The following is a 45233-nucleotide window of genomic DNA, read 5'->3' on the forward strand; positions in this document are numbered from 1 at the left end:
CGGCCTTTTTCTGGGACCAGTCGCCGCGCAGGTCGTAGAGACCGCCACCGGCATGGGTGTCCAGCACGATGAAGGGTTTCTCCTTCTTCTTGAGGGACTCGATGATCAGAGCCTGAACGGCGTGTTTCAGCACGTCGGCATGGTTGCCGGCGTGAAAGGCGTGGCGATAGCTCAGCATATTAGATCTCTGAGGGGGCCCTGCTGGGCCCCCAGTAACGATAGATAGTTCAACAAATTGCGGCTGTTGCCGCGAAACAGGGAGAGGCTGCGCAGGGTCTGCAACAGGACGCCCTGTTGCAGCCGCTCCAGCTCCAGTTCGTGGGCCAGCATCGACTGATACTGCTGCTCGTCGAGTCGCGTCTTGGCGCTCTGGCGCAGGGCGCGCCACGGGGTCAGCACCGCCTCGGTCTGCACCAGCGCCGGTTGCAGGTCGGTGAGATCGACTACGATGCCGAGTTGATCGAGCCGGTGCAGCAGCAGCGCCAGATTGACGTTGCCCCCCTGCTCCTGCACGGTGAGCCAATCCTGGCTGCGCTCACCATAGACCTTGCCGCTCCAGTGCCAGAAGCCGATTGGCGTCGGCAATTCGTGGACCGCGACCCGCTCGCTGGCCATCAGCTGTTCGTCACGCAAAGAAGGCCTGCTCCATGGTTTCCAGCTCCTCACTGAGGCTCATCCACTCCAGCTCCACCTCTTCCAGCTGCTCCTTGAGGGGGCCCTGGGATTTGAGCAGTTCGGAGAGCTTGTTCTTGGCGCTCTCTTCGTAGATGGCGGGGTCGGCCAGTTGGCTCTCGATGTCGGCCAGCTTGCCCTGCAGCTTCTCCATGCTCACTTCGAGCTTTTCGAGCTTCTGGCGCAGCGGACGGGTTTGCTGGCGGAATTCCGCCTCGCGCCGCTTCTGATCCTTGCGCGCCACCGCCGAGTTGGCAGAGACGGGGCCATCGGCCGGTTTGGCGTTGGCCTCTTTCTCCTGCTCGCCGAGCCACTTGTGGTAGTCGTCCAGATCGCCGTCGAACGGTTCGACCCGGCCACCGTGCACCAGATAGAAGTCATCTGTGGTGGTGCGCAGCAGGTGACGGTCGTGGGAGACCACTACCATGGCCCCTTCGAAGCCTTGCAGCGCCATGGTCAGGGCGTGGCGCATCTCCAGATCCAGGTGGTTGGTCGGTTCATCCAGTAGCAAGAGGTTCGGCTTTTGCCAGGTGATCAGCGCCAGCACCAGCCGCGCTTTTTCGCCGCCGGAGAAGGGGGCCACCTTGTCGAGCGCCTTGTCACCGTGAAAACCGAAGCTGCCCAGATAGTTGCGCAGCTCCTGCTCGGTCTTGTCCGGCGCGAGGCGCACCAGATGATCGAGCGGGGAGTCATCGAGACGCAGGGTCTCCAGCTGATGCTGGGCGAAGTAGCCGATGCTCACCCCGGCGCTCACTTCGAGCTTGCCGGATAGCGGCGGGTTGGAGCCCGACAGCATCTTGATAAAGGTCGATTTACCGGCGCCGTTGCGACCGAGCAGACCGATGCGCGAACCCGGTACCAGATTGAGTTTGATCTTCTCCAGGATCACCTTGTCGCCGTAACCGGCAGAGAGGTTCTCCATGGCGATCAGTGGTGTCGGTAGGGCCGACGGCTCGCGAAACTCGAAGCTGAATTCCGAGTCGGCGTGGGCGGGGAGGATCTTCTCCATCCGCTCCATCGCTTTCAGGCGGCTCTGTGCCTGACGGGCTTTGGAGGCCTTGTAGCGGAAGCGGTCCACATACGCCTGCATGTGGGACATCTCCCGCTGCTGCTTCTCGTACATCGACTGCTGCTGGGCCAGCTGTTCGGCGCGCTGCAGTTCGAAGTCGGAGTAGCCGCCGGTGTATTCGTTGAGCTTGCCGTTCTCGATATGGATGATGCGGCTGATGACCGAATCGAGGAAATCGCGGTCGTGAGAGATGAGCACCAGCGTGCCCTGATAGCCCTTGAGCCACTTCTCCAGCCAGATCACCGCATCGAGATCTAGGTGGTTGGTCGGTTCATCGAGCAGCAGCAGATCGGAGCGGCAGAGCAGCGCCTGGGCGAGGTTGAGGCGCATGCGCCAGCCACCGGAGAAGCTGCGCACCGGCGAGCTCAACTGCTCGTCGCTGAAACCGAGGCCGTGCAGCAGCTCGGCGGCGCGGGCGCGAATGCTGTAGGCGCCGATGGTGTCGAGCTTGCTGTGCAGCTCGGCCACCAGCAGACCATTGTCATCCTGCTCGGCTTGCACCAGCAGGGCTTCCAGCGAGCGGAACTCCTTGTCGCCGTCGATCACGTACTCGAGCGCCGAGCAGTCGAGCGCCGGGGTCTCCTGCGCGACGCCTGCGATCTGCCAGCCAGCGGGCAGGCTGAAGGTGCCGCTGTCGATGGCCAGCTCGCCCCGTACCAGTGCAAAAAAGGTGGACTTGCCACAGCCGTTTTTGCCCACCAGGCCCACTTTGTGGCCGGGGTGAATGGTGGCGGAGGCGTTGTCCAGCAGCTTGCGGCCGCCGCGGATCAGTTCGATTTGACTGGCAACTATCATGGGTGGGATCTGCTTGCTCAAAATGGAGGAGAAAAACTGGCGCGGATCTTACGTGAAATGACGCTGATTTGCACTGTAGCGAAGGGCTGGCCACTGGCTGGCGCTGCAAAAACATGCCATAACAGAGAAACCAGTTTGGTTACGGGAGGTTAGCATGCATATCAGGGATATTATGACGACCCGGGTCGCCACCGTTTCAATGGATGATCGACTCCGCGTCATCAGGGATATCTTCGAGCAGGCACACTTTCGCCACCTGCTGGTGCTGGAAGATGAGGAGCTGGTGGGGGTCATCTCGGATCGGGATCTGTTCCGCGCCATCAGCCCCTATCTCGACTCCGAAGCCGAGATGAGCCGCGATACCGAAACCCTCAACAAGCGGGCCCATCAGATCATGAGCCGCCAACCCGTTACCATTGCCCCCCATCTCACCGTGCGCGATGGCGTCAAACTGATGCTGGAGAAGGGGGTCTCCTGCCTGCCGGTGCTGGAGAATGGCGCCCTGGTCGGCATTATCAGCTGGAAAGATTTTCTCAAGGCTGCGCTGGAGAGTGACGCGCTGGTTTGAGCCCAACGCTCATCACCATCAGCTGACAGAGAACAAATAGAGAGAGGGGAGCCAAGGCTCCCCTCTCTCTATATTGGCTTTGCCAACAATGCCGGTTTGCACGCCGTCTGCATCATCACGGCTCGGGCTGCCCTGCGACAAGACAGGAGGGGCCGCTGCCGGAGAGGTGTGGCTGCAGGTGGGTACGTATCTCCTGCAGGGTGCGCTGGTACTGCTGGGCATGCTGATCGAGAAACGCGGGGCTGTGCTTGAGGCGCCGTTCCAGGGTATCGACCAGCAGCGCCACCCTGGGAGCGGCCATACCCGCAGGCCAGCAGTGTTGCAGCAGCTCCAGCAGTTGCTAGGCATCGCCCGGCAGGGCGGGGAACTCCTCCAGCAATTGCAAGCCCGCTTGCAGGGCTGTCTGATACTGGCTGGCCTGCATCGCCTTGTGGCGCAGCTGGCGCAGTTCGCCCAGCCTCAGCTCTCTCGCCGTCAGACGCTGGCCTAGCTCGGCCACCAGATGGTGGAACAGCTGGCGGGTGAGCGGGTGGGGCGCCACCCTGACGCGGTATTGGGTCAGCTGGATCAGGTAGCGCTGGGCGTGGTGGGGCAAACCGCAGAACTGGCTGACCGCAAAGCCGAGCAGCAGGGTGAGGTGGTTGTCGCTCCCCTCATCCGGCTGGTGGTACGCAATCAGGATCAACGCCTCGTCGAAGCGGTAATCCAGCCCCAGCATCAACGCCTGCAGCAGCTCATATTCGTGGGGTTGCAGGTGGACGGTGCGCTTGAGGTGCTCCCACTCCTGTTGCAGGGAGCGGATCCGGTTGCTGGAAGGGGCGTGCCACAGCACCGCCAGACTGGCATTGAGCATGAAGCTGTCGATGGCGAGCCGGACGCGCTGCTCGCTGAAGTGGCGCAGGGTCAGGCTGTTGGCCTGCTCCAGCACCTTCTCCTCATCTTGCAGCACCAGCCCGAGCAACATCGCCAGCTGATGCCAGCGCGGCTGATGGGGGCGGATCTGCAGCAGCTCTCCCATGGTCTCCCACGCCGCCAGCCAGTGATGCTGATGCAGCTGGCTGGCGAGTTGCAGCTCCAGCCGGGTGGCCATCGAGACGCTGGCCTGATGGCGCTGCAAGTCGGTCCGGGCGCTTTGTAATTTGCCGAGCCCCAGCATGGCGTAGAAGAGCCCGGCCCTTGGCCAGCTCGCCTGATATTCGTTGGCACAGAGGGCATAGTGCTGGGCGGCAGTGATCTGCTCGGCTGATTGCAGCAGCAGATAGCCTTTGAGCCGATCCAGCCAGGGGGTCAGCGAGCGATTCTCCCGTTGAAACAGCAGGTCTTCACAGAGGGCAGTAGCCAGTTGCCACTCCCGCAGCAGAATGGGGGCGGCCAGCGTGCGGGTCAGGTTGCTTAACTTCACCAGCTGGCCGAGCACCGCGGTGAGCTGCTGGGTCATGAAGGGGAGGGGCAGATAGAGGGAGAAGTAGAGATCCGAGGGGAGAAACTCCTGCTCATTCTGATCGGCATCGAGCAGCAGCAATACGCAACCGGGTTGCAGCAGGCCGAGATAGTGCGCTTCGTGCAGCAGCCGGGTTCCGTCAAGATCCTGCTGCTTGTCCTGCTGACAGATGATGGCGTCGAAGGCGTGCTGTTGCAGCAGAGCCAGCAGGCCGCTGCGCTCGTGGTTTGGATGGCTGTGGTAGTGGATCCGGTCGGCGGGCATCCCCTGTTCGGTCAGTTTCCGGGTGATGGCGCTACGGAGCAGGGGATCCTCTTCGAGCAGCAGTATCGTCATGCAGGTACTTCCTGTGAGCAAACCATTAGGTTGATTATGGTAGACCCAAGAGGAACATAGGCACAGCACTCGCTGAGTGAAAAGCTGACAGTAGCCAGCAGGGTGCTGGAGGGCGCACTATGGGCTGTTATTTCAATCGGTTATGCCATCTCTCAGGGCGGCAACCTGTTATTGCCGAGGGCGGATCTGCGTCCCGAAGGGGCAATCGCTCTGGCGGATCAGCCGCGACCCCTTGCCCTGTTCCCCCAGCCAGCTTAATTCCAGTTTGCCGAGGCGGCCCAGATGGCGCAGCTCGAACTCGTAGCGCTGGCAGAGGTTGTCCTGGGGCAGACTCGCCATCCCCGCTGGCAGTCGGTATTGATAGCGCAGGAGTGGCCCATCCTCCAGTTTGCAGGTCACCGGCACCAGCCCCTCTGGCGTGGGCTGCGGCGCCCCGAGTGCACGGCGCAAACTGAGCGGCGCATCGATCGCCTTTTGATAGTGCAGGCCGTTCATCGCCGCCAGCTCCTCTTCCAGTCGTTGCAACTCCCCTTCCAGTCCATTGAGTGCCGCCCCCAGCTGCTGGTGGGTCGTTGACGAGGCGCAGCCACCCAGCAACAGGGTGGCAAACAGCAGGGCGGCTCTGATGGGGGGCACGGCATCTCCTTGGCTATGACGATGAAGCGTGAAGGTCAGGTCGGTTGGCCCTGACTATAGCAGGGGATTGCTGGGGGGCGTCCCCTGCAGCAGTTGGGCCAGACGGGCCAGCCCTTCGCCGACTCGGGCGTCGGTGGCGGGTTGGCTCAGGCTCAGGCGCACCCCCTGTGGAGCGGCAAACTGACCGGCGGCGAAGTGTTCCCCGCTCGCCACGCCAACGTCAAGGGCATCGGCGGCGGCAGCAAACTGCTGGCTGCGCCAGGGCTCCGGCAGCGGCAGCCAGGCGTGCATGCTGCCCGGCTGCCAGCGGGCGGCGGGCAGCAGGTGGCGCAGCAGTTCGCCACGGCGCTTGAGGATCTCCCGCTGCTGCTCGACCAGCGGCATGATCTGGCGCTGACTGACCATTTTGCAGGCGAGCTCGATCAGCAGCGGGCTCACCATCCAGCTCGACAGCCGCATGGTCTGGGCGAAGGCGCTGCGCAGGGCAGGGGGCGTCAGCACGAAGCCCACCCGCAGGCCGCCGCAAGCGATCTTGGCCAGACTGCCCAGATAGATGACCCGCTCCGGCGCCAGATTGACCAGAGGGATCACAGGTTGCTGGGGCAGCAGACCGTTGACGTCATCCTCGATGATCAGCAGATCGTGGCGACGGGCGATGGCGATGATGGCCTCCCGCCGCGCCAGACTCATGATGGCGGTGGTGGGGTTTTGCAGGGTCGGGGTGAGGTAGAGCAGCTTGGCCCGGCGGGTGCGGCAGGCGGCGTCCAGCGCCTCGGGCAGCAGCCCCTCCTCGTCCATCGCCAGTCCCACCACCTGATTCTTCAGCTGGCGGGCATTGCCCAGCATACCGGGGTAGCTCAGCCCCTCGCACAGGATGGTCTCCCCCACGCAATTGGTAGCCAGCAGCGCCAGCATGATGCCGTGCTGGGCGCCGTGGCTGAACATCAGGCGATCCTCACTGCAGGCCACCCCTTGCTCAGCCAGCCAGTTGACGAACTGCTGGCGCTGATCCGGTCGTCCCGCCTCCTTGTCGTAGCCGAGCAGGGCGTTGAGATCCCCGTCCGCCACTTCCCCCAGCATGGGGCGAATGATGGCCGCCCGATCCAGCTGCACCGGCAGGTTCTGCCACAGCTCGATGCGGTGCCCCTCCTCCTGGCGGATCACCCACTCATTGGCGGGATCTGTGTTCGCTCCCTTGACCCAGGTGCCGTGGCCCACCCGGGCGGCCAGCAGGCCGCGCCGCTCCGCCTCGCTGTAGGCGCGAGTGACGGTGCCAACGGTGACACCCAGACGATCCGCCAGGGATCGGTGGGTGGGCAATCGGGTCTGCGGTGGCAGCTCGCCATTCGCGATCCCCTGTTCGATAGCTTTGACCAGCTTGAGGTAGAGGGGGCCATCGAAGGCCGTAAGGTTGGGCGCCCAGATTGTCATGGTGACAATAAATCCATTGATCAAAATTTGTTGTCAATATAGCGTGAATTTCAACCTGATAACAACCAAATAGCACGCATTGTATCGATACAATGTGGCAAGCAAGGAGTCACAATATGACGATGGAGTGGTATGTCACCCTGTTCGGTTTTGCCGTACTCACCTGCGGTACGCCGGGGCCCAACAACCTGATGCTGACGGCCTCCGGCGCCAACTTCGGGGTGCGTCGCACCCTGCCACATCTGCTCGGGGTGGGGCTGGGGCAGCCGGTGTTGCAGCTGGTGCTGGCGCTGGGGCTCTATCCCCTGTTCGAGCGTTGGCCCCTGCTGCGGCTCGGTTTGCAGATCTTCGGTAGCCTCTATCTGCTGTGGCTGGCGTGGCGTATCGCGGTGGCCGGGGCGCCGGGGGATCCGGCCCGGAAGGCCCGCCCGCTAACCATGCTGGAGGGGCTGGGCTTTCAGTTTCTCAATCCCAAGGCGTGGATGATGGGGATCTCCGCCATCAGTCTGTTCAGCCTGCCCGGCGCCAGTTACTGGTCGAGTCAGCTGGCGGTGATGGTCATGTTTGTGCTGGTGGCCCTGCCGGTCTGCTTTGTCTGGGTACTGTTCGGCCATCAGCTGAGCAACTGGATCAGCTCGGATCGGGGCTGGCGCCGACTCAACGGTTCTCTCGGTCTGCTGACGGCGCTCTGCGTAGTCATGCTCTGGTATTGAGCCGTGCTGCGCTGATGGGGGAGGTGGCCTGGAAAGAGGCATTTCTGACTTGTCGCCACGGGGCTGGCTCTGCATATTAGAAGGCTTTCCCCATAACGGGCGCGTTGTATCGACAAGAGGTTGAGATGGATCTGAACTGGTTACTGCCCCTGGCGGGGTTTGCCCTGGTTACCTGCGGCACGCCGGGGCCCAACAATATGCTGCTCACCAGCGCCGGGGCGGCGCAGGGATTTCGCCGCACGCTGCCGCTGCTGGTGGGAGTGGTGGGGGGGATCAATCTGATGATCCTCGCCACCGCGCTGGGGCTTGGCGTGGTGTTCGAGAAGGTGCCGCTGCTGCACGATGGCCTCAAGCTTATCGGTTCGGCGTATCTGCTCTGGCTGGCGTGGAAGGTGGCGACCGCCAGCGGCCCGGCCGAGGGCAACCGGCCGCTCATTCCCGCCCATCAGGGGGCCATGCTGCAACTGCTCAACCCCAAGGCGTGGATGATGGCGCTCTCCGCCATCAGCGGTTTCACCCTGGCGGGGGAGGCTTACTGGCCCTCCGCGCTCTGGGTGTTGGTGATCTTCTTTATTACCGGCCTCTACACCGGGGCGTTCTGGGTGCTTTTTGGTGCCCAGGTGCGGCAAATCATTCGCACCGCCCGGGGTTGGCGGCGTTTCAATCTGGGCATGGGGCTGGCGACGGCCGCCTGTGTCGGGATGATCTGGATTTAGTCCGGGGTTGACCCGGGCCTTTACCGGCTGTCTTGTTGGCCCTGCGGGGCCTTGCCTGCAAGGTGGCGTGGTTCTGCCCTCCCTTGGGATGAAAGGAGTTCATATGAAATGTATCGGTCTGCTGGGTGGCATGAGCTGGGAGTCCACCGTCAGTTACTATCAGGCGCTCAATCGCGGGGTGCGGGCGCAGCTTGGCGGTTTGCACTCGGCGCGGGTGCTGCTCAATAGCGTCGACTTTGCCGGTATCGAGCGGTTGCAGCATGCCGGTGACTGGCCCGCTACCGCCCGCCTGCTGGCGGCGGAGGCGCGCAAGTTGCAGGATGGCGGCGCCGATTTCTTGCTGATCGGCACCAACACCATGCACAAGGTTGCCCCCGAGATTGAGGCGGCCATCGATATTCCGCTGCTCCATATTGCCGATGCCACCGCGGCCAAATTGCAGGCGGACGGGATAACCCGGGTCGGCCTGCTCGGCACCCGCTTCACCATGGAGCAGGATTTTTACAAGGGGCGCTTGCAGGAGCGCTTCGGGTTGGCGGTGCTGGTACCCGATGAGGCCGGGCGGGAGCGGGTACACAGGATCATCTATGACGAGCTCTGTTTGGGGGAGATCCGTGCATCGTCGCGGGCCGAGTATCTGGCGATTATCGAGGGGCTGGCAGCCGCGGGTGCCGAGGCGGTGATCCTCGGCTGCACCGAGATTGCCCTGCTGGTGGGGGATGCCCAAGCGGCGGTGCCGCTCTACGACACCACCGCCATTCATGCCGAAGCGGCGGTCGCGCTGGCACTGGCATCCGATTAATAAACTGGTCAGATCTCACTATTCATGCTTGTCTCATACCCCTTGCCATAAAAGCGTGTAAAATTGCGCCTTGAATTTTCCCCGGCCAACGCGGGTTGGCTGCGGTTTCCTAGCATGCAAGGCTGACATTGTGACTGAAGTAGATAGATTCGCGGATATTCGCCCCTACCGCGATGAAGAAGTGCCGGCAGCCATCGAACGGCTGATCCAGGATGATGAATTTATCGGCGCCATCGCCAAGTATCGTTTCGGTTCCCTGATGAGCGGGCTGGGTTGGGCCATCCGCCCGATGATCCGCCTGTTCCTGCGCCGCAAATGGTCAAAAGTGACCACAGTGCATCAGGTCCAGATGGGGGTCACCCGGTATATGTCCCGCATGATCGCCACCTCCACCAAGGGGGTGACCTTCTCCGGGATCGAGCATCTTAAGAAAGAGCAGGGCTATCTGTTTGTCTCCAACCACAGAGACATCGCCATGGATCCGGCGTTCGTCAACTGGGGACTGCACACCCACGGTTTCGATACCGTGCGCATCGCCATCGGTGACAACCTGCTGCGCAAACCCTGCGCCACCGAGCTGATGAAGCTCAACAAGAGCTTTATCGTCAAACGCTCCGCCAAGGGGCCGCGGGAGATGATGAAGGCGCTCGGCGAGCTGTCTGCCTATATTGGCAACTCGGTTCACGAAGGTCACTCCATCTGGATCGCCCAGAAGGAAGGGCGCGCCAAGAATGGCGATGACAAGACAGATCCCGCCATCCTCAAGATGTTCTACGTCGACGGCAAGAAGCAGAAGATCGACTTCGTCGACTACATGCGCAGCCTCAATATCGTGCCGGTCAGCATCAGCTATGAGCTCGACCCCACCGACAAGGCGAAGGCGCGCGAGCTCTACGAGAAGTCGGTCAACGGCAGCTACGAGAAGGGCGAGTTCGAGGATATCGAGAGTATCGTCGCCGGTATCGTCGGCATGAAGGGGCGGGTACACGTCTCCTTCGGCGCGCCGATCACCGAGGGCTTCAGCGATCCGGACGAACTGGCCGCGCTGATCGACAAGGCGATCTGGAGCAGTTACCACTTGTTCCCCAGCAACTATCTGGCGGCAGATGTCTCCGGCAAGGCCAATACCATCGAGCAGGCGGCCTTCCTGACCCGTCAGTCAGAGGTGCCGGAAGAGCACAAGGCGATCTGGCGTGCCATGTACGCCAAACCGGTGGAAAACGCCAAAAAGGCTTGAATGAAACCGGTTGTTAAACGGTTTTGCGAAAAAAACGGGCGCTGATGCGCCCGTTTTTGCGTCTGGTCAAAGTCGAGGGGGAAAGGGTGGTGAATAATATGGTTTCAGCTGGTACGATCACTATGAAAATGGGATTATGTCTCTTGGCAAGGTGCTGACGAGTGTGTAACAGTGCCCATATAGCTGAACATGAGCAAAAGCTCTAAACCGGTTTGCACGGATTGCAGACGGCATTATTGAAGGACCTGTCACAGGTCCTTTTTCATTGGCGGGCAAAGATGCCGCCCAGATATACCTAACAGGAAACAGACGCCATGATCACCGGTAGCCTGAACACCCTGCAGCGGACGCCGCTGCCCGCCCCGCTGGCCCGCATCATGGCTGAGGTGGTGAAGAGCGTAGCGCACTGGGGTGACGCTCCGCTCGGCAAGACCGAGATCGATGGTCTCAACCTGTTCTGTCTGGTGAGCGAAGATCTGACCGAGCCAGCCGCGGATCGCCGTGGCGAATTCCATCAGCAGTATCTCGATATCCAGTTGCTGCTGCGCGGTGAAGAGTGGATAGGTGTGGGCCCCCACGACTACGTGAGCGACGGCGCCGACCATCTCCATCCCGACCTCTGGTTTGTCGAGGACGAGCAGACCAGCTATCTGGCGCTGCAACCAGGCGATTTCGCCATCTTCTGGCCGGGCGAGCTGCACCGCCCGCTCTGTACCTTCAACCAGCCCGCCAAGGTGAAGAAGCTGGTGGTCAAGGTACACAAGGATCTGCTGGCTATCGCCTGAGCATTCCCATTGAGGCGAGCCCTGCGCAGTTGATGCGTTGAGACTCGCAAGCATTGAAACCAGTGATACGCACCACAAGTTGCGATCACTCTTTCAAGAGCAAGAATTGAAAAATTGGACGCACCCTCCTGCGACCATAAGCCCCCGGCAGGGGAATCCCATCCTCTTTTGGATGACACGACACTGTCGGCATAAAGCCGAAGCACAGGAAGATGTAGAAAATGAGCAAGTTGGTATTGATCCTTAACTGCGGTAGCTCTTCCCTGAAATTTGCCGTAATGGACGCCGAAACAGGTGAGGACATGCTGTCCGGCCTGGCCGAATGCTTCAATCTGGATGATGCACGTATCAAATGGAAACTCCACGGGGTCAAGGGCGAAGCCATGCTGGGAGCGGGTGCCGCTCACCAGGAGGCCCTCGACCATATCGTGGGTCACATCCTGCCGCAGGATCCGACTCTTGCCGAGCAACTGGTGGCCATCGGTCACCGAATCGTACACGGTGGCGAGCAGTTCTCTCGCTCCGTGCGTATCGATGACGGCGTGATCGCCGGTATCGAAGCCGCCATTCCGTTCGCCCCGCTGCACAACCCGGCCCACCTCATCGGTATTCGCGCCGCGCTGAAAGTGTTCCCGCAGCTGTCCGAGAAGAACGTGGCCGTCTTCGACACCGCGTTCCACCAGACCCTGCCGCAAGAGGCCTACCTCTATGCGCTGCCGCACAAGCTCTACCGCGAACACGGCATCCGTCGTTACGGTGCCCACGGTACTTCTCACCGCTACATCGCGGAAGAAGCCGCGAAAGAGCTGGGCAAGCCGTTGAATGAGCTGAACATCATCAACTGCCACCTGGGTAACGGTGCCTCTGTCTGCGCCATCAAGAACGGCGAATCCGTTGACACCTCCATGGGTCTGACTCCGCTGGAAGGTCTGGCGATGGGTACCCGCTCCGGTGATATCGATCCGGCCGTGGTCTTCTTCATGCACGACCAGCTCGGTTACAGCGTTGAGCAGATCAACCACACCCTGACCCGTGAGTCCGGTCTGCTGGGGATGACCGAAGCGAGCAGCGACTGCCGCTACGTCACCACCAACTACGCCACCGACGCCGGTGCCAAGCGCGCGCTGGATGTCTTCACCTACCGTGTGGCCAAGTATGTCGGCGCCTATGCCGCTGCGATGGACGGTCGTCTGGACGCCGTGGTCTTTACCGGTGGTATCGGTGAGAACGCCGCCATGGTGCGCGAGATGGTGCTGAACCGTCTGGCCCTGTTCGGCTTCAAGGTGGACAAAGAGGCCAACAACGCTGCCGTACTGGGTGGCGAAGGTCGCATCACCACCGCCGACAGCCGTTGCGCCATGGTGATCCCGACCAACGAAGAGCTGGTCATCGCCCGCGATGCCCTGAGCCTGGTCTGCTAAGTCAGCCTCGCTTTGAAACAACGCCCTGCCTGTGCCGGGCGTTGTCATTTCTGGCGTTCACCGATTTGACATGGGGGAGGGGAGCGGTACCCTGACCACCACTGTTTTTGCAGCCAGCGGGCTGCCCGGTTCGGGAGAGAGCAATGAAAGAGGCGTTTTTTAACTGGTTGTCGGGCCTTGGGGTGGAAGTGACCAGCATGATGGCGCTGGTGATCGCGCTGGGCTTTATCGTCATCACCTCGTTGCTGCTGCACATGGCGCTGCACCGGGTGCTGCTGGTCCGGCTGGTGGGGATCCTCGGCAAGGCCAAGCAGGTGTGGCTGCCGCCCCAGCTGCAACAGCGCCTCTTCAACCGGCTCGCCTTCGTGCTGCAGGGCGCCGTGCTGCTCGGTCAGGCGGAGATCTGGCTGCCCCGTCAATCGGACAGCCTCAAGCTTATCGAGATGGTGGCCCAGCTCTGGATCTTGCTGTTCCTGCTGCTGGCCTTCTTCGCCCTGCTCGACTGCCTGTTGTCGGTGAGCCGCTATACCCGCCTTGGTCGGGATTTGCCCCTGCGCGGCATCTTCCAGGGGGCCAAGCTGGTAGGCAGCATTCTGGTGGGCATCCTGATGATCGCCCTGCTGCTCGGCAAGTCGCCGCTGTTCCTGTTCAGCGGTCTGGGTGCCATGACCGCAGTGCTGATGCTGGTATTCAAGGACCCCATCCTCGGGCTGGTGGCGGGGATCCAGCTCTCCGCCAACCGGATGCTGAGCGTCGGTGACTGGCTGCAGATGGACAAGTACGGCGCCGATGGCGAGGTGACCGACATCGGGCTTACCACGGTCAAGGTGTCGAACTGGGACAAGACCATTACCACCATTCCTACCTATGCCCTGATCTCCGACTCTTTCAAGAACTGGCAGGGGATGACCGAGTCGGGCGGCCGTCGCATCAAGCGCAGCGTCAATATCGACATGACCAGCGTGCGTTTTCTGACAGCCGATGAGCAGTTGCAGCTCAAGCAAGCGCAGCTGCTGGCACCCTATCTGAGCCGCAAGGAGCAGGAGCTGAGTGCCTACAATCAGCAGCTGAGCGATGCCCTGAGCTGCCCCATCAACGGTCGTCACCTCACCAACCTCGGCACCCTGCGCGCCTATCTGGATGCCTACCTACGTGCTCACCCCGGCATTCGCAAGGACATGACCCTGATGGTGCGCCAGCTGGCACCCACGTCAGACGGTCTGCCGCTGGAAATTTACTGCTTTACCGCGACTACCGCATGGGCCGATTACGAAGGGATCCAGGCCGATATTTTCGACCATATATTCGCCATCATTGAGCAATTTCATCTGCGGTTGCATCAATCTCCCACAGGTTACGATATGCGTGCCTGGCAACGGGGATAAACAGGGAAATGGGGCGGGTCGAGGACGCGGAAAAAACCGCATATTAATCATCGACCCGTCGCCACTTGTCAGTTGAAATTTACCGTGCAGAGGAGAAAAATGGCGGCCTTCTCTTCGCGCCCCTGATCCCCTCTTGATCAGCTGCCAGCCCAGAGACGTCACTTAAAGTCATCATCATGGGAAAGTTATGAAGCTCCTTCGCAATAGTGTGGCAACACTCTGCTACAGCCTGCTGCTGACCGCTGCGCCGGTTTTCGCTGTTGAATATGCTCTGCCTGCGGCCAACAGCCGTCTGGTAGGGGAAAATCTGGAATATGTGGTTCCGGCCGAAGAGAACGGCCAGCCGCTGGAGGCCATTGCGGCCAAATTCCAGCTGGGGCTCACCAACATGACCGAAGCCAACCCCGATGCGGATCCCCTGCTGGTACAGACCGGCGAGAAGCTGGTGATCCCCCAGCAACTGATCCTGCCGGATGCACCCCGTGAAGGGATCGTGCTGAACGTGGCCGAGATGCGCCTCTACTACTACCCCAAGGGTAAAAAAGTGGTGGAAGTGCTGCCCATCGGCATCGGCCAGCTCGGTACCGATACTCCGGAAAACTGGGTGACCAGTGTGCAGCGCAAGAAAGCGGGCCCGACCTGGACCCCGACCGCCAAGATGCATGCCGAATATGCCGCCCGTGGCGAGAGCCTACCTGCGGTATGGCCAGCCGGCCCGGACAACCCCATGGGTCTGTTTGCCCTCTACATCGGCAAGATGTACGCCATCCACGGTACCAACGCCAACTTCGGCATCGGCCTGCGGGTGAGCCACGGTTGCGTGCGTCTGCGCAACGACGACATCGCCTACCTGTTCAAGCAGGTACCGGTCGGTACTCGCGTCCAGTTCGTCAACCAGCCGATCAAGGCCTCCCTCGAGCCCAACGGCGTCCGCTATCTGGAAGTGCACCAGCCGCTGTCGCGCAGCGAAGAGGAGTTCAACTCCAAGCTGCCGGCACCGCTGCCGATGACCCCGGCGGTGACCCGCTTCATTGCCCACGCCGACAGCGACTCCCAACTGGTGAAGCAGGCGCTGGAGCAGCGCAACGGCATGCCGATGGCGATCAACCGCTAACGGCAAATCCCCGTCACGACAAAGGGCGAACAGCATACTGTTCGCCCTTTGTTTTTCTGCTGTGCTGACTCAGCTTCGCAGCAGATTTGTCTGCAGCTCGCTGCCGAGCTGATCGAGCAGCTGATAGCGCGCCTTGTAGCTGGCCCGCTTGCGGGAGGGGATCTCCTCCAGCGTCTTGCGGGGCACCTCCAGCGGCAGGCTCATCCAGAGTTCATCCTGCACGCAGCCCTGATGCTCCTGCCACAAGCCGTCGAGATCGAACTTGACCCGATCGGCGGTGCGCTTGCTGCTCTGATAGACGTGGCTTTGGGTGCGGATCCCGAGCAGGCTTTTGCACGCCAACCCCCGGGCCAGCTCGGCGGCCATATAGACCAGCAGGGACATGGGGCGCAGTCCGCCGCACGCCTTGGTGACCTGCTTGATCTCCTCGCTCTGCCCCTTGCCGCCCTGCAGCGAACAGATCTCGAGGGTCGGGTTTGGCGCGGGGCGCAGATTGAGGGCCATGTAATAGAGCGCCGCGTCACCCAGCTTGAGGGTCAGGCTCATCTCCCCCTCTTTGCCCATGTGGGTTTGGTAATCCAGTTGCAGGGTCAGCGGCGCCGTCAGCTTGTCGCTCTGCCACTGTGCCAGCAGCAGGCCGCGCCCGCTGTAGATCGCCAGCTGTTGCGCCTTGGGCAGCTGGCGAGCCAGCTGCTGGTAGTGGCCGCTGATAAGTCCGGCTCGCAGGCGCTTGCGGAGCCCCTTGTGGCGATAGGGGTGGATCGGCTTTTCCAGAATATCGGGGAAGCGGCTGATCGCCTGCGCCAGCAGCGGTTGCTCCTGCTGCTGGCGATAGAGGGCGCGGGCGCCGGGATTGAGCCAGAGACGCCCCACATACTTGGCCCGTCGGATGAGATGACCCGACTCCTCCACCGGGTGAAGGCGGCGGGCGAGGGTTCGCAGGTGTGACAGATGAGATGACATGGTGCCGACCTCTGACTGGTGTGATGAGACAGGGCGGGGAGTGTAGGAGCGGGGCGCTGGCTTGTAAAAAAATGGATAGTAACAAAATGTGAAAACATAACGCTCAATAGTCGCCGTTGCGACGATATGGCCGTCACGGCCACGGCAGGAAATCTGGCGCCATCCTCTTGATGCGGCAGATGATTTGATGCGCAAAGGTTTTTATTGTGTTTTGTGTTTGTTAAAAGTGGTTGAGCTGGCGCGAACGGCTGATTAAGCTAGGCCGGTTTTTTAGGGATGAGCCCGTCACCAGAGCGGGCAGAAAATGACACAAAACGGAGTTTTGCATGACAGCTAGCACACCCATGTTAATCACCTTCCTGGTGTATATCCTCGGGATGGTGTTGATCGGCTTCGTCGCCTATCGCGCCACCCGCAACTTTGATGACTACATTCTGGGCGGCCGCCGGATGGGAAGCTGGGTCACAGCTCTCTCTGCCGGCGCTTCCGACATGAGCGGCTGGTTGCTGATGGGCCTGCCCGGCGCCGTCTTCGTCAGCGGCATCTCCGAGAGCTGGATCGCCATCGGTCTGGTCATCGGCGCCTACCTCAACTGGCGCTGGGTAGCGGGTCGCCTGCGGGTACATACCGAGAAGAACCGCAATGCCCTGACCCTGCCGGACTATTTCACCTATCGCTTTGAAGATCACAGCAAGGTACTGCGCATCCTCTCGGCGCTGGTGATCCTGCTCTTCTTCACCATCTATTGCGCCTCCGGCGTGGTGGCCGGTGCCCGTCTGTTCGAGAGCACCTTCGGCATGGATTACAACACCGCCCTCTGGGTCGGTGCCGCCGCCACCATCACCTACACCTTCTTCGGCGGCTTCCTCGCGGTGAGCTGGACCGACACGGTGCAGGCGACCCTGATGATCTTCGCCCTGATCCTGACCCCGGTCTTCGTCATCATCGCCGTCGGCGGGATAGACAGCGCCATGATCGAGGTGGCCGCCAAGAGCGCCACCAACCTCGACATGTTCAAGAATCTGGATGTGATCGCCATTGTCTCGCTGATGGCCTGGGGTCTTGGCTACTTCGGTCAGCCCCACATTCTGGCCCGTTTCATGGCGGCGGATTCCCACCACTCCATGGCCAATGCCCGCCGTATCAGCATGACCTGGATGGTGTTCTGCCTCGTTGGTGCGGTGGCCATCGGCTTCTTCGGGCTGGCCTACTTCGCCCGCTTCCCGGAAGTGGCGGCTGGAGTGACCGGCAACCCGGAGCGGGTCTTTATCGAGCTCTCCAAGATCCTGTTCAACCCCTGGATCGCCGGGGTGCTGCTCTCCGCCATTCTGGCGGCGGTGATGAGCACTCTAAGTTGTCAATTACTGGTCTGCTCCAGCGCCATCACCGAGGATCTTTACAAGCCGTTCCTGCGCAAGAACGCCTCCCAGCGTGAGCTGGTGTGGGTGGGTCGCCTGATGGTGCTGCTGATCGCGGTGATTGCCATCGCCGTTGCCATGAATCCGGAAAACCGGGTACTGGGGCTGGTGAGCTACGCCTGGGCCGGTTTCGGTGCCGCCTTCGGCCCCGTTGTGCTGCTCTCGGTTCTGTGGCCGCGAATGACCCGCAACGGCGCGCTGGCGGGCATGCTGGTCGGTGCCATCACCGTCATCGTCTGGAAGCAGTTCGGCTGGCTGGGGCTGTATGAGATCATCCCGGGCTTCCTGTTCGCACTGCTGGCCATCGTGGTGGGCAGCCTGCTGGGCGAAGCACCCTCAAAAGCGATGCTGGAGCGTTTTCGCGATGCCGAGGAGGAGTACAACACTCCGGCCGAGAGCGCGGGAGAGCCGGTCGCGGTGAACTGATCCCCCTTACCGCTTTCTGATTGAGAGCCCTGCCCCCGGACAAGGAGCGCCCTGGTTGGCCATCCTTGCACCGGTTTGGCGGGGCTTTGTGCTATCTGATTCACTCTTGGGCACTTTTTTATGTTCGGCCGGTGGCTCCCGGGTGCTCGCTTTCTTTTGTCTTGGCACCGAATATGGGACACTAGGCCGCCTGAAGGAGACCTAGTGCATGCGGCTATTCACCCTGATCCTGATCCTCCTGCTGGGGGGACTGCAATATGACCTCTGGCTGGGGAAGAACGGGCTATCCGATTATCAGAACCTGTCGGAGGCTATCTCGCAGCAACAGCGGGACAACCAGACTCTCAAGGATCGTAACGACCTCATTTACCGCGAGATAGATGATCTCACCTCTGGCCTCGAGGCCATCGAGGAGTTGTCGCGCAACGATCTGGGTTACATCAAGCAGGGGGAGACCTTCTACCGGATCATCCCCAAAGAGAAAGACAAAGAGACAGCGCCGGACGATGAGCCCTACGATGACTGATGCCAGCCGGGTATCCGGCCTGACGGCGATCGTCCCTGCCGCCGGTATTGGCAGCCGGATGGGGGCCGATTGTCCCAAGCAGTACCTGCAACTGGCGGGTAAAACCATTCTCGAACATACCCTGGAGCGGCTGCTCTCCCACCCGGCCATCGCCCAGGTGATCGTGGCACTGGCGCCCCATGATCGCTGGTTCGAGGCCCTGCCCGTGGCGGCCGACCCGCGGATTGTGCGGGTAGAGGGAGGCGCCGAGCGCGCCTTTTCCGTCCTCAATGGTCTCCATGTAGCGCAAGGGGTGTGGGTGCTGGTGCACGATGCGGCCCGCCCCTGCCTGACTCACGGCGATCTCGATGCGCTGATTGCCACGGCCATGAACTGTGGCGGTGCCATTCTCGGCAGTCGGGTGCGCGATACCATGAAACGCTCCGATGGCGAGGGCAATATCATCGCTACCGTCGAGCGCGAGCAGCTCTGGCATGCCCTGACGCCGCAGATGTTCCCGACCCGTGCCCTGAAGCGGGCACTGGAAGAGGGGCTGCTGCTGGGCGCCACCATCACCGACGAGGCCTCTGCCATGGAGCGGGCCGGATTCACGGTGCGGATGGTGGAGGGGCGCGCCGACAATATCAAAGTGACCCGGCCGGAAGACTTGTCGCTGGCGGGGCTGTTTTTAAGCCAGCAGGCATAAGCCCCTCAGTCAGAACAGACCGTTCAGAGCAGAGTGTCTCGAACAAACAGGCCCGAACAAGGAGTTAGCATGATCCGGATTGGACATGGTGTGGACGTACACAAAATTGATGGGGTTGGTTTCAGCATGTTGGGAGGTTGCTGCTGATGATGCGCATTGGTCATGGTTTTGATGTCCATAAATTTGGTGGTGTTGGCCCCTGCATGCTGGGTGGCGTGCCGGTTCCCTACGAGCAGGGGCTGGTTGCCCACTCCGACGGCGATGTGGTGCTGCACGCGGTAAGCGATGCCCTGCTGGGGGCCATCGGTGCCGGTGACATCGGTCGCCACTTCCCCGATACCGCTGCCGAGTTCAAGGGGATCGACAGTCGCATTCTGCTGCGGGATGTCTTTGCCTGGGTACAGCAGGCGGGGTATGCCATCGGCAATCTGGATGTGACCATCATCGCCCAGGCCCCCAAAATGGCGCCCCATATCGACGCCATGTGCGCCGTGCTGGCCGCCGATCTGCAATGTGATTTGAACCGGGTGAACGTCAAGGCGACCACCACCGAACAGCTTGGGTTTACGGGGCGCAAGGAAGGGATCGCCACCGAAGCCGTCGTCCTACTGGTGAAACAATAATGCTGGAACAACTTGCCTATCTGCACGGGGCGCCCACTGCCCGCGGTATCCTCAAGGCCGAGGCCGCCGACTTCGTGGTGAATGAAGATCTCGGCTTCGAGCCTTGCGGTGAAGGGGAGCACATCTTCGTCCGTGTGCGCAAAACCGGCGAAAACACCGCCTGGGTGGCGGGTCTGCTGGCCGATGCGGCCGGTGTCAACCGCAATGCGGTGACCTGGGCGGGCCTGAAAGATCGCCACGCGGTGACCGAGCAGTGGTTCGGCATTCACCTGCCGGGCAAGGGCGAGCCGAACCTCTCCGTCATTGAGAGCGACAGCATCCGGATCCTCGAGGTGAAGCGCCACAACAAGAAGCTGCGGGTTGGCTATCTCAAGGGCAACCACTTCACCCTGCGTCTCACCGGTCTGGAACAGGCCGACGGGCTGGAAGCGCGCCTGCAGGCCATCGCTGCCCAGGGCGTGCCCAACTACTATGGTGAGCAGCGTTTTGGCCGCGATGGCAACAACCTGGAAGCGGCCAAGGCGATGTTTGCCGGCAAGCGGATCAAGGATCGCAACAAGCGCTCCCTCTACCTCTCTGCCGCCCGCAGCATGCTGTTCAACGCCATCGTCAGCGCCCGTATCGGGCAGGGGCTGGCTCATCAGCTGCTGGCCGGTGATTGCGTGATGCTCAAGGGCAGCCACTCCATCTTCAGCGAAGAGAGCGTGACCCCCGAGCTGGAAGCGCGTCTTGCCTCCGGCGACGTGCAGCTCACCGCCCCCCAGTGGGGGCGTGGCCGCCTGGCCAGTCAGGGCGCCGCTGCCGAGTTCGAACAGGGCGTGCTGGCTCCTTATAGCGATTGGTGTGACGGGCTGGAGAAAGCGGGGCTGGATCAGGACAGGCGCCCCCTGCTGCTCAAGCCGGAGCAGATGAGCTGGCAGCTGGACGGCGAGGCGTTGACCCTCTCCTTCTTCCTGCCGGCGGGCGCGTTTGCCACCAGCGTGGTGCGCGAGTTAATGCAGGCCGAAGAGGCCGATCACGGTTTCAGGAATCAAACCGATGCGAATTCTGGTCAGTAATGATGATGGTGTGCATGCCGAGGGCATTCGTGCCCTCAGCGAGGCGCTGCGCGCCTGCGGCGAGGTCATTGTGGTGGCGCCGGATCGCAACCGTAGCGGCGCGAGTCACTCCCTGACGCTGGAAGTACCGCTGCGGGTTACCCGCATTGCAGAAAACGGCTTTAATGGGTGCGAGAGCTATGCGGTGAAGGGGACGCCGACCGACTGCGTGCATCTGGCGGTCAACGAGCTGGTGCGTCCTGAACCCGACATGGTGGTGGCCGGCATCAACCACGGTGCCAACCTGGGGGATGATGTCATCTATTCGGGCACGGTCGCCGCGGCCACCGAGGGGCGCCATCTTGGCTACCCCTCCATCGCCATCTCGCTGGTGGGCAAGACCCACTTCGCCACGGCGGCCCACTATGCGGCCCTGCTGGTGAAGGGGCTGATGAAACACCCCCTGCCTGCCGATCAGATCCTCAACGTCAACGTGCCGGACTTGCCCCTCGAGCAGATCAAGGGGATCAAGACCACCCGCCTTGGCAATCGCCACCGGGCGGAGTCGGTGATCTGCACCGAGGATCCCCGTGGCCAGCCCATCTACTGGATCGGCCCCCCCGGTAGCCAGCAGGATGCCGGTGACGGTACCGATTTTGCTGCCATCGAGCAGGGCTATGTCTCGATTACCCCCCTGACCATCGATATGACTGCCTATGACAGTCTCGCCGGTCTGGGGGCCTGGTTAGATCTGCAGGGATGAGGGTGGTGTGATAGTACAGCGCCTGTTAAATCAGCTCATTGCGCAGGATATTCGCGATTTTCGCGTGCTGGCGACCATCGCGAAAGTGCCGCGCCAGTTGTTCGTGGACGAGGCCATGGCGCACAAGGCGTGGGACAACACCGCCCTGCCCATTGGCCACGGCCAGACCATTTCGCAGCCCTATATGGTGGCGCGAATGACCGAGTTGCTGATGCAAAACAATCCGGCCCATGTGCTGGAGATTGGCACTGGCTCGGGCTACCAGACGGCGATCCTCGCCCATCTGGTGGAGCATGTGTATACCGTGGAGCGGATCAAGTCGCTGCAGTTCCAGGCCAGACGCCGACTGCGCCAGCTCGATCTGCACAATGTCTCGGCCAAGCACGGCAACGGCTGGCTGGGGTGGCCCAACAAGGGGCCTTATGACGCCATTCTGGTGACGGCCGCGGCGAGCGAGATCCCGACGGCACTGACCGATCAGCTGGCCGAAGGGGGTCGACTGGTGTTGCCCGTGGGTGACAGCCAGCAGACCCTGCAACTGATCGAACGATCCGGATCCCAGCTGACCAGCCGTATTCTGGAGCCGGTACGTTTTGTTCCCCTGATTGACGGAGATGTTGAGTGAAGTTGTTTTCCCGTTTGTACGTACTGGTGATGCAGTGGGCTCGCCACAAGCATGCCCCCTGGTATCTCTCCATCACCGCTTTCATCGAGTCGGTATTCTGGCCGATCCCGGTGGATGTGATGCTGGCGCCGATGGCGCTCGCCAAGCCCCACAAGGCGTGGCACTACGCCACGCTGGCTACCCTCTTCTCTGTGCTGGGCGCCCTGTTTGGCTATGCCCTTGGCTATGCCCTGTGGGATCCGGTCGTGCTGCCACTGGTGGAGTCTGTGGGCTATCAGGACAAGATCGAGATTGCTCGCAACTGGTTTGAGCAGTGGGGGATCTGGGTCATTTTCATTGCCAGCTTCACCCCTATCCCCTACAAGGTGTTTACCGTGACGGCAGGGTTGTTGCAAATGGCTCTGCTGCCCTTCATCATCACCTCCCTCATCGGTCGTGGCATGCGCTTTTTCCTGGTGGCGGGCCTGATGCGCTGGGGTGGCGAGAAGATGGAACGCAAACTGATGCACTACGTAGATGTGCTCGGTTGGCTCTGTATTGGTCTGGCCGTGGTGGCCTATTTCTGGTTTAGTCGTTAAGGATCCATTATGCGTTCGCGTATTTGGCAAGGAAGCAGTGTCGTGGTGTTGTCATGGCTGCTGCTTGCCTGCTCCTCCAGTAAAAATGCAGCTCCGGTAGATGGTGTTGATGAGGGGCAGTTTGTCTCGACCATTCCGGCTCGCCAAAGCGGTGCCCAGGTCAGCGCCCCCATTCAGGGCGGCAGCTATGTGGTGAAACGGGGTGATACCCTCTACTCCATCGCCTTCAACTCCGGCAACGACGTGCCGTCGCTGGCCAGCCTCAACAATATCAGCCCGCCCTACAACATCTATCCGGGGCAGCGTCTGCGACTCGATGGCTCCAGCGCCAGTGTCGGCAGCAGCCGCAGTGCCGGTACCTATGAGGTGCGCCGCGGCGATACCCTGAGCAGCATCGGCCGCCAGTTCGGCATGACGCCGCAGGCGCTGGCCCAGAGCAACAACCTGAGCGCCCCCTATGCGCTGCAACCGGGTCAGGTGCTCAATGTCCAGACCGTAGGCGGCGGTTCGACCCAGATGGTGGCTGCGACCCGTCCGGCAACCGTGACGCCGGTGGCCGTGAGCCGTCCGAGCAGCGGTCCGCGTCCGTTGGCCGAGCCGAGTGGATCTGGTCAGACCACGCCGTTCATCTCTCAGAAATCCGTTGCTCAGGCAGCACCGAAGGAATACGCTCAGTCCAAAGAACAAAAAATAAACAACTCCCAGTCGAGACTTGCTTGGCACTGGCCCGCAAAAGGCCGGATTGTCGAGGGGTTCTCTGTTGCAGAACAGGGTAACAAGGGGATCGACATAGCCGGCCAGAAGGGGCAACCCGTCTACGCCGCCAGCAGCGGTAAAGTGGTATACGCTGGCAGTGCTTTAAGGGGGTACGGCAAGCTGATTATCCTCAAGCATGATGATGACTATCTCTCCGCTTACGCACACAACGACGAGTTGCGGGTGAAGGAAGGGGACAGCGTCAAGGGGGGCTCGGTCATTGCCAATATGGGTAGCACGGACGCGCCGGATGTGCGATTGCATTTCGAGATCCGGTACAGAGGCAAGTCGATCAATCCGATGAGCTATTTGCCAAAGCGTTAACCCCAGAGAGACCGTCTTACTCTGGTAACGTCAGGGAGACACACCATGAGCCAAGAACAACTGGTAATGCAGGATGCAGAGTTAGAGTTTGACGCTGAACCCGAATCTCACGAGGTAGAAGAGTTGCAGGAGGTTGCCGCCGAGGCGGACGAGACTATCTCCGATGAGTTGCTGGCACCTGAGCTGAACAAGGTGATGGATGCCACGCAACTCTATCTGGGGGAGATTGGCTTCTCCCCGCTGCTCACTGCCGAAGAGGAAGTCTATTACGCCCGTCGTGCCTTGCGGGGTGACAAAGCTGCCCGCAAGCGCATGATCGAGTCCAACCTGCGACTGGTGGTGAAAATCGCCCGTCGTTACAACAACCGCGGCCTGGTGCTGCTGGATCTCATCGAAGAGGGCAACCTCGGTCTTATCCGTGCGGTCGAGAAGTTCGACCCCGAGCGCGGCTTCCGTTTCTCCACCTACGCCACCTGGTGGATCCGCCAGACCATAGAGCGGGCCATCATGAACCAGACCCGCACCATCCGTCTGCCCATTCATGTGGTCAAGGAGCTAAACGTTTACCTGCGCACCGCGCGTGAACTCTCTCACCGTCTCGATCATGAACCGACCGCAGAGGATATCGCCTTCGCGCTGGATCGTTCGGTGGACGACGTGAACCGCATGCTCAAGCTCAACGAGAAGATCACCTCGGTGGACACCCCCATCGGTGGCGATCGCGACAAGGCGTTGCTGGATGTGCTCTCCGACGAGCGCGGCATGGGGCCTGAGCTGGAGTCACAGGAAGATGATATGCGTAGCAGCATCGTGCACTGGCTGGAGGAGCTCAATCCCAAGCAGCGGGAAGTGCTGGCTCGTCGTTTCGGTCTGCTGGGTTACGAGCCCGCCACCCTCGAGGATGTGGGGGCCGAGATTGGCCTGACCCGCGAGCGGGTACGCCAGATCCAGGTGGAGGGGCTGCGCCGTCTGCGGGAGATCCTGTTGAGTCAGGGGCTCTCCATTGAGGCCCTCTTCCGCACCAATTAAGTCCGCACCAACTGATCAGCGCATCAGCCAGATAGCACGAGGGGAGCAACTGCTCCCCTCGTTTTTTATTGCCTGTCGTCTGGCGATGGCTTCGTGGTTATACCAGCTCAGCCAGCATGGTGTCGGCGTAGGGCACCAGTGCTTCTCCCTTCTTCACCTTGGTGAGGTAGTCCGGGTTGGCGATAAGCGGACGACCGATGGCCACCAGATCGAAGCGGTTGGCCTCGATGGCCGCAGCGGCGCGCTCGGCGTCGTAGTTGCCCACCCCGACCAGATTGCCCTTGTAGTGGGCGCGCAGATAGTCGGAGGCACGGCCACCCAGATAATCGAAGGTGAGGTTGTCATCAAAGATGCCGAGGTGGATATAGGCCAGCGGGCGATCGTTCAGCTTGCCCAGCAGGTAGTCGAACACGGCGCGATCTTCCGGGCTGCCCGCCAGATGGACATAGGCACCCGGGGAGAGGCGAATACCAACCCGATCACCGCCGATGCGGGCGCTGATGGCATCGACCACTTCCAGCGCGAAGCGGCTCATCTTTTCCGGGCTGCCACCATAGTTGTCGGTGCGCAGGTTGGTGGAGTGGTGCAGGAACTGGTCGATCAGGTAGCCGTTGGCACCGTGGATCTCCACCCCGTCAAAGCCCGCCTCGATGGCGTTGGCAGCGGCCTGGGCGTAATCCTGCACCAGCTGGGCGATTTCCACCTCGGTCAGGGCACGCGGCACCTGATAGGTCAGCTCGCGCATGCGGGGCACAGTGCCCTCGTGCGCCACGGCAGAGGGGGCCAACACTTCAGCCTGATGGAAGAAGGGGTGGGAGAGGCGACCGACGTGCCACAGCTGGGCGAAGATCTTGCCGCCCTTGGCGTGCACTGCGCTGGTGACTTTCTTCCAGCCATCGATCTGCGCCTGGGTGAAGAGGCCCGGGGTATTGGGGTAGCCCTGCGCGTCGGGGCGGATGATGACGGCCTCTGAAACAATCAGGCCGATGTCGGCGCGGCGGCCGTAATAGGCTGCCATCTGCTCGGTCGGCACCAGACCTGGGCCTGCCATGCAGCGGGTGAGCGGGGCCATCATGAAACGGTTGGCCAGGGTCAGAGTGTCATTGAGTCGATACGGCTGAAACAGGGTATTCATGATAGGTTGTCCTGAACGGGTTATTCTTGAACGTGCATTCAAGACGTTTTTTGCGTCGGGCGCAAGCTTTTTTTGAATGCGCGTTCAAGAAGGTTGGCCCGAGCGGGCGGCTGGGGTAAACTTGCCGCCCTTTCCAGCCACTCTTTATCGGCGGGCCCTGTTGCCCCTTGCCGGTGAACCATTTCCCACGGGAGGAACCATGCGCATAGCCGAGTTTGATCGGGACGAGGTACTGCGAAATGCCATGGAAGCGTTTCGCGCCAAGGGATATGCCAAGACCACCATGCAGGAGCTGGTGGCTGCCACCGGCCTGCACCCGGGCAGCATCTACGGTGCCTTTGGCAACAAGCGCGGCCTGCTGCTGGCGGCGGTGGATCACTATGTCGAGGACAAACGCACCCTGCGCCGCACCCTGCTCGACAACCCGAGCCCGCTGGCGGGCCTTGCGGCCTATCTCGACCGGATTGTGGGGGAGGCGCTTTGCGGCTCCTGTCTGGTGACTCGCACCATGATGGAGCTGAGCGAGCAGGATGAGGAGCTGACCCAGCGGGTCAAGGGGATCTATGGCGAGCTGGAGCAGGATCTGGCCGAGTTGCTGACCCAGGCGCAGGCCAAGGGTGAGCTGGCCCCGGATAGCAATATCCACACCCTCACCACACTGCTGCTGATCAACCTGCAAGGGCTGGTCACCTTCGCCCAGTGCCGCCCCGATCGCCCCCTGCTCGACGACGTGGTTGCCCAGCTGATGCGGGCCCTGCGGGCGTAACGCGATATCGCAGAAACAACAGTGGCTCCCTCGGGAGCCACTGTTGTTTCTGGTTTCAGCCCTTCCTCGGCTTTTCCATCAATCTTTGATGCCAGACGCCGCGGTCTTACCTCGGCCCCACCAGCTCCTTCATCAAATCTTTCAGCCATACCAGCGCGGGTTGCTGGGCGTGCACGGGGTGCCAGACGCAGTTGAGGTGATAATCGGGCACGTCTGCGGGCAGCGGCAGGCTTTTCAGCGGCCAGTGGGTGGCGAGCAGCTCGGCCACCATGCTGGGCAGCACCAAGAGGTGATCGCTCTGGCTGACGATGGCGGCGGCGGACATATAGCTCTGGCTGTTGACCGAGATGGTGCGGCTAAAGCCCTGACTTTTCAGATAGCGGTCGAGGCTCGCCTCCGAGGTACCCAGCGGCGAGTGGAACACGTGGGGCATGACGATCAGCTGCTGCAAGGTGATGCGCTCCATCCATTGGGAGGGGTCATCCTCGGCACCGGCGGGGGCCGATTTGGCAATGGGCAGATCGGCGCGCACCAGTCCGGCCAGCGGCTCGGTGAGCCAGGTCTCCTTGCCCAGATACCCCGGCACCTGCATGTATTCGTCAAAGCCCAGCACCAGATCGATCTCGCCGCTTGCCAGTTCCGCCTCCGGCAGGGTGTCGCGCAGGATGCGGATCTCGATGGTGACCCCGGGCGCCAGCCGTCTGAGGCGCTGAATAAGCGGCGGGATCAGCACGCACTCCACGTAATCTGTGGTGCAGAGCACGAAGCGCCGCTTCGACTGGCTCGGCTCGAACTCTTCTTCCTCGGTGAGCTGCTGCTCCAGCAGCCGCAGCGCCTGCTGCACCCCGAGGTGCAGCCGCTGGGCGCGCGGGGTCGGCAGCATCCCCTGCGGGGTGCGTACCAAAAGCGGGTCACCGAGAAAGGTGCGCAGCCGGTTAAGGGAGTGGCTCATGGCGGGCTGGCTGATAAAGAGCGCTTCGGCGGCGCGGGTGACGCTGCCCTGCGTCATCAGGGCGTCAAACGCGAGCAGCAGATTGAGGTCGAGCTGGTGCAGTTTCATGGGGGGATTATTCGCCGTGTTTATGGGACAATCCATCCTATTCATTTGATGGATGGGGGCGCAACGTCTTAATCTGCGACCCACTCTTATTTTTCCGGGTTCCCGCGCCGCATCTGGCGTAAACGGGGGCCTCAATCCATGCAAGGAGCCTTGCGATGAGCATCAAGACCATTAACTCCACGCCGGCCGCCGACGGCTTCACCATGCCCGCCGAGTGGGCGCACCAGCAGGCCGTCTGGATGATCTGGCCGTTTCGCCCGGACAACTGGCGCGTAGCCGGTCGCTTCGCGCAAGAGACCTTCGCCAAGGTGGCCGATGCCATCGGTGGCGCGACTCCGGTCTTTATGGGGGTACCGGCCCAGTTTATGGAGCAGGCTCGTGCCATCATGCCCGCCCACGTCACCCTGGTTGAAATGGACAGCGATGACTGCTGGGCCCGCGATACCGGCCCGACCATCGTCACCAACGCTGCCGGCGAGTGCCGCGGTGTGGATTGGGGCTTCAACGCCTGGGGTGGTCACAAGGGCGGTCTCTACTACCCGTGGAATCAGGATGAGGAAGTGGCAGCCCAGATGCTGACCCAACACGAGATGGCTCGCTACGATGCGCCGCTGATTCTGGAAGGGGGCTCCATCCACGTCGATGGTGAAGGCACCTGCCTGACCACCGCCGAGTGTCTGCTCAACGAAAACCGCAACCCGCACCTGACCAAAGAGCAGATCGAAGCTTACCTGCGCGACTATCTGGGCGTCACCAGCTTTATCTGGCTGGACGAAGGCGTCTACATGGACGAAACCGACGGCCACATCGACAACATGTGCTGCTTCGTGCGTCCGGGTGAAGTGGCCCTGCACTGGACTGATGACCAGAACGATCCCCAGTACGCCCGCTCCGTGGCCGCCCTCAAGGTGCTGGAAGCGGCGGTCGATGCCAAGGGTCGCAAGCTGAAAGTGTGGAAGCTGCCCCAGCCGGGCCCGCTGTTCTGCACCGAAGAGGAGTCTGCCGGCGTCGAGAGCGGTACCGGTGTGCCGCGCGAGGCAGAAGGCCGTCTGGCCGGTTCCTACGTGAACTTCCTCATCACCAACGATCGCATTGTCTATCCGCTGCTGGATGCCGCCACCGATGGTGAAGCCCAGCGCATTCTGGAAGAGATCTTCCCGGAGCACACCGTGGTCGGCGTGCCGGCCCGCGAGATCCTGCTGGGCGGTGGCAATATTCACTGCATTACCCAGCAGATCCCTTCAGGTCAATAAGCTGGTCGAAGAGTGTAGAAATTCAAAACCCCACTCCGTGGGGTTTTCTCTCTTGATGGTGTGATGGTCGCAGGCGCTGATGCGGCGATCATCATGACAAACAGTCACCCTTTTACAGGAGATCCCCATGATCGAAGTGACCGAGGTTTCCATTGCCGAGCTGCGTGCCGCGCTCGAATCAGGCCGCACCACAGCGGTCGAACTGGTCAAGGCCTATCTGGCCCGGATCGAGGCTTACAACGGCCCCGAGACTGCCACCAAACTCAATGCCGTGGTGGTCGCCAATCCCGATGCGCTGAAAGAGGCCGAGGCTTCTGATGCCCGCCGCGCCCGTGGCGAGACCCTGAGCCCGCTCGACGGCATCCCCTACACCGCCAAAGACAGCTATCTGGTCAAGGGGCTGACCGCCGCTTCCGGTAGCCCGGCCTTCAAGGATCTGGTGGCCCAGCGCGATGCCTTTACCGTTGAGCGCCTGCGCGCCGCCGGTGCCATCTGCCTTGGCAAGACCAATATGCCGCCGATGGCCAATGGCGGCATGCAGCGCGGCGTCTATGGCCGTGCCGAGAGCCCCTACAACGCCGACTACCTGACCGCGCCGTTTGCCTCCGGCTCCTCCAACGGCGCCGGTACTGCCACCGCCGCCAGCTTCTCCGCCTTTGGTCTGGCGGAAGAGACCTGGTCGAGCGGCCGTGGCCCCGCCTCCAACAACGGTCTGTGCGCCTACACCCCGTCCCGTGGCGTCATCTCGGTGCGCGGCAACTGGCCGCTGACTCCGACCATGGACGTGGTGGTGCCCTATGCCCGCACTATGAACGATCTCCTGGAAGTGCTCGATGTAGTGGTGGCTGACGATGCCGACACCCGTGGCGATCTGTGGCGCATGCAGCCCTGGGTGCAACTGCCCAAGGCCTCCGAGGTGCGTCCGGCTTCCTATCTGGATCTGGCTGCCAAGGCCGATGCCCTCAAGGGCAAGCGCCTCGGCGTGCCGCGCATGTTTATCAACAAGGATGAACTGGCCGGCACCAGCGAAAACCCCGGTATCGGCGGCCCGACCGGTCAGCGCATCCATACCCGCGAGACCGTGATTGCCCTCTGGGAAGATGCGCGCAAGGCGCTGGAAGCCGCTGGCGCGGAAGTTATCGAAGTGGACTTCCCGCTGGTCTCCAACTGCGAAGGGGACCGACCCGGCGCGCCGACCGTGTTCAATCGCGGCATCGTGAGCCCGGAGTTTCTCAACGACGAGCTGTGGGAGCTCTCCGGCTGGGCGTTCGACGACTTCTTGCGCGCCAACGGCGATCCCAAGCTCAACAAGCTGGCCGATGTCGATGGGCCGAAGATCTTCCCCCACGATCCGGGCACATTGCCGAATCGCGAGGGCGATCTGGCGGCGGGCATGGACGAGTACGTCAATATGGCCAAGCGCGGCATCAAGCGCTTTGACGAGATCCCCACAGTGCCGGACGGCCTGCGCGCTCTGGAGAAGACCCGCAAGCTGGATCTGGAGGAGTGGATGGACGGGCTCAAGCTCGACGCCGTGCTGTTCCCCACAGTTGCCGACGTCGCCCCGGCTGATGCGGATGTGAATCCGGCCTCCGCCGATATCGCCTGGAGCAACGGCATCTGGGTTGCCAACGGCAACCTCGCCATTCGCCACCTCGGTGTTCCGACCGTCACCGTCCCCATGGGCGTGATGGCCGATATCGGTATGCCGGTGGGGCTGACCTTCGCCGGTCGCGCCTATGACGACAACAACCTGCTGCGCTTCGCCTCGGCCTTTGAGTCCACCGGCAGCAAGCGTATGGTGCCGCCACGGACGCCGCCGTTGGTTTGATTGCTGTTGTGAGTTAAATATCTCGGGTTCATTCTGAGATAATGAAAAAACCACCCGTTATACGGGTGGTTTTTATATAGATATTTCATGCCTATTAATTTTGATGTATAAGGTTTTTTATTGCTCATTTATTAATTTTTTTAGTATCCGCTTAGGGTTGAATACTAGAGGGCCTATTTTATATTCCACTAATGATATTGCACCATCGAATAAATTCAATCTGTCATTTTGTAAACTTTCCAATAAAGATATTTTTTCTTTCGCTGATTGTAATTGTTCTTGTAATTTACCATTAGAGATATTTTGAAGCTCTATGATAGAGCTCTTAATATCACATTGTTGAGTAAAAAACATTACTTGTTGCTGTAGAGATTGAATAAATATTTTTGATTCAATGTCATTTTTTATTTGGTTTACTGGAATATGATCTGAATAAGGAAGTGATAGGTATAAATACAAGGCTTTTTCTATATTTTCTTTAAATGCACTTTCATCGTTTTTAGTAATGGTTAGAAAAGTGTATCCTTCTTTGTTTTCAGTCGATACGTCAGCATTAATCCCAATATGTTTCAGTAGTTCGCCGAACCATAAAACATATTGGGAACAGATTACTTCATAGCCGATTGGGAATTTGAAAATTTTAACTATCAATTCTGATTTTACGTTCATTAATAGTTCTTTTTCTAACTCTATTAGTTTTAATCTTGCTACATGTGCAAAACGTTCAATCTCATCAATAATATTACCATTTTCAATAACGTCCTTAACTTCAAAAATTAATCCATAGCCATCATCATCAATTAAGTCGACACTTTCACAAAAACCAGTGAGCTTTGACTCATAGTGTTGCGATATATATGCTGGTGGGACAAGTTCAGACCAATCCTTGTAATTGAAAACCAAGGAGTATTCTACTTCTATGTGATTTTTCTTTTTGTTTAACACAACCATTTCTAAATATTTAAATGACTGTGATTTATAGTTGTCAGAGATCATCAAACGATCAGGGAAAGAATCTACAGTTATATCTGATAATTTGTTTATGACATATCCTTTATCTCTTGGCTCCCAAATATAACTGTATTCATTGGTTTCTTTTTTGCTGATGGATGTGAGTAAATTGCCATCTAGGTAGATCTGCAAGGTATCATCAATATGTTCAAAAGTGATGCTCAACTTTGAATCTCCAATAATAAGTTTAATACTGTATTAGTTAGTATAATCTTTCTTTTGGGTTAGATTGAAGCCCATTTTTATATATCAGGCCGTAGGTTCGAATAGCGAAGCGTATTCGGACGATCGCGAACAGGTCGTGGCCGATAAGCAGGTGATATTCAGAGTTTCCTGTTGGCCTTGCCATGACTCGATGCTCGGCGGTATGCGAACGATTACGCTGCGCTAATCGACCCTACATTATGTGGCTTATTGTTACCTCCCCCCTCATCCCCAGCCCTTCTCCCGCAAGGGGAGAAGGGGGCAAATATGCTCCGCTGATTGTGCGTTGGCTCTGTGGTGCGGGTGAATATGAGTGGCTTGGAATTGGCACGGGCCATCCCCTCTCCCTCGGGAGAGGGCTAGGGTGAGGGGCTGCTATCTGTGTTGTCGTTTCGTTTTGAGCCTTTACCTCTCTCCACCTCCCGCACCGTCGATCGCCATATTGGTCGTGGCTCGTCGCCGATTCCCCCCTGATTTTTCTGCATTCCCCCAGACTTCACCTTCTCTTCACACAACCTCATTTTCCCCTCACAAATCCCCCGTATCTTCTGCCCACTGCTTAAAAGGCCCGGCTTGCCACAGGGGTGGCGAGGGGGCGGTTGGTTCGAGGGAGCAAGATGATGAAAGGTTGGATGAAGTGCGGATTGGCCGGGGCCGTGGTGCTGATGGCGAGTTTCTGGGGTGGCAGCGTGCGGGCGGCGGGGATCGAGCTCAAGCAGGTGAGTGGCCCTGTCTATGTGGTGGAGGACAACTACTACGTCAAAGAGAACTCCATGGTCTATTTCGGGGCCAAGGGGGTGACGGTGGTGGGGGCGACCTGGACGCCGGATACCGCCCGCGAGCTGCACAAGCTCATTAAACGGGTCAGCAGCAAGCCGGTGCTGGAGGTGATCAACACCAACTACCACACCGACCGGGCGGGCGGTAACGCTTACTGGAAGTCCATCGGGGCCAAGGTGGTGGCGACGCGCCAGACCCGGGATCTGATGAAGAGCGACTGGGCCGAGATTGTCGCCTTTACCCGCAAGGGGCTGCCGGAGTATCCGGATCTGCCGCTGGTGCTGCCCAACGTGGTGCACGATGGCGACTTCACCCTGCAAGAGGGCAAGGTGCGCGCCTTCTACGCGGGCCCGGCCCATACGCCGGACGGCATCTTTGTCTACTTCCCTGACGAGCAGGTGCTTTATGGCAACTGCATCCTCAAGGAGAAGCTGGGCAACCTGAGCTTTGCCAATGTGAAGGCCTATCCGCAGACCATCGAGCGGCTTAAAGCGATGAAGTTGCCGATCAAGACGGTGATTGGCGGTCACGACTCGCCGCTGCATGGCCCCGAGCTGATTGATCACTACGAGGAGCTGATCAAGGCGGCGCCGCAGTCATAGCCGCTGCGCGACAGACTGGCAGCAAGCCTTGCCATCGCTGCAATCAGCAGCCATAACGGCACACCACAAAACGCCCGCTTTCAGGAAATAAGCGGGCCTTTTGCGTTTGCGGTTTTTTTGGTGGCTGTGAGTGCGTGGCATTAACGCTGTTCAAGGGAGGGAGGCTTTCATAAGATGGCCCTCTCTCTTTTCCCTGAAAGTTATCCATTTTCGTTATGCAATACGCCTCTCTCGCGCGCCTCAAGCAGGCTTTTATCACCGGGATGTGGGCCTCGCTGGTCAGCATCGTTATCGGCTTCGCCTTCAAGGTGTGGCTGGCGCAGTGGGTCGCCAAGGGGGAGCTGGCGCTGTTTAACAGCGTGGTGGATTTGATCTCCCTCTCTTTTATCCTGATGACAGGTTTTCGCTCATCCATGGTGGTGAGCTACTCCCAGACCAAAAACGATCGGGACATCATCAATATCTTTCGCTACTTCCTCATCGGCATCGTGCTGCTCACCTGGGGGGCGGTGATCCCCTATATCAAGCACGGGCTCCATATCCGGGTGGAGTATCTGCAACTGGTGGGGGTCATTTTCGGGCTGGGGCTCAAGGTCTACTTCACCAATCTGGTGGCCATGTACCGGATGTATGAGCTCTCCAACCGGGTCACCTGGCTGGAGCCGCTGGCCAATGGCCTGCTGTTTATGGCTTGTTACTTTGGGTTCGGGATGGATGCGCTCCCTTCGCTCTTTTATGGGCTGACCTTCTCGTCGCTCGCTATCGCCGGTTATATGTATGTTTCGCGCCGTCGGGCTATCGCCACCAAGCCGCTGGCCAAGGTGGCGCTCGGCCCCGAGATGGTGAGCTATGTGAAGAAGAGCTTTACCGCCTCGCTGGAGGCGGGGGCCAGTATCCTGATGATCTACATCACTGTGTTGCTCACCATCCGCCACTTCAGCATCGATGAACTGGGGGATTTTCAGGTGGTGGTGCGCCCCATCTTCACCTATATGACCACCTTGTTTGTCTTCCCCATCTACCGCTTTGTGCTGCCTGAGCTGGCGGTCAATCTGCGCAACGGCGATCACCGCCAGATAAGGCTGATCCGCCGCTGGATCTTCAGTCTCTCCGCCATCGTCAGTCTGGCGTTCTTTGGCTTGATGCTGCTGGCGGGCAAGCCGCTGGTGTTGCTGTTCTTCCCCGCCGACTACGTGGGGGCGGTGCCCGTGCTGTTCCACTTCTCCATCTTCTTTATCTTTATGATGCTCAACGGCTATCAGCTCGCCTATATCAAGGCTCACGGTCACTTTACCCAGAGCTTGCTGATCCGGCTGGCTGGCATAGTGGCGCTGGTTGCCGCCTACTATCTGGTGGCCGAATTCACCGCCAACGTGGTGGCGATTATCGTGGCGCTGGGGCTTGGCTATATGGTGATGTTTATTCTCTCGACCCTGGCGGAGCGGCAGATCTTGCGATCCCTGCCACTGGTGCTGGCAACCCGTTAGGGGATCACTCGCCAAGAGCAGGCTCCTGTCAGATAACAAAAAACGCCCGTGCGGGCGTTTTTTTATTGGCGGTGCTGGGCGGCTTAGCGTTTGCCCTTGCCACCCTTGTTGCCAGCGAGAGCCTGCTTTCTGGCGCGCTGCTTCTGGGCCGCCTTGCTGTTGCGGCGCGGTTCGGGCTCAAAGCGGGTGAGATCCGGCTCAAAGCCGGGGAACCACTGCTGGGGCAAGCGGGTGTCGAGCACAGCTTCCACTTTCTCCAACAGCGGCGCATCTTCCGGGCTGAACAGGGTAATGGCGAGCCCCTTGTTGCCGGCGCGGCCGGTGCGACCGATACGGTGGACGTAATCCTCCGCCACAAACGGGAACTCGAGGTTAATCACGTAGTTGAGATCGCTGATATCGAGGCCGCGGGCTGCCACATCGGTGGCAACCAGTGCCTGCAGGGTGCCGGCGCGAAACTCCAGCAGCACCTTCTCCCGCGCGCTTTGCGACAGATCGCCGTGGAAGGCCAGCGCATTGATTCCCGCCTTGCCAAGCTGCTGGGCCAGCTTGTCCGCCCCCTGACGGGTGCGGCTGAAGATGAGGGCCGGTGCCCACCCTTTCACTTTCAGCATGTGTTCGACCAGCGCCAGCTTGCGATCGCTATCCACCGTGTAGACCCGCTGCTCTACCTCAGCCGCCGTGGTGTTGCGAGGTGCCACTTCAATCAGCTCGGGGTCACGCAGCAGCACCTTGCAGAGGGCAAACAGGTTGTCGTCGCAGGTGGCGGAGAAGAGCAGGGTCTGTCGATCCGCCGGGATCTGTTTGAGCAGCGCCTTGATCTCGTCCATAAAGCCCATGTCGAGCATGCGGTCCGCCTCGTCAAACACCAGATGGCGCAGGCTATCCAGGCTCAATGCCCCCTGACGCAGATGGTCGAGCAGGCGGCCCGGGGTGGCGATCAGGATATCCACCCCGGCTTGAAGCGCCTCGACCTGCGCCGCAATACTCACCCCGCCGTAGACCTGCGTGCTGGTGAGACCTGTCCCCTGGCCGTAGCGCGCGACACTCTCGGCAACCTGCACCGCCAGCTCGCGGGTCGGCACCAGCACCAGCGCGCGGATCGGGCGCAGGGACGCCATTTGCGGCTGTGCCAGCAACTGCTCCAGCAGCGGCAGCACAAAGGCGGCGGTCTTGCCGGTGCCGGTCTGGGCGCCTGCCATCAGATCCCGCCCCGCCAGAATGACGGGGATGGCGCGAGCCTGAATGGGGGTCGGTGCGGCATAGCCGAGTTCGCTCAGGGTCTGCTGTAGACGGGGGGAGAGGGCCAGTTCGGCAAAAGAGGTCGTGGACATAGAAGGCACCAGTCGGGGTTATCGCGGCCTGCGGCCACGATGCAGTGAGTGATCGTGGCCGCGATGGTAACAGAAGCTGGGGGAGCGGCAGAAGGCGGCTATGCCTCTGCGTCGTCCGGCAACGGGCGGATCAGCCGGATCTTTTTGCCCTCGTAGCAGGCGATGTTGTGCTTGCCGTGCTGTTTGACGTGGTAGAGCAGTTCGTCGGCCAGATGCACTGCCTCGGTGACGGTGAGATAGTCACGAATGCGGATCACCCCGGCGGAGAAGGTGATGGGGGTGGGCAGCTCGGGGATCCCCAATGGGCGATCCAGCAGGCGGCCAGCGGAGTGGATCATCATCTCGTCATCCTCCATCCCCTTGAACAGCACGATAAACTCCTCGCCGCCCCAACGGATGGCGCTGTCCACCTTGCGGATATTGCTTCTGAGATGGCGGGCAAAGGCGACCAGTGCCAGATCCCCGACGCCATGGCCATAGGTGTCGTTGATCGACTTGAAGTTGTCGATATCGAGGATCATCAGGTAGTCGTGCTCATGGAGCAGGCTCTGGCAGAGCACATCCCGACGTGGCAGCCGGGTCAGGTGGTCGGTGTGCGCCAGGGTGCGCAGCCGCAGGTAGATCTGCTTCCAGGCCACCATGCCCAGCAACAGCACGATGAGATAGACCTTGAAGGCCGCACTTTGCAGGGCCAGCTTGACGAAATCGAACCAGCTGTAGGACCACTTCAGATAGAGATCATCCCCCGCCTTGGTGCGCATAAAGGGTTTGCTCAGGCAGAGATGTCTCGGGCGGCAGGGCTCGGCGGCTTCAAACGATATGTTGGTGCGGGTCGGATTGATGGTATCGAAGGGTCGCAGCACATCGTTAAATGCTTCATCGACGGCGATGTCGATACCGAGCAGTCCGTATTTGTAACCGCCGCGCCCCGACTGATGAATGAAGGGGAAGTACATCACTATGGTGTTGCGCATGCTGAAGCTGTCGATCTCGATATCGGAGACAAAGGCTTCATCGGTGCTGCACAAGGGGCGGCCGGGGGCAAAGCTGGCGCAACCGAAGTAGTGATACCAGGCGGGCAGTGTCATCAGATCCACCTTGATCGGCGCCAGTCTGGTGGGCAGCACATTGTTGTCGGCCACCATGCCGATCAGCCGGTAGTCATTCCAGATGGTGTAGATGTTGATCACCTCCGGGTAGGAGAGGGCATAGCGGAAGGTGTTGAGGAGATTGGCGGCCGGGTATTGCAGCGGAATATCGGCAAAGCGGTATTTGCTTTTGAGGTCATACCCGTAGAGATAGTCGCTGCCGACGCTATTCGGGGGCGGTGGCTGATCGAGCAGATGGTGTTGTGCCAGATAGCTGGTGATGTTCTCCACCTTGAGGATCTTGGCTCGCTGGTAGAAGACCTCGAACACGTTCTTCTGTCTGGCGGTGATGAGATCCATGTCGTGCTGGATAGTGAGATAGGTGTAGTAGAAGACAGTGCCCAGCCCGGTCAGGGCGAGCAGGGCCAATCCGGCCACTTTGACGATGAACTGGCGAGCAAACGCGGATGGCCAGCGCAAGGCTGGGGGATTACCTGAAAATAAGGTCATAGGTGTCTGGGTGCAGTACCGATAGGGGCGCGGGCGCCATACGGGCAAAGTATACGCGAAGGAAATCCCGACAGGATCCACCGACAAACCTTGCCAGAAGCTGAAGCCCTCACCACTTATTTATCCCTACTCCACAATCAGCACGCTCTCGCTGGCCAGATGGTGCAGCCACTCCCTGACGATCAGCAGCACGGCCGCAAAGTGCTCGTCGCGGGGCAGCAAGCTGGCAGCGAGGGGATCCCCTTCCGCCATGGCGGCCAGCTGGCCAAAGGCTTGCTCCACCAGATCCCGGTCGAGCTGGTTGTCCCCCAGCGCTTCGGCCAGCGATGGCTGGCTGCGCAGGGTCAGCTGCAAGCCGGGCGGGATCTGCGGGGCGATGCGCATCAGCTCATCTTCCACCACCATGATGGCCCGCTCCAGTTCGAGCGGGGTGGGTGGCGCGTGGCGAAACGGTCCGGGCTGGATGGCGTGGGTGCCAAAGGCCAGCGGGTAGTGTGACGGGGCCGCATCTGGCTGGCTCAGCCAGAGCTGACTGCTCTGTTCACCAATCTCCAGCAGCAGGGTCATCATCTCCGGTGCGGGTTGTGTCATGGTGCTGAGCTCCTGTATTGTAAACGTTTTTCTGTTCTGCCTTTGATACCCCCGCCGCCGACGTTTGGCGAGCACAATTTCTGCGAGTCGTCCCTCACTTTGTTGCAAACCCCTTGCAAAAAAATCCATTGGTGGCAGTCTGGATGTCTAAATGGCTGTTGCCGTTTCGTTATCCTCAGATGATTCAGGAGTTCAGATATGGATATTCGCACCGCTCCCCGCGCCATTGCGCTCGCCCTCATGCTGGCAAGCGGCATCGCCGCCGCCAACGAAGCGCTGGTGATCCAGACCGATTTCGGCCTCAAAGATGGCGCCGTGTCGGCCATGAAGGGGGTTGCCTTCGGGGTGGATCGCACCCTGCCGCTCTATGACCTGACCCACGAGATCCCGGCTTACAACATCTGGGAAGCCTCCTACCGCCTCTACCAGACCCTGCAGTATTGGCCCAAGGGCACAGTGTTTGTCAGCGTGGTGGATCCGGGGGTCGGCACCGAGCGCAAATCAGTAGTGCTCAAGACCAGGAGCGGCCACTACATCGTGACTCCGGACAACGGCACTTTGACCCTGGTGGCCGAGCACTTCGGCATCGAGGCGGTGCGCCAGATTGACGAGAAACTCAACCGCCTCAAGGGCTCCGAGAAGTCCTACACTTTCCATGGCCGCGATGTGTACGCCTATACCGGCGCACGGCTCGCCTCCGGCGCCATCAGCTATGAGCAGGTCGGCCCGCTGCTGCCCGCCGAAGTGGTGAAGATCCCCTATCAGCCTGCGGTAGCCGAGAAAGATGGCACCCTCAAGGGCACCATCCCGATCCTCGATGTGCAGTACGGCAACGTCTGGACCAATATCGACGATGCCCTGCTGACCAAGGCGGGGATCAACAAGGGGGATAACGCCTGCATCAAGATCCGCGAAGGGGATGTGGTCAAATATGACGGCAAGGCCCCTTACGTCAGCAGCTTCGGCGATGTGCCGGAAGGTCAGCCGCTGGTCTACCTCAACAGCCTGCTGCAGGTGTCGGTGGCGCTGAACATGGACAGCTTTGCCGCCAAACATCAGGTGCAATCCGGCGCCAACTGGCATATCAGCCTGAAGAAGTGCTCCTGAAGATTGTCGGGCTTTCGACAAGCGGGTTTGAAGCAAGAGAGGGCAGCCAAAGAGGCAGCCCTCTCTCATTGGGTGGTAAGGCGTTGCGGATAAGGAGTTGTTGTCAAAAAGCATATTAATTGAATGCAATTGATAATGATTGGTATTTGGTTGGATAATCGCGCACTTGTCTGACCACTCAACCATACCGAATGAAAACCAGCCTCTTACTGCTCAGCCTGCTGGCTCTGACCGCATGCAATGACAATCACAGCAATACGTCGGTGGCCCCCTCACCCGAGGTGACCCCGCCGGTCGTCAAGCCGACCGAACCGCCCATCACTCCGCCAATAGTACCGCCGGAAACTCATACCCGGGTTCCTCTGACCATTGAGGTCAATGTGGCTGATCGACTGGGGGCGGGAGCACAGCTTGAGGTGAGACAGGTCGCCACCGGGATCCGCGTGCAACAGGCCATCGAACCGGGCCAGCTTGCCCGCATCACCTTGCCTGAAGGTCTGCAACTGGATCAGCCGCTGGAGCTGCTTGGCAGCGACGAGGGCTATCTGCTGCGAGCGGTATCGGTGCGGGTGGTGGATCTCTCGGCCGGGATCACGCTGGCACGCCGCAACAGCGTGCCGCGGCTGGGGTTGAACGAGGAGGAGACGGCACTCTTCCTGCTGGCGGATCAGAGCGGGGATGGTTCCCTCAGTCAGGCCGAGTGGGGTAGAGCAGAGGAGATCCGCCTGCAGCAACAGGCTGTTATTCAGGATTACGCAGCCTTCCTGCTGGCCCAGCGCCAGCCGGGCGCCGTGCTCGACTATGCCGACAGCTGGCAGATGCTGTTGGCCCTGCGTGATGACAAGCAGGCGCGGAGCTGGTATCAGCGCAGCAACAGTGCCCAGATCCAGTCCGCCCGTACCCAGCTCTATCCCGCCAACCCCAGCCAGCCGGACGAGCCGGAGACGGCAGATCTGCTGCGCCTCGATGAGCAGGGGCAGCTGGTGGTGCGTAGCCCCTGGCAGTGCCTGCACGATGTGCGCCCAGTCAGCGGGGTCAAGGGTAGCCAGTACTGGCTGTATGGCAGTGACACCAGTGCGTTGAAGGTTGCCAGCCAGCCACAACTGGCTGCGGGGCTGACCGCTTGCGGCCGCAGCGACTGGCGCCTGCCGACCCTCACCGAGTTCGAACGGCTGCTGAGCAGTGACAAGTCGGCATGGCGCTATCCCAATACCTTTGCTGTTGGCCTGCCCGCCCAGACCTGGCTGCAGGATGGTGCGGGTCAACCCCGTCTCTATCAACTGGCGACCCGAACCTGGCTGGATGAGGGAGAGGGGAGTCTGCTCTGGTATGCGCTGGCACCCTATCCGGTGCGCCCCTCCGTGGTGCGCGACAGCCGCAAGCCGGACATGGCGGTTCTGCGCGCCCAATATAGCGGTTCATCGGCCCAATGGCCTGCCGCCCGGGTGGATGAAGGAGTGGAATGGCAGGAGCTGGGGCCGCTGCCGGCGGTTCCCTTCCCGGCCGACAACCCCTATAGCCGGGCCAAGGTGGTGCTGGGTCAGCAGCTCTTTTTCGACAAACAGCTCTCCAAGGGGCGGGATATCAGCTGTGCCAGTTGCCACGATCCGCAAAAGGGGTGGAGCGACGGCCTGAGCGTCTCGGTCGGTCATCTGGGCCAGAAGGGGAATCGCAACGCTCCTTCCATCCTCAACAGCGCCTTCAGCTCGACCCAGTTCTGGGATGGGCGGGTCGCCACGCTGGAGGAGCAGTCGCTTCACCCGATCCAGAACCCCATCGAAATGGCGCTGAGTCATGACGAACTGCTGGCCCGCTTGCAGGCCAGCCCCGACTATCAGGCTGCTTTTGCCACCGCCTTTGGCGATCAGGGGATCACGCTGGAGCGGATCGCCAAGGCGATCGCCACCTTCGAACGCACCATCATCAGCCGAGACAGCGATTTTGAGCGCTTCGTCAAAGGGGATAGTCAGGCACTCAGTGACAAGGCGCTGTGGGGGATGCACCTCTACCGCACCGATGGCCGCTGCATGAACTGCCACTCCGGCCCGCTGTTGAGTCAGCACGGGTTCGAGAGTGTGGGGCTCACCTATTACGGTCGTGGCAAGCTGGAAGATCGCGGGCGCTTCCTGCAGACCCGCAACAAGGCAGATATCGGTCGCTTCAAGACCCCCAGCTTGCGGGACGTCGCCTTTACCGGCCCCTATATGCACAACGGCATCTTCCCGATCCTGGCCCAGCGTATCGGCAGCTCGGTGCAGGGGGTGGTGGCCATGTACAACTTTGGCGTGACCAAGTGGAGCAGCGGGGTCGGCTTCCCGACCGGTGCGGACCAATATGATCCCTTCTTCCCCAAAGCCTCCGATCACCTGCATGCCCTTGGCCTCAGCAATGACGAACTCGATGCCATCGGCGAGTTTTTGCGCAGTGCTTCGGCCGAGCCGCGCCGCACTCCGGCCACGGTTGCTGATCTGCGGGTGAGTGAGGCGGATGACCCTACTCCGGTGGGAGCGGTGATCACCGGCTTGGCCGTGCTGCCTGCCCAGCCTCAGCTGGAAGTGGGGCGGACGCTTCCTCTGCAACTGCAGTGGCAACTGAGCGATGGCTCTCTCGGCCCGCTCGATGGGCCTGTTGAGTGGCGCAGCGAACAGCCGGAGTTCGCTACCGTGAGTCCGCAGGGCGAGGTGCGCGGTGTGGCGGTCGGTACAGCACGACTGGTGGCGACCACGGCTCGTCACACGTTGACCGTGACGGTGCAGGTGGTGGATGCCCAGCCCGATTTTGCCCGGGGCTGTCGTCAACCCGAGCTGGTGGCGGGCAAGCTGGCCTTTGTCTGCCAGCTGACCAGGGACGAGGCGGAGCGTCTGTCTATCTCCTATGACGGTGTGAGCAGTGACAGCGATGGCGACTACAATCCCTTCCCGCTGGAGTATGTGACCATGGGTCAGGCGCGGGCGCGGGATTACTGCCAGCAACTGGTGGCACACGGTCATGATGACTGGCGTCTGCCGACCCGGGCCGAGCTGGAGGTGCTGTTTGCCGCCTACAACAAGGATGGCGCGACGGATCAGTTGCTTCAGCAGCAGGGGTGGCCGCTCTACAACCGCTACTGGAGCAGCGATGCAACTGCCAATGACGATGGTGAGCTGCCGTTGCTCGATCTGAGTACTGGTGATCCGCTGTGGGATCTGGTGGATGAAGCTCATGCCGCCACGTGCGTCAGGGCCATCTAGCCTTCATATAGAGTCAGATGAAAAACGGGCGCCTCGGCGCCCGTTTTGTTCTCTGGTAATAAAGAAAGGGCTCAGAACTCGTTGGAGAGCGCCTTGTACCCTTTGACCAGATCGATATTGGTGTGGGCCACGTCCTCGGAGAACTCGGCGGCATCTACCGAAACCCGCGGGATATGGGTCAGATCGCTCTGCTGGTTGATGCGGGTGGTGGAGGGGACGTAGAACTCCGGCGGCAGATCGCAGCCATCGATCACCGAGTTGTGACGCACCACGGCACCGTCACCGATATGGCAGTTGAACAGCACGCTGTTGAAGCCGATAAAGACCCGGTTTCCCACTTCGCACGGTCCGTGGACGATGGAGCGGTGGGCGATGGAGGTGTACTCGCCGATGGTGACGGCGGCGCCGGATTTGGAGTGGATCACCACCCCGTCCTGGATATTGGAGTTGGCGCCGATGACGATGGGTTCCATATCTCCACTCTCATCCACCTCGTCGGCACGGATCACCGCATAGGGGCCGACAAAGACATTCTCTTTGATGATCACCTTGCCGCAGATGATGGCGGTCTTGTCGATATAGGCGGATTCGTCGATGACAGGCAGATGGCCGGAGGGATTCTTGCGGATCATGTTACATCCTGTGGTTGCTTGAAATGATGCGGTGGCGCACCCGGCGCCAGGATGCCAGCTTACGCCTCGTTATTATCCGGTGAAACCCCGAAGTGGTCTGACCCTTGTCGCAAGCCTTGGCGGGAGCACTGTTTCCGCGCGCTGGAATATGGGAGCATTGCAGCCATTCCCGAGTTGGTTGAAATGGATATATATAGATGAAGAAGATGATTGCCCTGCTGGCGGGTGGTTTGTTGCTCTCCTCGGCCGCACAGGCCAAAGGGGAGGCGGGAGAGTTTGATTATTACGCCATGGCGCTCTCCTGGTCGCCCGAGCACTGCGCCGTCAAACCGGCGGATCGGGACCAGTGTTCCCGCAAGCTGGGCTTTGTGCTGCATGGTCTTTGGCCCCAGTACGATCGCGGTTACCCCAGCAACTGCACTCGCGAACGGCTCGATCCCGATATGGAGAGCGAGTTTGCCGACCTCTACCCCAGCCGTTTCCTCTATCGCCATGAGTGGGAGAAGCACGGTACCTGCTCCGGCTTGAGCCAGCAGGCCTTCCATCAGCTGGCAAGCGATCTGCGCCAGAAGGTGAAGATCCCGGCGGCTTATCAATCCCCGGAAGAGCCGCTGCGCAAAACCAGCTTCCAGCTCAAGGCCGATCTGGCTAGCGCCAACGAGTGGCTGGCCCCCGACAACATCACGGTGGCTTGCGCCGATGGTGGCCGCTTCCTGCGGGAGATCTACATCTGCGTCAATAAAGAGGGGACGGATGCGGTCACCTGCTCCGCCGAGATGCAAAAGCGCGAGCGCCGCTCCTGCGGTCAGCCGGACTTCCTGCTGCGCAGCGTGCGTTAAGCCTCCACTCTCTCCATCGGGCCCCTTGCGGGCCTGATGTGTAACCACGGTTATCGGAAAGGAGTCTGACAGATGGATGGCAACAACCGGTTTGGCCCGCAAGAACGGGCAATGTTGCTCGGGGTGAAAGGGGTAGGGCCGACCGTTATCGGGCGGCTCGAACAGCTGGGCTACCATACCCTGGCCGGATTGGCCGAGGCCGACACCACCCATATCGTCCAGCTGGTGGCCAGCATGTTGGGCTCGACTTGCTGGCAGAACAGCCCGCAGGCGCGCAGTGCCATCGACGGTGCCATTGCGCTGGCCCGCGCACATCTGGTGGCGGACGCTGCAAAAGGGGTGAATGGATGAGCCTCTTTAGCGAACTGGGGATACGTTATCCCATTATTCAGGCGCCGATGGCCGGTGTGCAGGGTAGCGAGCTGGCGCTGGCCGTGACCCGTGCGGGCGGCTTGGGCTCCTTGCCTGCCGCCATGCTCACATCAGCGAAGCTGCGCAGCGAACTGGGGCGCCTTGCCCAAAGTGGCCTTGGGCCATTTAACATCAACTTCTTCTGCCATCGGCAACGGGAACCTGATCCCGTTGCACTGGCCCGCTGGCAGCAGTGCCTTGTTCCCTACTACGCCGAGTTCGGCATACTTCCCCCAGCGGTCACGATGGCGCCAAGCCGTGCACCTTTCAATGAGGAGCATGCCGCCATGGTGGCTGAGTTCAGACCGGCGGTGGTCAGCTTTCACTTCGGCTTGCCCGCACCCGAGCTGCTTGCCCGGGTGAAGGCTGCGGGGGCCAAGGTATTTGCCAGTGCCACCACGGTTGCGGAGGCCGTATGGCTCGCTCAACACGGCGCCGATGCCATCATCGCTCAGGGATTGGAGGCGGGCGGTCATCGCGGTCATTTC

General features: G+C 60.6%; 42 protein-coding genes and 1 pseudogene (2 of these 43 running past the window's edge). 29 read left to right on the top strand and 14 right to left on the bottom strand.

Annotated elements, in window-relative coordinates:
• The 3 genes in view from ACTG19_RS16975 to ACTG19_RS16985 are tightly spaced (each overlapping or abutting the next) and all read right to left on the bottom strand, a layout consistent with a single transcriptional unit that may run on beyond the window.
• Nucleotides 1-178, bottom strand: partial view of a 23S rRNA (adenine(2030)-N(6))-methyltransferase RlmJ gene (locus tag ACTG19_RS16975; RefSeq protein WP_043821648.1) — the 5' portion only. It extends 677 nt beyond the left edge of the window; only the first 178 of its 855 coding nucleotides appear in the window; its start codon is at nt 176-178; its stop codon lies off the left edge, out of view.
• A complete protein-coding gene (locus ACTG19_RS16980) occupies nt 172-633 on the bottom strand; it encodes a DUF2390 domain-containing protein (protein ID WP_005343337.1) in 462 nt (153 codons plus the stop codon). Before ACTG19_RS16980 ends, ACTG19_RS16975 begins: the two co-directional genes overlap by 7 nt.
• The gene (locus ACTG19_RS16985) at nt 626-2536 is read right to left on the bottom strand and encodes an ABC transporter ATP-binding protein (RefSeq protein WP_439989305.1); all 1911 of its coding nucleotides are present in this window, start codon (nt 2534-2536) and stop codon (nt 626-628) included. The genes ACTG19_RS16980 and ACTG19_RS16985 overlap by 8 nt, the downstream gene beginning before the upstream one ends.
• A 154-nt stretch (nt 2537-2690) precedes the next feature.
• Here ACTG19_RS16985 and ACTG19_RS16990 point away from each other — a divergent pair, with 154 nt between their 5' ends.
• On the top strand, nt 2691-3104 hold the full coding sequence (locus tag ACTG19_RS16990; protein ID WP_439989306.1) for a CBS domain-containing protein: 414 nt from the start codon (nt 2691-2693) through the stop codon (nt 3102-3104).
• 115 nt (nt 3105-3219) lie between these two features.
• Here the strand turns inward: ACTG19_RS16990 and ACTG19_RS16995 are convergent.
• The 3 genes and pseudogenes from ACTG19_RS16995 to ACTG19_RS17005 form a co-directional block, all read right to left on the bottom strand.
• Nucleotides 3220-4881, bottom strand: a pseudogene (locus ACTG19_RS16995) (hypothetical protein).
• Between the two features lie 168 nt (nt 4882-5049).
• Nucleotides 5050-5517: a hypothetical protein gene (locus ACTG19_RS17000; RefSeq protein WP_047439451.1), complete on the bottom strand. Its 468-nt coding sequence runs from the start codon at nt 5515-5517 to the stop codon at nt 5050-5052.
• Between the two features lie 54 nt (nt 5518-5571).
• Nucleotides 5572-6948, bottom strand: a complete 1377-nt coding sequence (locus ACTG19_RS17005) for a PLP-dependent aminotransferase family protein (protein ID WP_429066964.1) — start codon at nt 6946-6948, stop codon at nt 5572-5574.
• A gap of 116 nt (nt 6949-7064) precedes the next feature.
• On the opposite strand from ACTG19_RS17005, the gene ACTG19_RS17010 reads away from it, so the two are divergent.
• The 8 genes from ACTG19_RS17010 to ACTG19_RS17045 all read left to right on the top strand — a co-directional run bounded on the left by ACTG19_RS17010 (nt 7065) and on the right by ACTG19_RS17045 (nt 15121).
• Nucleotides 7065-7661, top strand: coding sequence for a LysE family translocator (locus ACTG19_RS17010; RefSeq protein WP_115523076.1), 597 nt, complete (start codon nt 7065-7067; stop codon nt 7659-7661).
• 125 nt (nt 7662-7786) lie between these two features.
• A complete protein-coding gene (locus tag ACTG19_RS17015) occupies nt 7787-8377 on the top strand; it encodes a LysE family translocator (RefSeq protein ID WP_075112494.1) in 591 nt (196 codons plus the stop codon).
• Nucleotides 8378-8480: 103 nt separating this feature from the next.
• Nucleotides 8481-9179, top strand: a complete 699-nt coding sequence (locus tag ACTG19_RS17020; RefSeq protein WP_439989307.1) for an aspartate/glutamate racemase family protein — start codon at nt 8481-8483, stop codon at nt 9177-9179.
• Nucleotides 9180-9309: 130 nt separating this feature from the next.
• Nucleotides 9310-10416 carry a 1-acyl-sn-glycerol-3-phosphate acyltransferase gene (locus ACTG19_RS17025; RefSeq protein ID WP_439989308.1) on the top strand — a complete coding sequence of 369 codons (1107 nt, stop codon included), beginning with the start codon at nt 9310-9312 and terminating at the stop codon, nt 10414-10416.
• Nucleotides 10417-10730: 314 nt separating this feature from the next.
• Nucleotides 10731-11201 (top strand): YhcH/YjgK/YiaL family protein, encoded by a 471-nt coding sequence (locus ACTG19_RS17030; protein WP_368158374.1) that lies wholly within the window; start codon nt 10731-10733, stop codon nt 11199-11201.
• A 221-nt stretch (nt 11202-11422) separates the two neighbouring features.
• A complete protein-coding gene (locus ACTG19_RS17035; RefSeq protein ID WP_005354534.1) occupies nt 11423-12622 on the top strand; it encodes an acetate kinase in 1200 nt (399 codons plus the stop codon).
• A 143-nt stretch (nt 12623-12765) separates the two neighbouring features.
• Nucleotides 12766-14007, top strand: a complete 1242-nt coding sequence (locus ACTG19_RS17040) for a mechanosensitive ion channel family protein (protein ID WP_108542324.1) — start codon at nt 12766-12768, stop codon at nt 14005-14007.
• Between the two features lie 187 nt (nt 14008-14194).
• Nucleotides 14195-15121, top strand: coding sequence for a L,D-transpeptidase family protein (locus tag ACTG19_RS17045; protein ID WP_005354531.1), 927 nt, complete (start codon nt 14195-14197; stop codon nt 15119-15121).
• 69 nt (nt 15122-15190) lie between these two features.
• Here the strand turns inward: ACTG19_RS17045 and ACTG19_RS17050 are convergent, their stop codons facing one another.
• Complete coding sequence (locus tag ACTG19_RS17050; protein WP_111901393.1) at nt 15191-16084, bottom strand: VirK/YbjX family protein; 894 nt, start codon at nt 16082-16084, stop codon at nt 15191-15193.
• A gap of 326 nt (nt 16085-16410) precedes the next feature.
• Here ACTG19_RS17050 and putP point away from each other — a divergent pair, with 326 nt between their 5' ends.
• The 10 genes from putP to rpoS all read left to right on the top strand — a co-directional run bounded on the left by putP (nt 16411) and on the right by rpoS (nt 24874).
• Complete coding sequence (gene putP, locus ACTG19_RS17055; RefSeq protein ID WP_439989309.1) at nt 16411-17928, top strand: sodium/proline symporter PutP; 1518 nt, start codon at nt 16411-16413, stop codon at nt 17926-17928.
• A 208-nt stretch (nt 17929-18136) separates the two neighbouring features.
• A complete protein-coding gene (ftsB, locus tag ACTG19_RS17060) occupies nt 18137-18454 on the top strand; it encodes a cell division protein FtsB (RefSeq protein ID WP_005335520.1) in 318 nt (105 codons plus the stop codon).
• Entirely contained in the window at nt 18447-19139 is a 693-nt protein-coding gene (gene ispD / locus ACTG19_RS17065; protein ID WP_439989310.1) for a 2-C-methyl-D-erythritol 4-phosphate cytidylyltransferase, read from the top strand. Before ftsB ends, ispD begins: the two co-directional genes overlap by 8 nt.
• Before the next feature lie 146 nt (nt 19140-19285).
• Nucleotides 19286-19762: a 2-C-methyl-D-erythritol 2,4-cyclodiphosphate synthase gene (gene ispF / locus ACTG19_RS17070; protein WP_439989311.1), complete on the top strand. Its 477-nt coding sequence runs from the start codon at nt 19286-19288 to the stop codon at nt 19760-19762.
• A complete protein-coding gene (truD, locus tag ACTG19_RS17075) occupies nt 19762-20820 on the top strand; it encodes a tRNA pseudouridine(13) synthase TruD (protein ID WP_439989312.1) in 1059 nt (352 codons plus the stop codon). The genes ispF and truD overlap by 1 nt, the downstream gene beginning before the upstream one ends.
• On the top strand, nt 20801-21562 hold the full coding sequence (surE, locus tag ACTG19_RS17080; RefSeq protein ID WP_040068372.1) for a 5'/3'-nucleotidase SurE: 762 nt from the start codon (nt 20801-20803) through the stop codon (nt 21560-21562). Before truD ends, surE begins: the two co-directional genes overlap by 20 nt.
• Nucleotides 21563-21569: 7 nt before the next feature.
• Nucleotides 21570-22187 carry a protein-L-isoaspartate(D-aspartate) O-methyltransferase gene (locus ACTG19_RS17085; protein WP_005335507.1) on the top strand — a complete coding sequence of 206 codons (618 nt, stop codon included), beginning with the start codon at nt 21570-21572 and terminating at the stop codon, nt 22185-22187.
• Nucleotides 22184-22765 carry a YqaA family protein gene (locus tag ACTG19_RS17090; protein ID WP_021229508.1) on the top strand — a complete coding sequence of 194 codons (582 nt, stop codon included), beginning with the start codon at nt 22184-22186 and terminating at the stop codon, nt 22763-22765. Before ACTG19_RS17085 ends, ACTG19_RS17090 begins: the two co-directional genes overlap by 4 nt.
• Nucleotides 22766-22774: 9 nt before the next feature.
• Nucleotides 22775-23845 (top strand): LysM peptidoglycan-binding domain-containing protein, encoded by a 1071-nt coding sequence (locus tag ACTG19_RS17095; RefSeq protein ID WP_227095214.1) that lies wholly within the window; start codon nt 22775-22777, stop codon nt 23843-23845.
• Nucleotides 23846-23890: 45 nt separating this feature from the next.
• Nucleotides 23891-24874: an RNA polymerase sigma factor RpoS gene (gene rpoS / locus ACTG19_RS17100; RefSeq protein WP_005335504.1), complete on the top strand. Its 984-nt coding sequence runs from the start codon at nt 23891-23893 to the stop codon at nt 24872-24874.
• Between the two features lie 97 nt (nt 24875-24971).
• Here rpoS and ACTG19_RS17105 read toward each other — a convergent pair whose 3' ends face one another.
• On the bottom strand, nt 24972-26009 hold the full coding sequence (locus ACTG19_RS17105) for an alkene reductase (RefSeq protein ID WP_193860972.1): 1038 nt from the start codon (nt 26007-26009) through the stop codon (nt 24972-24974).
• Nucleotides 26010-26208: 199 nt separating this feature from the next.
• Between ACTG19_RS17105 and ACTG19_RS17110 the strand changes: the two genes are divergently transcribed.
• Entirely contained in the window at nt 26209-26775 is a 567-nt protein-coding gene (locus tag ACTG19_RS17110) for a TetR/AcrR family transcriptional regulator (protein ID WP_439989314.1), read from the top strand.
• 106 nt (nt 26776-26881) lie between these two features.
• On the opposite strand, the gene ACTG19_RS17115 is transcribed toward ACTG19_RS17110, so the two are convergent.
• Nucleotides 26882-27835 carry a LysR family transcriptional regulator gene (locus tag ACTG19_RS17115; protein WP_113739763.1) on the bottom strand — a complete coding sequence of 318 codons (954 nt, stop codon included), beginning with the start codon at nt 27833-27835 and terminating at the stop codon, nt 26882-26884.
• 155 nt (nt 27836-27990) lie between these two features.
• Here ACTG19_RS17115 and aguA point away from each other — a divergent pair, with 155 nt between their 5' ends.
• A complete protein-coding gene (aguA, locus tag ACTG19_RS17120) occupies nt 27991-29088 on the top strand; it encodes an agmatine deiminase (protein WP_156853531.1) in 1098 nt (365 codons plus the stop codon).
• Nucleotides 29089-29215: 127 nt separating this feature from the next.
• Entirely contained in the window at nt 29216-30919 is a 1704-nt protein-coding gene (locus ACTG19_RS17125) for an amidase (protein WP_421196382.1), read from the top strand.
• A gap of 117 nt (nt 30920-31036) precedes the next feature.
• Here the strand turns inward: ACTG19_RS17125 and ACTG19_RS17130 are convergent, their stop codons facing one another.
• A complete protein-coding gene (locus ACTG19_RS17130) occupies nt 31037-32095 on the bottom strand; it encodes a hypothetical protein (RefSeq protein WP_439989315.1) in 1059 nt (352 codons plus the stop codon).
• 656 nt (nt 32096-32751) lie between these two features.
• On the opposite strand from ACTG19_RS17130, the gene cphA reads away from it, so the two are divergent.
• Together cphA and ACTG19_RS17140 are read left to right on the top strand one after the other, a co-directional pair.
• The gene (gene cphA, locus ACTG19_RS17135) at nt 32752-33516 is read left to right on the top strand and encodes a CphA family subclass B2 metallo-beta-lactamase (RefSeq protein ID WP_081043470.1); all 765 of its coding nucleotides are present in this window, start codon (nt 32752-32754) and stop codon (nt 33514-33516) included.
• A 215-nt stretch (nt 33517-33731) separates the two neighbouring features.
• A complete protein-coding gene (locus ACTG19_RS17140; RefSeq protein ID WP_439989316.1) occupies nt 33732-35003 on the top strand; it encodes a hypothetical protein in 1272 nt (423 codons plus the stop codon).
• 83 nt (nt 35004-35086) lie between these two features.
• Here ACTG19_RS17140 and ACTG19_RS17145 read toward each other — a convergent pair whose 3' ends face one another.
• The 3 genes from ACTG19_RS17145 to ACTG19_RS17155 form a co-directional block, all read right to left on the bottom strand.
• Entirely contained in the window at nt 35087-36337 is a 1251-nt protein-coding gene (locus ACTG19_RS17145) for a DEAD/DEAH box helicase (protein ID WP_439989317.1), read from the bottom strand.
• Nucleotides 36338-36435: 98 nt separating this feature from the next.
• Nucleotides 36436-37905 (bottom strand): GGDEF domain-containing protein, encoded by a 1470-nt coding sequence (locus tag ACTG19_RS17150; RefSeq protein WP_439989318.1) that lies wholly within the window; start codon nt 37903-37905, stop codon nt 36436-36438.
• Nucleotides 37906-38061: 156 nt separating this feature from the next.
• Entirely contained in the window at nt 38062-38526 is a 465-nt protein-coding gene (locus ACTG19_RS17155) for a hypothetical protein (protein ID WP_439989319.1), read from the bottom strand.
• A gap of 198 nt (nt 38527-38724) precedes the next feature.
• Between ACTG19_RS17155 and ACTG19_RS17160 the strand changes: the two genes are divergently transcribed.
• Together ACTG19_RS17160 and ACTG19_RS17165 are read left to right on the top strand one after the other, a co-directional pair.
• On the top strand, nt 38725-39633 hold the full coding sequence (locus ACTG19_RS17160; RefSeq protein WP_019446189.1) for an SAM hydrolase/SAM-dependent halogenase family protein: 909 nt from the start codon (nt 38725-38727) through the stop codon (nt 39631-39633).
• Between the two features lie 191 nt (nt 39634-39824).
• Complete coding sequence (locus tag ACTG19_RS17165; protein WP_439989321.1) at nt 39825-42863, top strand: cytochrome c peroxidase; 3039 nt, start codon at nt 39825-39827, stop codon at nt 42861-42863.
• A gap of 71 nt (nt 42864-42934) precedes the next feature.
• Here the strand turns inward: ACTG19_RS17165 and ACTG19_RS17170 are convergent, their stop codons facing one another.
• Nucleotides 42935-43495, bottom strand: coding sequence for a gamma carbonic anhydrase family protein (locus ACTG19_RS17170; protein ID WP_005335471.1), 561 nt, complete (start codon nt 43493-43495; stop codon nt 42935-42937).
• A 197-nt stretch (nt 43496-43692) separates the two neighbouring features.
• Here ACTG19_RS17170 and ACTG19_RS17175 point away from each other — a divergent pair, with 197 nt between their 5' ends.
• The 3 genes from ACTG19_RS17175 to ACTG19_RS17185 all read left to right on the top strand — a co-directional run.
• On the top strand, nt 43693-44334 hold the full coding sequence (locus ACTG19_RS17175; RefSeq protein ID WP_439989322.1) for a ribonuclease T2 family protein: 642 nt from the start codon (nt 43693-43695) through the stop codon (nt 44332-44334).
• A 72-nt stretch (nt 44335-44406) separates the two neighbouring features.
• On the top strand, nt 44407-44685 hold the full coding sequence (locus ACTG19_RS17180) for a helix-hairpin-helix domain-containing protein (protein WP_113739754.1): 279 nt from the start codon (nt 44407-44409) through the stop codon (nt 44683-44685).
• On the top strand, nt 44682-45233 hold the 5' portion of the coding sequence (locus ACTG19_RS17185) for an NAD(P)H-dependent flavin oxidoreductase (protein WP_113739753.1). 495 nt of this gene lie beyond the right edge of the window; 552 of the gene's 1047 nt are visible here — the first part of the coding sequence; it begins with the start codon at nt 44682-44684; the stop codon falls past the right edge of the window. Before ACTG19_RS17180 ends, ACTG19_RS17185 begins: the two co-directional genes overlap by 4 nt.

The sequence above is a fragment of the Aeromonas sp. 3P genome (assembly GCF_051919745.1).
Classification (GTDB): domain Bacteria; phylum Pseudomonadota; class Gammaproteobacteria; order Enterobacterales; family Aeromonadaceae; genus Aeromonas; species Aeromonas veronii.

Excerpts from the sequence above, each read along its gene's own strand:
- ACTG19_RS17015 (WP_075112494.1), top strand. The coding sequence starts at position 7,787 with ATGGATCTGAACTGGTTACTGCCCCTGGCGGGGTTTGCCCTGGTTACC.
- ACTG19_RS17110 (WP_439989314.1), top strand. The coding sequence starts at position 26,209 with ATGCGCATAGCCGAGTTTGATCGGGACGAGGTACTGCGAAATGCCATG.
- ftsB (WP_005335520.1), top strand. The coding sequence starts at position 18,137 with ATGCGGCTATTCACCCTGATCCTGATCCTCCTGCTGGGGGGACTGCAA.
- aguA (WP_156853531.1), top strand. The coding sequence starts at position 27,991 with ATGAGCATCAAGACCATTAACTCCACGCCGGCCGCCGACGGCTTCACC.
- ACTG19_RS17045 (WP_005354531.1), top strand. The coding sequence starts at position 14,195 with ATGAAGCTCCTTCGCAATAGTGTGGCAACACTCTGCTACAGCCTGCTG.
- rpoS (WP_005335504.1), top strand. The coding sequence starts at position 23,891 with ATGAGCCAAGAACAACTGGTAATGCAGGATGCAGAGTTAGAGTTTGAC.
- ACTG19_RS17165 (WP_439989321.1), top strand. The coding sequence starts at position 39,825 with ATGAAAACCAGCCTCTTACTGCTCAGCCTGCTGGCTCTGACCGCATGC.
- ACTG19_RS17020 (WP_439989307.1), top strand. The coding sequence starts at position 8,481 with ATGAAATGTATCGGTCTGCTGGGTGGCATGAGCTGGGAGTCCACCGTC.
- ACTG19_RS17160 (WP_019446189.1), top strand. The coding sequence starts at position 38,725 with ATGGATATTCGCACCGCTCCCCGCGCCATTGCGCTCGCCCTCATGCTG.
- ACTG19_RS17145 (WP_439989317.1), bottom strand. The coding sequence starts at position 36,337 with ATGTCCACGACCTCTTTTGCCGAACTGGCCCTCTCCCCCCGTCTACAG.
- surE (WP_040068372.1), top strand. The coding sequence starts at position 20,801 with ATGCGAATTCTGGTCAGTAATGATGATGGTGTGCATGCCGAGGGCATT.
- ACTG19_RS17115 (WP_113739763.1), bottom strand. The coding sequence starts at position 27,835 with ATGAAACTGCACCAGCTCGACCTCAATCTGCTGCTCGCGTTTGACGCC.
- ACTG19_RS17030 (WP_368158374.1), top strand. The coding sequence starts at position 10,731 with ATGATCACCGGTAGCCTGAACACCCTGCAGCGGACGCCGCTGCCCGCC.
- ACTG19_RS17170 (WP_005335471.1), bottom strand. The coding sequence starts at position 43,495 with ATGATCCGCAAGAATCCCTCCGGCCATCTGCCTGTCATCGACGAATCC.
- ACTG19_RS17155 (WP_439989319.1), bottom strand. The coding sequence starts at position 38,526 with ATGACACAACCCGCACCGGAGATGATGACCCTGCTGCTGGAGATTGGT.
- ACTG19_RS16985 (WP_439989305.1), bottom strand. The coding sequence starts at position 2,536 with ATGATAGTTGCCAGTCAAATCGAACTGATCCGCGGCGGCCGCAAGCTG.
- ACTG19_RS17125 (WP_421196382.1), top strand. The coding sequence starts at position 29,216 with ATGATCGAAGTGACCGAGGTTTCCATTGCCGAGCTGCGTGCCGCGCTC.
- ispF (WP_439989311.1), top strand. The coding sequence starts at position 19,286 with ATGATGCGCATTGGTCATGGTTTTGATGTCCATAAATTTGGTGGTGTT.
- ispD (WP_439989310.1), top strand. The coding sequence starts at position 18,447 with ATGACTGATGCCAGCCGGGTATCCGGCCTGACGGCGATCGTCCCTGCC.
- cphA (WP_081043470.1), top strand. The coding sequence starts at position 32,752 with ATGATGAAAGGTTGGATGAAGTGCGGATTGGCCGGGGCCGTGGTGCTG.
- truD (WP_439989312.1), top strand. The coding sequence starts at position 19,762 with ATGCTGGAACAACTTGCCTATCTGCACGGGGCGCCCACTGCCCGCGGT.
- ACTG19_RS17050 (WP_111901393.1), bottom strand. The coding sequence starts at position 16,084 with ATGTCATCTCATCTGTCACACCTGCGAACCCTCGCCCGCCGCCTTCAC.
- ACTG19_RS17140 (WP_439989316.1), top strand. The coding sequence starts at position 33,732 with ATGCAATACGCCTCTCTCGCGCGCCTCAAGCAGGCTTTTATCACCGGG.
- putP (WP_439989309.1), top strand. The coding sequence starts at position 16,411 with ATGACAGCTAGCACACCCATGTTAATCACCTTCCTGGTGTATATCCTC.
- ACTG19_RS17095 (WP_227095214.1), top strand. The coding sequence starts at position 22,775 with ATGCGTTCGCGTATTTGGCAAGGAAGCAGTGTCGTGGTGTTGTCATGG.
- ACTG19_RS17040 (WP_108542324.1), top strand. The coding sequence starts at position 12,766 with ATGAAAGAGGCGTTTTTTAACTGGTTGTCGGGCCTTGGGGTGGAAGTG.
- ACTG19_RS17005 (WP_429066964.1), bottom strand. The coding sequence starts at position 6,948 with ATGACAATCTGGGCGCCCAACCTTACGGCCTTCGATGGCCCCCTCTAC.
- ACTG19_RS16990 (WP_439989306.1), top strand. The coding sequence starts at position 2,691 with ATGCATATCAGGGATATTATGACGACCCGGGTCGCCACCGTTTCAATG.
- ACTG19_RS17180 (WP_113739754.1), top strand. The coding sequence starts at position 44,407 with ATGGATGGCAACAACCGGTTTGGCCCGCAAGAACGGGCAATGTTGCTC.
- ACTG19_RS17035 (WP_005354534.1), top strand. The coding sequence starts at position 11,423 with ATGAGCAAGTTGGTATTGATCCTTAACTGCGGTAGCTCTTCCCTGAAA.
- ACTG19_RS17105 (WP_193860972.1), bottom strand. The coding sequence starts at position 26,009 with ATGAATACCCTGTTTCAGCCGTATCGACTCAATGACACTCTGACCCTG.
- ACTG19_RS17175 (WP_439989322.1), top strand. The coding sequence starts at position 43,693 with ATGAAGAAGATGATTGCCCTGCTGGCGGGTGGTTTGTTGCTCTCCTCG.
- ACTG19_RS17010 (WP_115523076.1), top strand. The coding sequence starts at position 7,065 with ATGACGATGGAGTGGTATGTCACCCTGTTCGGTTTTGCCGTACTCACC.